General features: G+C 70.4%; 50 protein-coding genes (2 of these 50 cut by a window edge). 31 read left to right on the forward strand and 19 right to left on the reverse strand.

Annotation, left to right across the window (positions count from 1 at the left end; genetic code table 11):
• Positions 1–1030 carry the 5' portion of a carboxypeptidase regulatory-like domain-containing protein gene (locus LXT21_RS22770; RefSeq protein ID WP_254040281.1) on the reverse strand. 1658 nt of this gene lie to the left of the window's left edge, so the window shows 1030 of its 2688 coding nt (coding positions 1–1030); its start codon is at positions 1028–1030; the stop codon falls past the left edge of the window.
• 596 nt (positions 1031–1626) lie between these two features.
• On the opposite strand from LXT21_RS22770, the gene LXT21_RS22775 reads away from it, so the two are divergent.
• From LXT21_RS22775 to LXT21_RS22785, 3 genes are all read left to right on the forward strand, one after another.
• Positions 1627–2571, forward strand: a complete 945-nt coding sequence (locus LXT21_RS22775) for a patatin-like phospholipase family protein (protein WP_254040282.1) — start codon at positions 1627–1629, stop codon at positions 2569–2571.
• Between the two features lie 76 nt (positions 2572–2647).
• Positions 2648–3424 (forward strand): hypothetical protein, encoded by a 777-nt coding sequence (locus tag LXT21_RS22780; RefSeq protein ID WP_254040283.1) that lies wholly within the window; start codon positions 2648–2650, stop codon positions 3422–3424.
• A 72-nt stretch (positions 3425–3496) separates the two neighbouring features.
• A complete protein-coding gene (locus LXT21_RS22785) occupies positions 3497–4708 on the forward strand; it encodes a proprotein convertase P-domain-containing protein (RefSeq protein WP_254040284.1) in 1212 nt (403 codons plus the stop codon).
• A 50-nt stretch (positions 4709–4758) separates the two neighbouring features.
• Here the strand turns inward: LXT21_RS22785 and LXT21_RS22790 are convergent, their stop codons facing one another.
• The gene (locus LXT21_RS22790) at positions 4759–5499 is read right to left on the reverse strand and encodes a TVP38/TMEM64 family protein (RefSeq protein ID WP_256571912.1); all 741 of its coding nucleotides are present in this window, start codon (positions 5497–5499) and stop codon (positions 4759–4761) included.
• 354 nt (positions 5500–5853) lie between these two features.
• Between LXT21_RS22790 and LXT21_RS22795 the strand changes: the two genes are divergently transcribed.
• The 8 genes from LXT21_RS22795 to LXT21_RS22830 all read left to right on the forward strand — a co-directional run bounded on the left by LXT21_RS22795 (position 5854) and on the right by LXT21_RS22830 (position 12669).
• Positions 5854–6309: a general stress protein gene (locus LXT21_RS22795; protein WP_254040286.1), complete on the forward strand. Its 456-nt coding sequence runs from the start codon at positions 5854–5856 to the stop codon at positions 6307–6309.
• Between the two features lie 38 nt (positions 6310–6347).
• On the forward strand, positions 6348–6686 hold the full coding sequence (locus tag LXT21_RS22800; RefSeq protein ID WP_046713755.1) for a hypothetical protein: 339 nt from the start codon (positions 6348–6350) through the stop codon (positions 6684–6686).
• Positions 6687–6718: 32 nt separating this feature from the next.
• A complete protein-coding gene (locus tag LXT21_RS22805) occupies positions 6719–7939 on the forward strand; it encodes a sodium:proton exchanger (protein ID WP_254040287.1) in 1221 nt (406 codons plus the stop codon).
• On the forward strand, positions 7936–9234 hold the full coding sequence (locus LXT21_RS22810) for a cation:proton antiporter (protein WP_254040288.1): 1299 nt from the start codon (positions 7936–7938) through the stop codon (positions 9232–9234). The genes LXT21_RS22805 and LXT21_RS22810 overlap by 4 nt, the downstream gene beginning before the upstream one ends.
• A gap of 35 nt (positions 9235–9269) precedes the next feature.
• Positions 9270–9881, forward strand: a complete 612-nt coding sequence (locus LXT21_RS22815) for an L-threonylcarbamoyladenylate synthase (RefSeq protein WP_046713758.1) — start codon at positions 9270–9272, stop codon at positions 9879–9881.
• A 60-nt stretch (positions 9882–9941) separates the two neighbouring features.
• On the forward strand, positions 9942–10892 hold the full coding sequence (locus LXT21_RS22820; RefSeq protein ID WP_254040289.1) for a hypothetical protein: 951 nt from the start codon (positions 9942–9944) through the stop codon (positions 10890–10892).
• Between the two features lie 65 nt (positions 10893–10957).
• Positions 10958–11884, forward strand: a complete 927-nt coding sequence (gene xerD, locus LXT21_RS22825) for a site-specific tyrosine recombinase XerD (protein WP_254040290.1) — start codon at positions 10958–10960, stop codon at positions 11882–11884.
• Between the two features lie 128 nt (positions 11885–12012).
• On the forward strand, positions 12013–12669 hold the full coding sequence (locus LXT21_RS22830) for a Uma2 family endonuclease (RefSeq protein WP_254040291.1): 657 nt from the start codon (positions 12013–12015) through the stop codon (positions 12667–12669).
• Here LXT21_RS22830 and LXT21_RS22835 read toward each other — a convergent pair.
• Positions 12573–13757, reverse strand: a complete 1185-nt coding sequence (locus tag LXT21_RS22835; protein ID WP_254040292.1) for a DUF4388 domain-containing protein — start codon at positions 13755–13757, stop codon at positions 12573–12575. The two genes, LXT21_RS22830 and LXT21_RS22835, sit on opposite strands and share 97 nt — an antisense overlap.
• 283 nt (positions 13758–14040) lie before the next feature.
• Between LXT21_RS22835 and trpS the strand changes: the two genes are divergently transcribed.
• The 6 genes from trpS (at position 14041) to LXT21_RS22865 (ending at position 23819) form a co-directional block, all read left to right on the forward strand.
• On the forward strand, positions 14041–15087 hold the full coding sequence (gene trpS, locus LXT21_RS22840; RefSeq protein WP_254040293.1) for a tryptophan--tRNA ligase: 1047 nt from the start codon (positions 14041–14043) through the stop codon (positions 15085–15087).
• 165 nt (positions 15088–15252) lie between these two features.
• Entirely contained in the window at positions 15253–16122 is an 870-nt protein-coding gene (locus LXT21_RS22845; protein ID WP_254040294.1) for a segregation and condensation protein A, read from the forward strand.
• A complete protein-coding gene (gene scpB / locus LXT21_RS22850; RefSeq protein WP_254040295.1) occupies positions 16109–17092 on the forward strand; it encodes an SMC-Scp complex subunit ScpB in 984 nt (327 codons plus the stop codon). Before LXT21_RS22845 ends, scpB begins: the two co-directional genes overlap by 14 nt.
• A 24-nt stretch (positions 17093–17116) precedes the next feature.
• Positions 17117–19558 (forward strand): pseudouridine synthase, encoded by a 2442-nt coding sequence (locus LXT21_RS22855; protein ID WP_254040296.1) that lies wholly within the window; start codon positions 17117–17119, stop codon positions 19556–19558.
• Positions 19559–19641: 83 nt separating this feature from the next.
• Positions 19642–21762 (forward strand): HEAT repeat domain-containing protein, encoded by a 2121-nt coding sequence (locus tag LXT21_RS22860; RefSeq protein WP_254040297.1) that lies wholly within the window; start codon positions 19642–19644, stop codon positions 21760–21762.
• Positions 21762–23819 carry a cyclic nucleotide-binding domain-containing protein gene (locus tag LXT21_RS22865; RefSeq protein ID WP_254040298.1) on the forward strand — a complete coding sequence of 686 codons (2058 nt, stop codon included), beginning with the start codon at positions 21762–21764 and terminating at the stop codon, positions 23817–23819. The genes LXT21_RS22860 and LXT21_RS22865 overlap by 1 nt, the downstream gene beginning before the upstream one ends.
• 15 nt (positions 23820–23834) lie before the next feature.
• Here the strand turns inward: LXT21_RS22865 and LXT21_RS22870 are convergent, their stop codons facing one another.
• On the reverse strand, positions 23835–24527 hold the full coding sequence (locus tag LXT21_RS22870; RefSeq protein ID WP_254040299.1) for a GspE/PulE/PilB domain-containing protein: 693 nt from the start codon (positions 24525–24527) through the stop codon (positions 23835–23837).
• 161 nt (positions 24528–24688) lie between these two features.
• Between LXT21_RS22870 and LXT21_RS22875 the strand changes: the two genes are divergently transcribed.
• On the forward strand, positions 24689–25513 hold the full coding sequence (locus LXT21_RS22875; protein WP_254040300.1) for a hypothetical protein: 825 nt from the start codon (positions 24689–24691) through the stop codon (positions 25511–25513).
• 1 nt (position 25514) lies between these two features.
• On the opposite strand, the gene LXT21_RS22880 is transcribed toward LXT21_RS22875, so the two are convergent.
• The gene (locus LXT21_RS22880) at positions 25515–26762 is read right to left on the reverse strand and encodes an ArsB/NhaD family transporter (protein ID WP_254040301.1); all 1248 of its coding nucleotides are present in this window, start codon (positions 26760–26762) and stop codon (positions 25515–25517) included.
• Positions 26763–26851: 89 nt separating this feature from the next.
• On the opposite strand from LXT21_RS22880, the gene LXT21_RS22885 reads away from it, so the two are divergent.
• From LXT21_RS22885 to LXT21_RS22895, 3 genes are all read left to right on the forward strand, one after another.
• Complete coding sequence (locus tag LXT21_RS22885; RefSeq protein WP_254040302.1) at positions 26852–29269, forward strand: DEAD/DEAH box helicase; 2418 nt, start codon at positions 26852–26854, stop codon at positions 29267–29269.
• 19 nt (positions 29270–29288) lie between these two features.
• Entirely contained in the window at positions 29289–30755 is a 1467-nt protein-coding gene (locus LXT21_RS22890) for a ribonuclease H-like domain-containing protein (protein WP_254040303.1), read from the forward strand.
• A 110-nt stretch (positions 30756–30865) separates the two neighbouring features.
• Positions 30866–31348: an FKBP-type peptidyl-prolyl cis-trans isomerase gene (locus tag LXT21_RS22895; RefSeq protein WP_254040304.1), complete on the forward strand. Its 483-nt coding sequence runs from the start codon at positions 30866–30868 to the stop codon at positions 31346–31348.
• Between the two features lie 101 nt (positions 31349–31449).
• On the opposite strand, the gene LXT21_RS22900 is transcribed toward LXT21_RS22895, so the two are convergent.
• From LXT21_RS22900 to LXT21_RS22910, 3 genes are all read right to left on the reverse strand, one after another.
• Complete coding sequence (locus tag LXT21_RS22900; protein ID WP_254040305.1) at positions 31450–32457, reverse strand: hypothetical protein; 1008 nt, start codon at positions 32455–32457, stop codon at positions 31450–31452.
• 56 nt (positions 32458–32513) lie between these two features.
• The gene (locus tag LXT21_RS22905; RefSeq protein WP_254040306.1) at positions 32514–33404 is read right to left on the reverse strand and encodes a bile acid:sodium symporter family protein; all 891 of its coding nucleotides are present in this window, start codon (positions 33402–33404) and stop codon (positions 32514–32516) included.
• Between the two features lie 199 nt (positions 33405–33603).
• The gene (locus LXT21_RS22910) at positions 33604–35253 is read right to left on the reverse strand and encodes a M28 family metallopeptidase (protein ID WP_254040307.1); all 1650 of its coding nucleotides are present in this window, start codon (positions 35251–35253) and stop codon (positions 33604–33606) included.
• Positions 35254–35403: 150 nt separating this feature from the next.
• On the opposite strand from LXT21_RS22910, the gene tesB reads away from it, so the two are divergent.
• From tesB to LXT21_RS22935, 5 genes are all read left to right on the forward strand, one after another.
• Positions 35404–36282, forward strand: coding sequence for an acyl-CoA thioesterase II (gene tesB, locus LXT21_RS22915; protein ID WP_254040308.1), 879 nt, complete (start codon positions 35404–35406; stop codon positions 36280–36282).
• Positions 36283–36337: 55 nt separating this feature from the next.
• On the forward strand, positions 36338–37036 hold the full coding sequence (locus tag LXT21_RS22920; RefSeq protein WP_254040489.1) for a type 1 glutamine amidotransferase: 699 nt from the start codon (positions 36338–36340) through the stop codon (positions 37034–37036).
• Positions 37037–37302: 266 nt separating this feature from the next.
• Positions 37303–37842, forward strand: coding sequence for a PDC sensor domain-containing protein (locus tag LXT21_RS22925; protein WP_254040309.1), 540 nt, complete (start codon positions 37303–37305; stop codon positions 37840–37842).
• 17 nt (positions 37843–37859) lie between these two features.
• Positions 37860–39752 carry a methyl-accepting chemotaxis protein gene (locus LXT21_RS22930; protein WP_254040310.1) on the forward strand — a complete coding sequence of 631 codons (1893 nt, stop codon included), beginning with the start codon at positions 37860–37862 and terminating at the stop codon, positions 39750–39752.
• Positions 39753–39937: 185 nt separating this feature from the next.
• Entirely contained in the window at positions 39938–42301 is a 2364-nt protein-coding gene (locus LXT21_RS22935; RefSeq protein WP_254040311.1) for a gluzincin family metallopeptidase, read from the forward strand.
• A gap of 115 nt (positions 42302–42416) precedes the next feature.
• On the opposite strand, the gene LXT21_RS22940 is transcribed toward LXT21_RS22935, so the two are convergent.
• From LXT21_RS22940 to LXT21_RS22960, 5 genes are all read right to left on the reverse strand, one after another.
• Entirely contained in the window at positions 42417–43343 is a 927-nt protein-coding gene (locus tag LXT21_RS22940; protein WP_254040312.1) for a bifunctional helix-turn-helix transcriptional regulator/GNAT family N-acetyltransferase, read from the reverse strand.
• Between the two features lie 27 nt (positions 43344–43370).
• Positions 43371–44360: a bile acid:sodium symporter family protein gene (locus tag LXT21_RS22945; RefSeq protein ID WP_254040313.1), complete on the reverse strand. Its 990-nt coding sequence runs from the start codon at positions 44358–44360 to the stop codon at positions 43371–43373.
• A gap of 57 nt (positions 44361–44417) precedes the next feature.
• Positions 44418–45521, reverse strand: a complete 1104-nt coding sequence (locus LXT21_RS22950) for an endonuclease/exonuclease/phosphatase family protein (protein WP_254040314.1) — start codon at positions 45519–45521, stop codon at positions 44418–44420.
• A 111-nt stretch (positions 45522–45632) separates the two neighbouring features.
• The gene (locus LXT21_RS22955) at positions 45633–47405 is read right to left on the reverse strand and encodes a hypothetical protein (protein ID WP_254040315.1); all 1773 of its coding nucleotides are present in this window, start codon (positions 47403–47405) and stop codon (positions 45633–45635) included.
• An 82-nt stretch (positions 47406–47487) separates the two neighbouring features.
• Positions 47488–47835, reverse strand: coding sequence for an imm11 family protein (locus LXT21_RS22960; RefSeq protein WP_407667015.1), 348 nt, complete (start codon positions 47833–47835; stop codon positions 47488–47490).
• A 20-nt stretch (positions 47836–47855) separates the two neighbouring features.
• Between LXT21_RS22960 and LXT21_RS22965 the strand changes: the two genes are divergently transcribed.
• Entirely contained in the window at positions 47856–49082 is a 1227-nt protein-coding gene (locus LXT21_RS22965) for a threonine aldolase family protein (protein WP_254040316.1), read from the forward strand.
• A gap of 91 nt (positions 49083–49173) precedes the next feature.
• Positions 49174–49368: a hypothetical protein gene (locus tag LXT21_RS22970; protein ID WP_254040317.1), complete on the forward strand. Its 195-nt coding sequence runs from the start codon at positions 49174–49176 to the stop codon at positions 49366–49368.
• A 2-nt stretch (positions 49369–49370) separates the two neighbouring features.
• On the opposite strand, the gene LXT21_RS22975 is transcribed toward LXT21_RS22970, so the two are convergent.
• The 6 genes from LXT21_RS22975 to LXT21_RS23000 form a co-directional block, all read right to left on the reverse strand.
• Entirely contained in the window at positions 49371–50657 is a 1287-nt protein-coding gene (locus tag LXT21_RS22975) for an MFS transporter (protein WP_254040318.1), read from the reverse strand.
• A gap of 111 nt (positions 50658–50768) precedes the next feature.
• Positions 50769–51905, reverse strand: coding sequence for an ABC transporter permease (locus tag LXT21_RS22980; protein WP_254040319.1), 1137 nt, complete (start codon positions 51903–51905; stop codon positions 50769–50771).
• 16 nt (positions 51906–51921) lie between these two features.
• Positions 51922–53055 carry an ABC transporter permease gene (locus LXT21_RS22985; RefSeq protein ID WP_254040320.1) on the reverse strand — a complete coding sequence of 378 codons (1134 nt, stop codon included), beginning with the start codon at positions 53053–53055 and terminating at the stop codon, positions 51922–51924.
• Positions 53056–53060: 5 nt separating this feature from the next.
• Positions 53061–53999 carry an ABC transporter ATP-binding protein gene (locus tag LXT21_RS22990; protein WP_254040321.1) on the reverse strand — a complete coding sequence of 313 codons (939 nt, stop codon included), beginning with the start codon at positions 53997–53999 and terminating at the stop codon, positions 53061–53063.
• Entirely contained in the window at positions 53996–54757 is a 762-nt protein-coding gene (locus LXT21_RS22995) for an ABC transporter ATP-binding protein (RefSeq protein ID WP_254040322.1), read from the reverse strand. Before LXT21_RS22995 ends, LXT21_RS22990 begins: the two co-directional genes overlap by 4 nt.
• Complete coding sequence (locus LXT21_RS23000; protein WP_254040323.1) at positions 54754–55818, reverse strand: HlyD family secretion protein; 1065 nt, start codon at positions 55816–55818, stop codon at positions 54754–54756. The genes LXT21_RS22995 and LXT21_RS23000 overlap by 4 nt, the downstream gene beginning before the upstream one ends.
• 303 nt (positions 55819–56121) lie before the next feature.
• Here LXT21_RS23000 and LXT21_RS23005 point away from each other — a divergent pair, with 303 nt between their 5' ends.
• The 3 genes from LXT21_RS23005 to LXT21_RS23015 all read left to right on the forward strand — a co-directional run.
• On the forward strand, positions 56122–56310 hold the full coding sequence (locus tag LXT21_RS23005; RefSeq protein WP_254040502.1) for a hypothetical protein: 189 nt from the start codon (positions 56122–56124) through the stop codon (positions 56308–56310).
• 123 nt (positions 56311–56433) lie between these two features.
• Entirely contained in the window at positions 56434–56985 is a 552-nt protein-coding gene (locus LXT21_RS23010) for a TetR/AcrR family transcriptional regulator (protein ID WP_254040324.1), read from the forward strand.
• A protein-coding gene (locus tag LXT21_RS23015; RefSeq protein WP_254040325.1) for an MBL fold metallo-hydrolase crosses the window boundary here: on the forward strand, positions 56982–57115 show its start. 1075 nt of this gene lie beyond the right edge of the window; the window shows 134 of its 1209 coding nt (coding positions 1–134); its start codon is at positions 56982–56984; its stop codon lies beyond the right edge, outside the window. Before LXT21_RS23010 ends, LXT21_RS23015 begins: the two co-directional genes overlap by 4 nt.

Below are 57115 nucleotides of genomic sequence, written 5' to 3' on the forward strand. Positions count from 1 at the left end.
GCGCGAGGCTCCCTGCCTCGAAGCGTCCGTCCACACCACTCGTGGCGCTCGCGACCTCGGCGGGAGCGGAGTCGAAGGTCGCCACCATGGCGCCTGGGGCGATGGACACGGTGGCTCCCGCGATGGGTTCGGCGGTGCCCTTGCCGCGGACGACTCCCGTGAGAGCCGCGGCGGCGCCCAGTCGGATGCGGACATCGCGCAGGGTCATCCCCGCGCCTACGACCGCTCGGTCCTGCGCGGTGCCCGTCAGGGCGTCCAACCGCGCTGACACCTGATAGACGCCCGGGGGCACATCGATCGAGAAACCACCGCCTGCGCTGGTTTCCGTCTCGAACGTCTCGCCCATGCCCGTCGCGGTGACGCGGGCTCCCGGGGCGGGCTTGCCCTCCGGTCGCTCGACGTAACCTTCGATGAAGGCGGAGCCATCCAACTCGACGACGAGTCCGGAGGCTGGCACCTGGACCCGCGCGATGCGTCGGGCCGAATGGGCGGGCGCTGAGATCTCGAGCTGATACTCGCCAGGCGCGAGGCCCTCGCACCGGAAGCGGCCGCGCTCGTCGGCGGCGGCTTCGTGACGTTCTTCTTCGGGGACGGAGGTCGTCGCGACAGAGGCAGAGGCCAGCACCGTGCGCGGCGTGAGCGTGAGCCTCGCGAGCGGGACGGGGGCCTTCGAGGCTCGCTCGACGACCGAGCCCGTCAAGGTCGCACCTTCGCCGAGGGTGAGGCGTACAGGGGTGAGCGCTTCGCCACGAGGACGGGTGAGCGAGAGTCTCGCGGTGGCGAACCCCTGCGCCTTCGCGGTGACGAGATACGCCCCGGGCCTCGCGGGAAATCTCAGTGTGCCCGCGGCATCCGTGGTTCCTCGCCCCGCGACGAACCACATGGGACGGCCCGTGGCGGGCGAGCGCGGCCCCTGGAAATAGAGCGCCACCTGCGCTCCCGCGACGGGACGAGAAGCTCCGTGGACCTCGACCTGGACCGCCCCTTCCTCGTCGCGCATGGCTTCGGCGACCGGCGGCGTGCCTGTCATGAGGGCCTGGGTCCCCACCCATCGCGTGGAAGAGGACGCACGCTTCGCTTCGGTCGACTCGCCGCGCGAGGCGGAATCGGACACGGCGGGGAGTGGAGTGTCTCCACCCTCGGTCGACGACGCACGCCAGACGAAGAGCGCACCCACGAGCGCAAGGCCAAGCGACACCGCGAAGACAGTCTTTCGACTCATTGTCCCTCCCGAAGTCATTCTCTCGCCAGACGGTCGGAGGTTGCCAGTCCCTCGCCTGTTCCCCGTGACGCGACAGGCGCTCGATGCACTTCTTCTTTTCGCTTCTCCCGCGCGCAGCCTGAGTCGCCGTGTCAGCGCAGGCCTGCTCGAAGCAAGGACGGAGCAACCCCATGCAACCGGTGCGACATGGCCGGGTGGCGGTGGAGTGGGGTGCCGATGCGACCGAGGGGCGCCTCGACGTCGACAGGCACCAGCGCTGCATGCACACGGTGCGGGCCGCCGAGGGCTGAACCAGCGCTGAAGGGCCCAGGGGAGGACAGCGGGCCCGCGCCCTCGGGCGATACCGGGCCTCGGGCACCGTGCCTATCTCCGGCTTCCCGCCGTCCCCAGCGAGGTAGCTCCGCATGTCGAACCGTCCCGCGACGCTCGTGCTGTCAGGTGGTGGAGGCAAGGGCGCCTTCCAGGTCGGCGCCGAGCGGGTGCTGCGTGAGGTGCACGGCTTCCGCTGGGAGCGTGTCTTCGGTGTCTCCGTGGGCGCGTTCAACGGCGCCGTCATCGCCCAGCGCGAGTACGAGCGCCTGACGGACCTCTGGATGAACCTCCGTGAATCCGACGTGTACCGGCGAGTCCCGTGGCTCGTCGTCGCCCTGCGCATCGGCCTGCTCAACAAGCTGGGCCTCTACGACAACACCCCCTTGAGAGACCTCGTCGAGCGCAACCTCGCCGGACGTCCCTTCGCCATCCCCGCTCACGTGGGCCGCGTGTCGCTCACCTCCGGGCAGTACGAGCTGGTGTCGAGCGACGCGAGCGACTTCCTCTCCGCCGTCTGGCAGAGCGCGACCATGCCCGTCATCTGGGAGCCCATCGGCCCCCAGGCCATCGTCGACGGAGGACTGCGCAACGTGACGCCGCTGGGCGACGCGCTCGGGTACTCGCCCACGGAGATCGTCGTCATCGCCTGTTCATCCTCGCGCATGGAGCCCATCCGCTATCCCGCCAACATCCTGGATGTGGCCCGCCGCAGCCTCACGGACATCACCTTCAACGAAATCCTGATGAACGACGTGGATGTCTTCGTGCGCATCAATGACATGGTGAGACAGGCCCACGAGCAGGGCACGGAGCTCCGCGCCCCCGACGGTCAGCCGTATGTCTATTGCCGCATCACCGTCATCGAGCCCACCGCGCCCATGGGCGATACGCTCGACTTCTCGCCAGAGATGATTCGCATGCGCCTGCGCCACGGCGAGGACCGGGCCCGCGCGGTGATGCGGCCGACGGGCGTGGGCCCCGGGGAGCGCATGCCTCCGCGCATCGCCGCCCAACTCGAGCCCATCCTCCATTCCTGAGCCTCCATTTTCGCGACGTGGGGGGCTCGCTACGATGCTTCCCGCCCTGGCTCAACCAGCGCGCGGGAGGAGCACCGTGGGTGAGGTTCAGCGAGGGGCGGTATCAGGACCTGGCGAGGAGGACTCCACGACCGAGCGGCTCGAAGCCCTGGTCCGCCGGGCGCAAGAAGCCTCGGAGGAGGAGCGAGGGCTGCTGGGCGAGGACATCAACACCCTGCTCCTCCAGTTGCCCTCCGCGCCCGAGCCCCAGCGCGGCGCGACGCTGGTGCGCTCCTTCCTGGATTCCCATGCCCTGGCGGGACTCGGCACGCCGGCGATGCCGTCGAACATCGCCGCCACCCAGGCGCTCCTGGGTCTGGGCTACCCCGACGCGCTCACCCTGACGCCCGAGGAGCTCGACTCCCTGCGCCAATGGCAGCGCCAGCGCTTCGCCGTCCCCTGGCTGGCCCTCCTCGTGACGTTGTTCGGGGTCATCCTCATCCAGGTCTTCATCCTGACCCTGGGGACGGACAACGCGCTCGTCATCCGCTTCAACGCGACGCTCCGGGCCCTGTCCGGCGAGCCTCCGGCGCCGCCCACCCTCATGGAGCTCCATGAGGAGTTCGTGCGGAACTCCGCCTACCGGTTCCTGTTCGCCCAGTTCGTCGCGGGAGCGGCGGCCTTCTTCTACACGGTGACCGCCGGTCGTCGAGGCGGGGGCCGGGTGCGCGCGCGCCGCGTCTTCCTGACGATGGCTGGGGTCGGGGCGGCCATGGCGCTGTTCCAACTCCCCGCGAATGGGTGGATCGCCGCCACCACCTTCACCGCCGCCGCCGGTGCCTTCATCTGCGCCGCAAACCTGAAGCCCACCTGAAGGCGCGCGTGACCGTCGAGTCGTGACGTCTCTGTTGAAGTCTCCGTCGGACACCTGATGTACACGGTTTCCATGACCATCAACTTGATGCGGTATCTGCCGCTTTCCCTTCTTCCCTTGATGTTGGGCTGTGGTACCCCCGCCGACGAGAAGCCCGCCGCGGTGCTGATGACGCGCGCCCAGGCCCTGATGACGGGGACTCCGGCGTCCACGGGCGTGCTGGCGTTCCTCAACAGCCGCTCGACGACGGTGGCCGTGTTGGACAACGAGGTGCCGCTCAACCTGCTCACCGCGCAGAACCTCGTCGCGTACCGCAACGGCCCCGACGGCATCGAGTACACGGCGGATGATCGCCACTTCGTCTCCATCGCGCAGGTGGACGCGGTTGCCCAGGTGGGCCCGGCCGCGCTGGAGGCGCTCGAGGCCTATGTCCGGGGCACCGGCCGCGTGGAGATGCCGCTGGACGAGCAGGTCGGCATCTTCCACGGCGTCGCCTTCAACCTCGCCGAGGCCCGCCGGGTCATCGCCGCCTCCAACACGGCGCCGCTCAACGTCCTGCAGGGCACCGTGGGCCTGAGCGCGGCCCAGGCGCAGGCCATCATCGACGCGCGCCGCATCGACCACCTGGTGGAGCTGTCCCGTCTGCCGTTCATGGACGGCGCGGGGCTCCAGGCGCTCAAGAACCACGTCGCGCTCGCGCCGGAAGGTGACCCTTGCACCGGGCCGAACACGTGTCAGGCGGGCCTGTCGTGCACGGGCCGGGCCTTCGGCGGTCCCATCGCCTACGGCCGCTGCCGCAACACGGCGTACGTGCCGGGCGACGGCGACAGCTGCTCCGTGCTGCGTCCGTGCTCCGCGGGCCTGACGTGCTCGGGGCCCCAGTCCGGCGCGGACGACGGGCTCTGCCGTCCGTCGTGGATGGCGGGCACGTTCACGAACCACGCGGACCTGTCGCTGCCGGCCTCGACGACGACGCCCTGGGTGTCCTCCGTGGGCGTGGTGGGGCTCGCGTCCGTGCCCGAGGACATCACCGTGGAGCTGGACCTGGTGCACGCCCAGCCGTCCAAGCTGGTCCTGACGCTGGTGGACCCGGGGGGTGAGACGGCCCTGCTGTGGGACGGCCCCAACGAGGGCGTGCCCCCGGCGCGCATCCCGGTGACGCGTGGCATCCCGCGCGACGGCATCATCAACGGCCAGTGGCTGCTGCGCATCTCCAACCCCACGGGGCAGGGCAGCGGCACGCTGCGCTCCTGGTCCGTGAAGCTCACCAGTCGCTGGGACTGAAGTCGGCGGGAACCTTCGGGGCCGCGCGGGTGTCCACGCCCGCGCGCGCCTCAATACGTGGCAGGGACGCCGCCGCTCTTGGCCTGAGTGGCTGGCACCGCCGCGGCCGTCACGTTCCGCACGCCGGGAACCGTCGAATCCCCTCGCGCATCTGAAGGCGGTGAAGGGACTTCCGGAGCCTCATTGAGCTCCTTGTAGAAGCGACGGCCGATGAACACGCCCAGCACCAACGACAGGACGAGGCCCGCGGCGGACACCGCGGTCATCACCGTGCGGCCCTGGGCCAACCCGCTGCCGAACTGCGCGGTGAGGAAGGTGCCGGGGATGGTGCCGAGCATCACGCCGGCCACCGAGGGCCAGAAGCGCGCGCCACTGGCGGCCGCCGCGGCCAGCATCACGTCGGTGGGGCACAGCGGGTTGATGCACATGGTGAAGGAGAAGAGGAAGTCATTGCGCTTCGCCGCGCGCGCGAGCGCCGGGTACTTGCCTCCCGCCAGGCGCTTCATCGGCCGGGTCCCCAGCTTGCGTGCCAGCACGAAGAGCAACATGGCGGCCAGGAAGCTGCCCGTTAGTGAATAGAGGGTCGCTGCGAGCGTCCCGAACATCATTCCGCCCACGGCGGTCATGAGCTGCCCGGGCAGCAACGTCAGGGGACGTACGGCGAGGAAGGCGATGTATGCCAAAGGCGCTGCATCACCCAGTGGGGCCAGCAGATCCGAGAAGTGTCGCTGGTCGATGAAGTCCGGCCCCAAGAGCCGGAGCGTCAACAGTCCGCCCACGGACACGAGCATCGGGGCCAGGACCCGAAGCCATGTCTTCGCACCCTGCGCCACGCAACGCCTCCCCGCGGCACGAGAGCGCGCGCCGCGGGCATGAAAGTGAGAATCGGTTCGGGAATCGGCAATGCGGAGGGAATTGTTTTCAACAAGAGAGCGTCCTGCCGGGCATGCCTCCGCCGGGAAAGTAAGCAGGGCGAGCTTGACGAACCCTCCGGAATCATTGGGGTTTTGGTGTGGTGGGTCAGGCGAGAACGGCTGGCGGTGTACGGAGCTTGCTTGCATCGGGGCGCTTCCGTCCCAAGGTTTCAGGCAAGGGGCAATCGCGGTGAGGGATGGGGGCAGGCAGCCAAGAGAGGAGAGGGCGCAATGTCGGACAAGGACAACAAGGGCAGCATGACGGTGGCCGAGGCGGGCCGTAAGGGTGGCGAGACGGTCCGGAACGAGCGAGGTCGCGAGTTCTACGAGACCATCGGCCGCAAGGGCGGAGCGACCGTGAAGGCGGAGCGAGGTCGCTCGTTCTACGAGGAGATTGGCCGCAAGGGCGGCGAGACGGTGAAGGCCGAGCGCGGCGCCAAGTTCTACGAGGAGATCGGCAAGAAGGGTGGCGACCGGGTCAAGGCCACCCGCGGGCCGAACTTCTACGAGGAGATTGGCCGCAAGGGTGGGCAGAAGGTGAAGAAGCTCATCGAAGAGGGCAAGCGCGCGGCCCGCGCGGCGATGGCGGCACAGGAGGGCGGCGCCGCGGCGCCACAGCAGGAGGGCTCCACCACGCCTCCGGCGGCTCCTTCCGGTGAGACGGCGGGCCCCGGCCAGAACGAGTAGCGTGGCGAACAGCGCGCGGACCCGGTAAGACGGCCCGCGTGTACCTGGTCATCACGTTCCTCGAGCAGGTGGAAGGCACCGAGCGAGCCATCCGTCGGCTCCGGGAGTTTGGAATCCCGGAGCCGCTGGTGGTCCGAGCTCGCAGCGCGGCCGCGGCGCTGTCCGCCGAGGTCCCCGTGTTCGCGGGGCTTCGCAGTCTGGCCCTCGGCGCGGACGAGGACCGGGTGTTGTTGGTGAGCACGCTCCCCGGCGTCTCCGCCGAGGAGATGGAGCGGATGATCCAACGTGTCCAGCTGGAGATGGACGCGGATGATCCCCCGATGGGCCGGCTGGTGGCCCTGCCGGTGATCGCCGCACCCACCCACCGGCGCTCGTGACGAGCGGGGCGCGGCCGGTGTAAGCAAGCCCCGTGCAAGCGCTGCTCGTCTTCCTCGCCATCGCGGCGCTCTCCCTGCTGGCGTCGAGTCCGGCGCTGGACCCGGGGCGCTTCCCCGCGTTGGCGCGGCTGGCGGCGGGCGGCTTCCTCTTCTTGTTGTTCGGCGTGGTGTTGGGCCCCTCCATGGTGGGGGTGCTCTCCCCGGAGGACCTCCAGCTGATGCGCCCGGTGATGGCGCTCGGGCTGGGCACCGCGGGGGTCATCCTGGGGTTGAACCTGGAGCCGCGGCTGCTGCGGCTGTTGCCACGGCCCGTGTACGCGGCGGCGCTGGCGCACTCGGGCACGGCGTTCCTGTTCGTGGCGGTGCCGTTGGTGGTGCCGCTGGTGCTGACGTCGCGGCCCTCGGTGGTGGCGGCGGTGGGCGCGGCGTCGTTGCTGGGCGCGGCGGCGAGCCTGTCCTCCGGACACTTCGCGGTGCTGGCGTACCGGGGCGGGCGGATGGACCGGGCGCGGGGGCTGGGCGTGGCGCTCCTGACGATGCTCGACGATGCGCTGGGGCTGGCGGTGCTGGCGGTGGCGCTGGTGTTGGGCGCGGGCTCCAACCCGGGAGAGGGGCTGGGGTTGGTGTGCCTGGCCATGCTGCTGGGCGTCCTGTGCGGCGCGCTGCTGGCGTTCCTGACCCACGCGATGAACGACCTGGCGGAGCTAACCACGGTGACGTTGGGCATGGTGGCGCTCGTGGGCGGCGCGGCGGCGTACCTGCGGGTGTCCGCGCTGCTGGCGGGCGTGGCGTGTGGGGCGACGCTCGCGCTGGTGGGCGGGCGCACGGTGGAGCGGGTGGCGCGCGCGCTGGGGCGGGTGGAGCGGCCGGTGTTCCTGGTGGTGGTGTTCCTGGTGGGCAGCGGGCTGTACACGCGCGACTGGGCGGCCTGGGCGCTGGTGCCGGGCTTCGTGGGGCTGCGCTTCCTGGGGAAGGTGGTGGGGGGACGGCTGACGCAGCGGCTGGCGAGGGGCGTGTTGGAGCTGCCGCCCCGGGTGGGCTACGCGCTCATCGCGCAGGGCGGGCTCGCGCTGTGTCTGGTGGCCGAGTACGAGTTCCTGGTGCCGGGCACGCTGGCGCGTCGGGTGCTGGACGTGGTGGTGGTGGGCGCGGTGGTGAACGAGCTGCTCGCGGGGCCAGCCTTCCGACAGGTCCTCCCGCCACCGCCTCCGCGTGAGCCTCCGGCGTCCGCGGGCGTGGGGGTGGCGACATGAAGGGCGCGGTGGTGCGGCTGCTGCTGTTGGTGGGTCTGCTGGCCATCATCAGCCGCGCCCAGGTGCTGCGCGAGGACGCGGGCACGCCGGTGACGCTGGCGGCCGGAGCGCTGCTGCTGTGCGGTCTGTTCGCGGGCAAGGTGGCCAAGGGGTTGGGACTGCCCCGGCTCACGGGCTACCTGCTGGTGGGCGTGGCGGTGGGGCCGTATGCGCTGGGCTTCATCCCGGGCGAGGGCGTCAAGGGGTTGGACCTGGTGAAGGGGCTGGCGGTGAGCCTCATCGCGCTGGTGGCGGGCACGGAGCTGCGGCTGGGGCTCATCCGCCGCGTGGGCGCGAGGGTGGCGCTCCTGTGCGCCGCGGTGTGCGGCGTGACCTTCACCGTCTGCCTCGCGGCGACGTTCGCGCTCAAGCCGGTGTTGCCGTTCCTGGCGCCCATGACGTGGCAGCAGGCGTTGGCGGTGAGCGCGCTGGTGTCCACGGTGGTGGTGTCGTTCTCGCCCACGGTGACCATCGCCATCGTCCAGGAGACGAGCGCGAAGGGCTCGTTCACCGAGTTCCTGATGGCGCTGGTCATCATCGGCGACTTGTTCGTCATGGTGGCCTTCGCGCTGGCGGCCGGCCTGACGCGGGCGAGCTTCGGCGGCGGGCTGGACGTGACGGGCCTGCTGAGCGGGGTGGGGTGGGAGCTGTTCGGCTCGGTGGTGGTGGGTGGGGTGCTCGCGCTGGTGATGCTCCTCTACATGCGGGGAGTGAAGCAGGAGCTGCCGCTGTTCCTGGTGGGGCTGTCCTTCGCGGCGGCGGAGGGTGGCACGCGGCTGCACCTGTCCCCGCTGCTGGTGTCGCTGGCGGCGGGCGCGCTCATCGCCAACCTGGATGAGCGCGAGGGCGAGCGCATCCACCACGCCATCCAACGCGCGGGCCTGCCGGTGTTCGCGCTCTTCTTCGCGGCGGCCGGCGCGGGGTTGAAGCTGGACGCGTTGATGACGGTGGGGCCGGCGGCGCTGTTGTTGGTGGTGCTGCGGGGGCTGGCCATCTGGTTCGCCTGTCGACGTTTCGCGCCCGCCGATGACCCGCGACTGAAGCAGTACCTGTGGATGGGGCTCATCTCGCAGGCGGGCGTGACGTTCGGCCTGGCGGCGCTGGTGTCGCGCACGTTCCCGACGTTCGGTCCCCAGGTGGAGGTGCTCATCGTCGCGATGATCACCGCGCACGAACTGGTGGGGCCGGTGTTGACGCGACGTGCACTGACGGCCAGTGGAGAAGTCAGGACGGACGAGGCACAGGCAACCGCGTAGGCTCCAGGGCCGCACGCAGGAGGGATACACGAATCATGGCCGCACCCATCCTCGAGGTGGACATGGAGCACCCGTCACCGCGCCACATCCAGCGCGCGGTGGAGGTGCTCGAGCGCGGCGGGCTCATCGCCTATCCGACGGACACGTACTACGGCATGGGCTGTGATCTGGGCTCGAAGAAGGCCATCGAGCGGCTCTACCAGCTCAAGGGACGCGACAAGAAGAAGCCGCTGTCCTTCCTGTGCCCGGACCTGTCGGACGTGGCCCGTTATGCTCACGTCAGCAATTTCGCGTATCGGACGATGAAGGGGCTCACTCCAGGTGCGTTCACCTTCATCCTCGAGGCGACGCGGCTGGTGCCCGATTTGATGATGTCGAAACAGAAACAGGTGGGTATCCGGGTCCCGGATGCCCCCCTGGCGCGCGAGCTGGCGCGTGCGCTCGGGCGCCCTCTGGTGACGACGTCGGTGAGCAATACGGACGGTGAGCCGCTCACGGACGCTCGGGAGATCAAGGACGCGTTCGGCCACGGGCTGGAGCTCATCCTCGACGGGGGCGTGACATTGAACGAACCGTCGACGGTGGTTTCACTCATCGGCGATACGCTTGAAATCCTCAGGCAGGGCAAGGGTAGGCTGGAGGACTGAAACTCGAACAAGAGGGGGGCCGCCGTGGAATCAGGGGCCGCGGAGCCAACGCGCACGGACATGCCGCAGCACGTTCCGTCGCTGATGAGGTTGCTATTGCTACTGTTGTTCCGCCCGGTGGACCTGCACTACAGGCTCCGGGCGGCAGGAATCCTCGCGCCGGGTGGGCGCATCGGCCAGCTGTGGCGTGAGCAGGCCAACGGCGGCAGGGCCGCGGGGCTCTACGTGCGGCGGATGCTGGTGATGCTGGTGGTCGGCTCACCGCTGGTGACGGGGCTCCTGGGGCTGGGGCTGTACTGCGCCGGCATTCCACTTCGCGGCGGCTGGGCGGTGTCCGCGTTGTGTTGTTCGGCCGTGGGTCTGGCGCTCGCGCAAGTGTCGGGGCTCGCGGCCGGGGTGATGCTGGGCTCACTCGCGAGCCTGTCCATGCTGGTGGGGTTGCACGCGACGGCGGCGGGGGCCTTCGGGCCGGTGCTCGGGGGCGCGGCGGGGGTGGCGGTGGGCATCTGCCTGGGCATGGTGTCCGGACTGTCGGTGGGCAGCATCGCGAGCATCAGCGGTGGGCGGGGCCCGTCCGTGTGGCGGGTGCAGGTGGCGGCCATCGTCACCAGCGTGGTGCCCATGGTGGTGTGGAGCCGGCAGGCCAACATGTCGTTCGCGGGCGCGGTGGCGGCGTCGGCGCTGGTGGCCTTCCTGGTGAGCGCGTTCCGGTTGCCGCTGTACGCGCTGGAGGTGCTCGCGTCGGCGGTGGCGTACGCGGTGGAGAAGTGGACGGGGCGCCCGACGCTGCACTGGGTGCCGGTGCGCCATCACAACCTGAGCTACCTGCCGCACCCGTTCCTGAGCCGACACCTGGCGCTGGCGGTGCGCTCGCGGCCCGCGGAGGTGCTGGCGGTGGCGGATGCCTGCCTGCGCTCGCCGGGGAACATCCTGGTCGGCTGGCCGTGGGTGGTGCAGGCGCTGGAGCGCGCCTCGACGACGGAGGGTGCCACGGGCGGTCCGCATGGCTGACGGACGCGAAGGGAAGTGGGGGGCATTGGATTGCCTCGGCGCGAGGGTCCGCTAGCCTCGCGCCCATGGAAGGTTTGCTCGACGCGTTCATCGCGTTCATCCGCGCCGAGCGCGGGCTGTCCGGCAAGACGGTGGATGCCTACGCCGCGGACCTCACCGTGTACTTCGAGGACCTGCGCGGGCGCGGCGTCGACGACGTCACCCGCGCGCGCCAGGAGGATGTGACCGCGCACCTGTCCGCGTTGACGAAGGGCGGCCTGGGCAAGCGCAGCCAGGCGCGACATCTGGCCGCGCTGCGTGGCTTCCACCGGTTCCTCGTCGCCGAGCGGCTGGCGGACAAGGACCCGACGGAGGACGTGGACACGCCGCGCTCGGCGCGCAAGCTGCCCTCGTTCCTGACGCTCGAGGAGGTGGAGCAGCTGCTCGCCGCGCCCGACGAGGGCTCACCCGCGGGCCTGCGGGACAAGGCGATGCTGGAGGTGCTCTACGCCACGGGGCTGCGCGTCAGCGAGCTGTGCGGCCTGGGCGTCAACGACGTGCAGCTGAGCGCGGGCTACCTGGTCGCGAAGGGCAAGGGCGCCAAGGAGCGCGTCGTCCCGCTGGGGCGCGTGGCGGTGGAGAAGGTCCGCGAGTACCTGGCCAGCTCGCGTCCGGCGATGCTCGGGCGGCGCGAGGCGCGGGCGTTGTTCGTGACGCCTCGGGGCGCGGGCTTCACCCGGCAGGGATTCTGGAAGCTCATCAAGCGCTACGCGCTGAAGGCGGGCATCCTCAAGCCGCTGTCTCCACACAAGCTGCGGCACTCGTTCGCCACGCACCTGGTGGAGCGCGGCGCGGACCTGAGGGCCGTGCAGCAGATGCTCGGTCACGCGGACCTGGCCACGACGCAAATCTATACGCACGTGAACAGCGCCCGGCTGCGCTCGGTCTACGACGAGTTCCATCCGCGCAGTGATGCGTTCACCCCCAAGAAGAAGCGCAAGGCGGGGACGTAGCCGCGAGGGCGGGGCCGGTGGACCCGACATGTCAGACCGGGCGTTAGACTGCCTACGTATCAGGTCGACATCCCGTGAGGTGGGGTGTCGCGCGAGGGACGCTGGGAGTCCCATCGACGGAGGCAGGCGTGGGAGACATCCGAGGAAAGAAGCCCAGGACGTACGAGGACATCGAGGCGCCACCCCTGCCGTGGGTGGCGGAGACCCTCGAGGGATTGTGGCCGGAGCCCTCGCCTCGCGCGGCGGTGGAGCTGCTCCCGCTGGTGCATCGGGTGGGCGCGCTGCTCGTGCGGCCCTTCGACTGGGCCCGGGGGGGTCCTGGGGGCTGGTGGTTCCTGGAGACGCCAAAGCTGCATCTGGAGTCGGGAGTCGTCGTCCCCGCGTTGGCGGCCTGGCGACGGGCCGAGGTGCCGGAGCCTCCCGAGCCACGGACACCCTGGCTCACGCCCGCGCCAGACTGGGTCTGCGAAGTGCTCTCGACCCGGAGTCGGGACCTCGCGTCGCGGATGCAGGCGTACCACCAGGCCCGCGTGGGCCATGTCTGGCTCATCGACCCGGACGGGTGTCGGGTCGAGGTGTACCGGCGTGGGACCCGCGGCTGGGCGCGGGTGGGGCTGCATGAAGGCTCCGCCCGGATGCGCGCGGAGCCCTTCGACGCGGTGGTCCTGGACCTGGGGGCCCTCTGGCTTCAGGAGCCCACGTTGACCGCGGGGGCGACGAAGGCGTCCGCGCTGGTGCGCCGTGCCTCGGAGGTGGCGTCGGAGCCGGGCAGGGGCGCGACATGAATGAGCCCGGAGGCCATCAGCCGGTGCACCGAACGCGACGCGGCCAGCTCTCCCATGGCCGCCGTGCGCAGGGCCTGGCGGATGCTCCGGCTGCCTCGCAGCTTCGAGTACAGGTAGAGGTCATCCGCCGTGAGCTGCGATGGGGTGGGGCGAGGGATGGGCTCGAAGACGAGCCGCCCGTCCAGGGCGAACAGCTCGTCGCTCAGGGCCAGCGTCAGGCGGACCTCGGCCTCGCGGTAGAGGGCGTGGGCCTCGGGAACGGGGCCTCGCTCGAGGATCTGCGCCGCCAGCGCCACGGCGTGGTCGAACTTGCCCGACTCCAGGAAGCGCTTCACCAGGTTCAAGAGCTCGGCCAGCTCCGCGGCCTCTCCCAGCCTGGGGCCCTTGGGCAGGCGCGGCGCCAGGGCGCCCCGGCGATAGAGGTGGAGGATCCACCGGGCGGCGAACAGCGGGGCCTCCTTCGCCGTGGCCAGCATCTCCCCCAGCGTGGCGCCGCCCGCGGCCAGCTCCAGCAGCTTGTCCTCCTCCTCGGAGAATGTCTCCACGGCGAACTCACGGAACACCCTGAAGGTGGCGTCCAGGTGCGGGAAGACCTCCCGGAACACGGACCACTCGCGCAGCCGCGTCACCGCGTCGCGGTGCAGGCCGTTCAACGAGAGCTTCAACCCCACGGCGCGGGCGGACGACGGGAGCTTCGGGGTGAACTCCACCTCGCCCGACTCCCAGCCGTAGCAGTCGAAGAGGGCCTCGCGGGCCTTGTGCTCCATCGCCTCGATGAGGCGGGGCAGCTCCACGAAGCAGCGCTGCACCAGGAAGGTGCCGTAGGGCGAGCCCGCACCCTCCGCCGCCTCGAAGGCCGCCGCGGCCCGGGGCGCATCCAGGATGCGCAGGTTCACCAACACCTGGGACAGGTGCTCGCGCGGGTCATTCGAGCTCTCGCCGACCAGGAAGCCGTCCTTCACCTGGAAACAGCGCCGGATGGCGCCGCGCTCCACGCGCAGGGTGCCTTCCACCCCCGCGGTCGAGAACAACGGCGGCATCACCATCTGCAGGCGATAGCTGGCGAGACTTCCCTTGAATGACTCCATGCCGGTCCGTCCTCCCGAGGTGAGGTTGCTCGCAGGTGCGACGGCCAGGGTACCGCTCCACCCACCGCTGCTTCAACCGCAAGGGCCTGGAATCACTCAGGATTTCCGTGCGCGCCGCAATTTTCCATGAAGGCTCGCGGCGGGCGGGCGTCAGGGACGGGGAGTGCCCGCGACTGAACGGAAGATTGCAGGGGCGCGGCGGGTGTGCGAACCACCGCGACACCACAGAACACACGACGCGCGAAAACGACTCTGCGCGCTGACTCCCGACTCGGAAACCGACATGCGGACCCTCTCAGGCGTGCAGTCCTCCGGCAAGCTGCACATCGGCAACTACTTCGGCGCCATTCGCCAGTTCGTGCAGCTCCAGGAGGAGGGCGAGGCGTACTACTTCATCGCCAACCTGCACGCGCTCACCACGGTGCGCGACGCGAAGCTCGCGCTGGAGCTCACCCGCGAGGCGGCGCTGGCGTACCTGGCGCTCGGGGTGGACCCGAAGAAGGCGGTGCTCTTCCGCCAGAGCGACGTGCGCGAGGTGCTCGAGCTCAACTGGATTCTTGGCACCGTGGTTCCGCACGCGCACCTGGAGCGGGCCCACAGCTACAAGGACAAGGTGGCCAAGGGCATCAGCCCCGACTTCGGCCTCTTCGCCTACCCGGTGCTGATGGCGGCGGACATCCTGCTGTACAGCACGGACTTCGTCCCCGTGGGCAAGGACCAGATCCAGCACGTGGAGTTCGCGCGCGACTGGGCGGTGAAGTTCAACACCGAGTACGTGAAGGGCTACGACCCGGCGGACCCGGACGGCAAGGAGCGGGGCCACGCGCCCGGCATCCTCAAGCTGCCCCAGGCTCGCATCCAGGAGGCCACCCAGACGGTGCCCGGCGTGGACGGCAAGAAGATGTCCAAGTCCTACGGGAACACCATCGAGATGTTCGGGGACGAGAAGGAGATCAAGAAGCGCATCATGTCCATCAAGACGGACTCCACGCCGGTGGAGGCGCCCAAGCCGGTGCCCGAGGGGAAGCCGGCGGACCCGTCCCTGGTCAGCGAGGTGCCGCTCTACGACTTGCTCAAGCTGATGCTGCCGGAGTCGGAGTTCGCGGAGGTGGACGCGTCGTGGAGGGCGGGAGGGAAGGGCTACGGGGACTACAAGAAGAAGCTCCTGGAGGCCTTCCACACGACCTTCGGACCGGCCCGTCAGCGGTACGCCGAGCTGGCGGGCGACCCCGCGGAGCTGGAGCGCATCCTCCAGGACGGAGCCCAGCGGGCCCGCCAGGAGGCCTCCGTCCTGATGGACAAGGTCCGGCGCGCGGTGGGCATCCCCTGAGGTTCAGGGCCTGAACGGGTGTTTACCGCCGTTTGTTTGACCCACCTGGGACCCACTGTTAAGGAGGTGTGTCCCCCGGTTCGCGCTCGAAGAATCACGCGAATCCGGGCCCTTGCGTGATGACCAGCAGCCACCGACAGCCAGAAGGGCCGCCAGGACACGCCGGTGAGTGACGGCCGCCCGCCATCGGCCGATGAAGGCCTCGGCGAAGGCGCTCCGCCCCGGACCCCGGCGGACGCCTTCCGCGTCGCGCTGCCCAACTTCGAGGGTCCGCTCGACCTGCTGCTCCATCTCATCAAGGAGCACCGGGTCGACATCTTCGACATCCCCCTGGCGCTCATCACCGAGAAGTACCTGGAGCACCTGGAGCGGATGCGGGAGATCAACCTGGACATCGCCGGGGAGTTCCTGGTGATGGCGTCCACGTTGGCCCACTTGAAGAGCCGCATGCTGCTGCCCCGCCAGGACGCGGTGGCGGTGCCCGAGGGCGGCGAGGCCCTGGCGGCGGTGGAGGAGCCCGAGGACCCCCGCGCGGAGCTGGTCCGCCGGCTGCTCGAGTACCAGAAGTACAAGGACGCCGCCGAACACATGGCCCGCCAGGACATCCTGGGCCGGGACGTGTTCTCGCGCAGCGTCCCGGTGGAGGCGGTGCCCATCCCGGAGGAGGAAGTGGGCCTGCAGGAGTTCAGCGTCCTCAAGCTCATCGAGGCGCTGGACCGGGTGCTGGAGCGGCTGACGCCCAAGGTCCAGCACGAGGTGGTCCGGGAGAAGATCACCCTCTCCGAGGCCATCCTGCGCATCGTCGGGCGGCTGCGTCCCCAGGGACAGGTCCTCTTCGAGAGCCTGTTCACCGAGGAGGACACGCCCACCCGCCAGGAGATTGTCGTCACCTTCCTGGCGATTCTGGAAATGGTGAAACGCCGGCTCATCCGTGTGGTACAGGACGAGCCGCTCGGGCCCATCCTGTTGTTGCCCAACGGGGATGCCCTGGAGCGGCTGGCCCCCACGGAGGTCGACGAGAGTGACTACCGGTAGGAAAGGCTCCCGAGGCGGAGACGGCGAGGAGTCCGCCGCGTCCGGGGGGCCGAGCCCCTTTTCCGAGGAGGAGCTGGCGGCCGTCACGGGCCCCGGCCCGGCGGACGAGCTGGACGAGCTGGAGGCGGCGGCCATCGAGGAGGACTCGGAGGCCACCCCCGACCTGGAGACCTCCTTCGAGAAGCTGGTCTCCAAGAGCCGCAAGCTGTCTGGGGATCGCGTCCGGACGGTCATCGAGAGCGTGCTCTTCGTGTCGGAGCGGCCCCTGTCCGTGGACGAGCTGTACCAGGCGACCGGCATCGAGCAGACGCTCATCGCCGAGGCGCTCAACCAGCTGTCCGGCATCCACCGGGACGGCATCAGCGGCATCGTCCTGTACGAGGTGGCCGGCGGCTGGCAGTTCCGCACGGACCCCCACTCGGGCGAGTACGTCCGGCGCTACCTGCGCGTGAAGCCCCAGCGGCTCACCCGGGCGGCGGTGGAGACCCTGGCCATCATCGCCTACCGGCAGCCGGTGACGCGGCCGGAGCTGGAAGACATCCGCGGCGTGGATTGCGGCGCCGTGCTCAAGGCGTTGATCGACCGCAAGCTGGTGAAGATCCTCGGCAAGCGCGAGGAGGTGGGGCGACCCATCCTCTATGGCACTACGCGTGAATTCCTGGAGTTCTTCGCCCTGAAGGACCTGTCGGCGTTGCCCACGCTGCGGGAATTCCACGAGCTCACGCAGGAGCATCGCGAAATCGTGGAGAAAGAAGTACGACCCGCACCGGCAGCGGCGGGGACGGTGGAAGCACTCTCCGACCCGGGATTCACGAAGCGGATGGAGAAGAGCGCGGCGGCGAGCGAGGCCGCGCTGGAGGACCTGGAGGAAGCCATGGCGGCGGCTGACCAGATACAGAAGGCCAGCTCCAGTGTCCTGGACACAGCCCCCAAGCCCGAGACGGGCACCGAGGGGCAGAAGCCCGAGTGACGGGCAGCAAGTGAAGGGGAAGTAATGGCGGCCGAACGACTACAGAAGTACCTGGCCCGCGCGGGAGTTGCTTCGCGCCGGCACGCAGAAGAACTGATTACCGCGGGCCGCGTGGCGGTGAACAACACGACGGTGACGGAGCTGGGGAGCCGGGTGGAGCCGGGGACGGACCTGGTCTCCGTGGACGGCAAGCTCGTCACGCCGCCGGACGAATCGTCCTACTTCCTGCTCTACAAGCCCGTGGGCGTGGTGACCACGCTGTCGGACCCCCAGGGGCGGCCGACGGTGGCGAACTACGTGGAGGAGACGGGCAAGCGCCTGTTCCCCGTGGGCCGGCTGGACTACGACGCCGAGGGAGCGCTGCTCTTCACGGATGATGGCGCGCTGGCGCACAAGCTGACGCACCCGAGCTTCCAGGTGCCTCGCACGTATCTGGCGAAGGTGAAGGGTCAGCCCGACGTGCCGACGCTGGAGAAGCTGCGCGGCGGCGTGCGGTTGGAGGACGGCATGGCCACGCCGGTGTCGGTGGGCGTGTTCGAGGCCGCCGAGAAGAACACGTGGCTCAAGATTGTCGTGGCGGAGGGCCGTCCGCACCTCATCAAGCGCCTGTGCGCCGCCGTGGGTCACCCGGTGGTGCGCCTGTTCCGTCCGGCCTACGCGGGTGTCGGCGTGGAGGGCTTGCGTCCGGGTGAGCTGCGGCCGCTGAAGAAGACCGAGGTCGAGCTGCTGAACGAGGTGGCTGACGGGAAGACGTCGCCTCCGTCGGCGGACCTGCGGCTGCCGCCTCGGCGTCATGGTCGCGCGGCGCCGGGCTTCGATGAGTCGGATGAGGACGAGTTGGCCGTGGATGATGAGGCGCCTGTGCGCCGCAAGCCGGCGGCTCGTGCGGAGCGGAAGCCGGCGGGTGAGGGTGGCTCGGGGCTCGCGCGCTTCGGTCGGGACCGCGCGGGTGCGGGTCGTCCTGCGCGCAAGGAGTTCGGGAGCGGGGATGCTCCGCGCTCGCGTGGACCGCGTGCCGAGGGTGGCGCGTCGCGCTTCGGTCGTCCTGCTCGGAAGGAGTGGGGCGAGGGTGCTCGCGGTGAGGGGCGTCCGGCTCGCAAGTCCTTCGGTGGTGACGAGGGGCCTCGTGGCGCTCGGAGCGCCGGAGGCGAGGGGCGTCCTGCGCGCAAGACGTGGGGCGCGGGTGGCGAGGATCGTCCGGCTCGCAAGTCCTTCGGGGCCGGTGGCGAGGATCGTCCGGCGCGTAGGTCCTTCGGGGCGGGCAGCGAGGATCGCCCGGCTCGCAAGTCCTTCGGTGCCGGTGGCGAGGATCGTCCGGCGCGTAGGTCCTTCGGCGCTGGTGGCGCTGACCGTCCGGCTCGTAAGTCCTTCGGCGGTGACGAGGGTCGCCCCGCTCGTAAGTCCTTCGGTGGTGACGAGGGTCGCCCGGCTCGTAAGTCCTTCGGCGGTGACGAGGGTCGTCCGGCCCGTAAGTCCTTCGGCGCGGGCGGTGCGGATCGCCCGGCTCGCAAGTCCTTCGGTGCCGGTAGCGAGGATCGTCCGGCCCGTAGGTCCTTCGGAGCGGGCAGCGAGGATCGTCCGGCTCGCAAGTCCTTCGGTGCCGGCGGCGAGGATCGTCCGGCCCGTAGGTCCTTCGGAGCGGGCAGCGAGGATCGTCCGGCTCGCAAGTCCTTCGGTGCCGGCGGCGAGGATCGTCCGGCCCGTAGGTCCTTCGGAGCGGGCAGCGAGGATCGTCCGGCTCGCAAGTCCTTCGGTGCCGGTAGCGAGGATCGTCCGGCCCGGAAGTCCTTCGGCGCCGGCGGCACGGATCGCCCGGCTCGCAAGTCCTTTGGCAGTGACGAGGGTCGTCCGGCCCGTAGGTCCTTCGGTGCCGGTAGCGAGGACCGTCCGGCCCGGAAGTCCTTCGGTGCCGGTGGCGAGGATCGCCCGGCTCGCAAGTCCTTCGGCGCGGGCAGCGAGGATCGTCCTCGGGGTCCCCGTGGTGCGGGTGGCACGGGCCAGGCCCGGTTCGGTCGTGGCGGGAGCTCCGATCGCGCGGCCAGCGGCGAAGGCCGTCCTCGCTTCGGCGGGCCTCGGAGCGCGGGTGGCCCGGCGCGTCGTTCGTTCGGCGACAAGGGCGCTCCGCGCGGCCGCGCCGAGGGACGTCCGTCTCGGGGTCCTCGTGACGCGGAGGGCTCCGGCCCTCGGGGTCGCGGAGGCTTCGGCGCGAAGCCCGGCGGCAGGGGCCCCAAGGGAGCGGGCGGCGAGGGCAAGGCCTGGACCCCCTACGACGACCGTGGCGCTCCCCGTGAGCGAGTCGTCCGAGGGGGCTCCCGAGGGAGCGCTCCCGAGGGCGGCCGCAAGTCCGAGGGGTTCCAGGACTGGGGCAAGAAGAAGGAATCCGGCTCCAAGCCCCGCTGGAGCGCTCAGGCTCCCCGCGGCGGCCGGTCCGGCGCCCCCTCCAAGGGACCTCGCCGACCTCGCTGAGGACCACACGGCGGATTGGGCGACAAGGGGGGTGTTGATATAACCCCCCGCGACTTTTCCACTGTTTCCCTCAGCGGAGACCGATGCGAACCGGCGCACGCCCCTACATCCTCATGCTGGCCCTGGTCCTCGGTTGCAACGGGAGCCGGGACCAGCTCCTCGCAGACCTCCAGAGTCCTCGACCGGAGGTCCGCGCCCTGGCGGTGAAGAAGCTCGCCGGACAGGGCAATCCCGATGACCTGATTCTCTTCACCCGCGCGGCCAAGGACCTGGCGTCCATCGTCCGCGCGGAGGCGGCCGTCGCGCTCGGAGAGAGTCAGGATCCTCGCGTCGTCGACCTGCTGGGCGAGCTGCTCGAGGACTCCGACGAGGAGGTCCAGGGCCGCGCGGCCATGGCGCTCTCCAAGGTGCGCAACGACAAGGCCAAGGCCTACCTCACGCTCCAGTACGGGCGCCGGGGCCGCACCACCCGCCAGGTCATCGTCCAGGCCCTCAAGAACGCCAACGTGCCGGGCGCCATGGCGGAAGTCGTGGCCGCCGAGGCCAAGGGCCAGTGGGACCGCAACCTCCTCACGCTCACCGAGGGCGAGCTCCCCGAGCGCGTCGGCGCCGCCGAGGAGCTGGGCAAGAGCGGTCGCCCCGAGGCCGTGAACCGGCTCCTGCCCCTGGTCCGCGACAGCCAGGTCATCCTCGCCGCCGCCGCCGTGCGTGGCCTGGGCGACGCGGGCGACAAGCGGGCCGTGGGCGACATCGCGCTGCTGCTCGACGAGAGTTTCCCGGAGCTGCGCGAGTCCGCCATCATCGCGCTGAGCAAGCTGCAGGATCCCGCCGCCGCGCTCCGCCTCCAGGCCGTGGCCGTGGAGAAGAGCGCGGTGAGCCCGCTGGCCATCGACGCCATCCTGTCCTTCCCGCGCACGCCGGAGACCGACACCGCGCTGTGCGCCGTCGCGCTCGATGGGGCCCCGTCGGACGCGCTCGCGGCGGCCCTGGCGATGCGCACCCGGGGCGGCTGTCCGTTGGATCCCATCGGCGAGCGACTGGCGCGTCCCGCCACCGCCGCGAGCGGGCTCCAGGCCGTGGCTGGGCTCGGCCCCGCGGCCCAGCCGCTGCTCGCGAAGGTGACGCCGTGGCTCAACCAGAACGACGCCACGCTGCGCATGCTCGCGGTGGACGCCGTGGCCGGAGTGGGGGACGCGTCTGTCATTCCCCAGCTCCAGAAGCTCTACGAGCAGGAGGCGAAGGGGCTCGAGGCGCTGCGCGCGGACTGGGTCCCCCAGAAGCTCCCCGAGACGTACGGCGCGGGGTTCGACCCTTCGGCCACGACGTCGCCCCATGTCACGGGCGCGCCGCATGACGAGCGCGCCTCCCGCCATGCCTCGCTCTTCGAGCGCGTGAAGGCGCTCAACGCGCAGCGGGCCAAGGACGCGGGGCGCACCGTGGTCAAGCCGCGCGTGCCCAGCGAGCTGTTCGACGACGTGGAGGCCGAGCGGCTCGTTCCGCTGGCGACGCTGATTCGCGCGCTGGGGACCCTGCGCGCGCCGGGGGCGCTGGAGCTGCTCAAGGGCTACAGCCAGGACCCCAGCATCCCCCTGCGCACCGCGGCGCTCGTGGGCTTGACGCGCCTGGGCGCAGAGGGCGTGGCCGTGGCTCGCGAGGGAATCTTCGAGCCCGAGCGGGACCTCCAGAAGACGCTCGCGCAGGCGCTGGCCGAGTCGGGCGAGGCGGGGCAGGTGGCCTTGTTGGAGGCGCTGCCGAAGATGGGCGGCGAGAAGCTGCTGGTGCTGGACGCGCTGTCGAAGGGACCCGGGGTGCCGGCGTCGGCGTCGCCGGTGCTCCAGGGCGTGGTGAAGGAGGGTGGGCCGGAGGCGGCGCTCGCGGCGGTGGTGCTCGCGCGCATCCAGGCGAAGGACGCGGTGCCCACGCTCGTCAAGGCGCTCGACGAGACGAACAGCGTGGCGCGGCGCGACGTGCTGCTGGCGCTCGGGACGCTCGGGGATGTGCAGGCGGCCGACGTGGTGGCGCGGGACTTGTTCCACGACCTGCCGGAGATTCGCGCGGCGGCGGCCACGTCGCTCAAGCGCATGGGCGCGACGACACACTCCGAGTTCCTCGATGCGCTCAAGAGCGACTACTTCCGGACCGTGCGTGACGCGGCGGGCGCGGCGCTGGCGAAGGGGGGCACGGCTTCGGAGGGGGCTCGGTAATGGAAGCACGCAAGCTCAAGGACAGCGCCGCCGCGGCCTTCACCAAGGGGCGCTTCTCCAAGGCCGCCGAGCTGTACGAGGACTTCTGCAAGCTCGACCCGAAGGACCACCAGTCGCGCCTGCGAATGGGGGATGCCTGGGCCAAGGCGGGTGAGCGCGAGCGCGCCGTCGCCGCGTACCAGTCCGCCGCGGAGGGCTTCGCGAAGGAGGGCTTCCTCCCGCGCGCCATCGCCGCGAGCAAGCTCATCCTCGAGCTGGACCCGAGCCACCAGGGCGTCCAGCAGATGCTGGCGAACCTCTACGCGCGACGCGGCACGCCCGTGGGCGCCCGGGCTCGCGGGCCCATGGGCAGCGCGCTCTCCGCGCCGCCTCCGCCCGAGCGTCCCGTGCCTGCGCCCCAACCCGTGTCGGGCGACGCATCGGACGAGCTCGAGCTCTCCGTCGAGACGGCCTCCAGCTCCGAGGAGGTCGTCGTCCATTCCGTGAGCGTGGGGCAGGAAGCCGAGCCCACCCCTCACGAGGATGAGGCACCGTCCTCCCAGGCGGTGGTCGAGCCGTCGAGCACCGGCCTGTCCGAAGCGGGTCTCGCCCCCACGAGCACCGTCGCCGTGGCACAGCCTTCGAGCGGGCCACACTTCGAGGTCACCGCCGCGAGCGAAGCACCGTCGTCCTCCGCGAGCGCCGCCTCCGACGATGAGGGCTTCGACGTCGTGGTGGGCGAGTTCGAGCCGGGCGCGCCTCCCTCCGCGGGAGCGACGAGCCGATTGCCTCCAGGTCTCGCGCCGCGCGCCACGCAGCGAATCACTCCACCCACGTCCCCCGTGCCCGCGCCGAAGTCCCCCGTGAGCGGGAAGTGGAAGGCGCTGTCCTCGCCCATCGGGGATGCACAGGCGCTGGAGCCGGGCCTCCCGCCGACGCCCACGGTCATCGACCCGCCCTCGGCGCCTCCGGGTCTGCGCCCTCGGCGCACGGACGTCACGCCCCCCGCGGGTGCCACGGCCGTTCCGTTCCGAGAGGTGTCTCGCGAGCTGGGCGCATCGCTGCGCGCGGTGATGCCGCGCCCCTCGTCCTTCACCGAGCTGGAGCTCGAAGCGGACTCCCTCCTGCACGCGGTGGAGCTCGCCGCCCAGGCGGGCCTGAATCAGCGCTCCGAGAGCACCTCCATCAGCGAAGAGGAGGAGGTCTTCAGCCTCACCGAGGAGGTCATCACCGACGCGCCCTCACTGGACGCGCTGCCGACCATCCCGCTGTTCTCGGACCTTCCTCGGGACGCCTTCATCGAGCTGTTCGAGCGCTGCCCGCTGCGACGCTTCAGCGCGGGTGAGCGCATCATCGAGCAGGGCAGCCACGGCGACGCCTTCTACGTCATCTGCGAGGGTCAGGCCCGCGTCTTCCGGATGGACGCGGAGCGCCGCGTGGAGCTCGCCGTGCTCGAGGGCGGCGCGTTCTTCGGCGAGATGGCCATCCTCTCCGGTGCTCCGCGCACGGCCTCCGTCGAGGCCGCCTCCGAGGACACTCAGCTGCTGGAGATCTCCGCGCCCGTCCTGGCCTCGCTCTCCCGGAGCCATCCACAGGTGGCCGCGGCCCTGAAGAAGTTCGTGCGTCAGCGCCTGCTCACCAACGTGATGAACACCTCCGCGCTCTTCCGTCCCTTCAACCGGAAGGACCGGCGCACGCTGGTGGAGCGCTTCCGCGCCCGCGACGTCGAGCGCGGTGACGTCATCATCCGCGACGGAGACCAGACGGACGGGCTCTACGTCCTGCTCTCGGGCGAGGTGGAGGTGCACAAGGACGGGCACCTGCTCACGCGACTGAAGGAGGGAGACCTGTTCGGCGAAATCTCCCTGCTCCAGAAGACGCCCGCCACGGCCACCGTGACGGCGGGGCGTCACACCACGCTCCTGCGACTGCCCCGCGCCGACTTCGACGCGCTCATCTCCAGCCACCCTCAAATCCTGGTGCTCATCTCGGAGCTGAGCGACGAGCGCCTTCGCCGCACGGAGCAGGTGCTCGGCATGGAGGCCCTGGACGGCGACGAGGACCTCATCCTCGTCTGAACCGGGCCTCGGGCCTCAGCGCACCTTCGCGAGGTAGTCGTCGCGGGTGACGAGGCCCCGCGTCTCCAGCAGCTCCAGCATGGCGCGCAGCGAGCGCGCCTGCTGCGCCACCATGCGCTCCAGGTCCGTCACCTTCTGGGTGAGGGCCTCCACCTGCTGCGTCAGCTCGCCCTCGCGGACGGACGACGGGCCTGACGGGCGCGGGGCGGACATCATCTCCACGGCCAGCTCGGACGGAGGCGCCAGCTCGAAGGTCTGCTCGTCCATTCCGAACGCCAGCGGCGACGCCGTCGTGGAGGTGATCTCCCCATGGTAGTGGCGGCGGATGGCCCGCTCGATGGACGAGGCCGCGGCCACCACCACCTGGAGCCGCTGGCCCGTGTGGAACGCCAGCTCCTGGAGTGACTCCACGTTCGTCGGGTCCGAGGTGGCCACCGTGAGCAGCTTGCTCGAGGGCTCGAAGGCGGTGGGGAACACCGTGTAGCGCTCGGCGATGTCCACGCGCAGCGCCTGCATCGCGGGGGCGGACGGCGTCACGGCATCCAGGTCCACCGTGGGGATGGAGAGCTGGCGCGACAGGGCATGCACCATGGAGCTCTCGTCCACGAAGCGCATCTGCACCAGCGTGAGGCCCAGGCGGCCTCCCCACTTGCGTTGCTCGGCGAGCGCGGAGCGAAGCTGGGTCTCGGTCAGGAGGCCCGCATCCATGAGGATTTCCCCGAGCCGGCGCTTTCGGCCGGGGGGAGGGGGTGCCACGGAGGAAGGATTCACGCGCGGGAGCATACCAGCGGACGGCTCGGAGGGAGGGCAGGGAGGCGCCAGGGGCCCGGAAGCGGCGGGCCGCCCCGCAATGGGGTAAGTCTCAGGCCATGACGCGAAGCCTTCTTTCGTTTCTCGCGCTGGCGCTCTGCGCCGGCTGTGCGTCGCAGCGGCTCGCCGGCGCCGACCTGGACCGCGTGCGCCGCCCCGCCTTCATCTCCCGCATCGAGGACGGCGCGGGACCTCGCAGCTTCGTATTCCGCGAAGACTCCGCGTACGGCGACAAGCTCAAGAAGTTGGAGCCCGTGGAGGCGGACCGGCGGCTCACCGTGAAGCTCCAGCAGGCGGTGACGCGCTTCGAGATTTCGGAGCGGCTGCGCGTCAACACGCTCACGCAGCTGCCACGCGAGGCCCCGTGGACGTACACGGTGGACCCGGCGCGCGTGGCCTCCGTGCTGGAGAGCTTCCTGGTGGAGGAGGTCCCCGCGAACGCGCCCGACTACGACCTGGTGACGCCGCTGGGCGCGGACACCATCGTCGAGTTCGTCGTGCAGGAGTACGGCATGCGCAGCAAGAAGGGCCACGCGGGCGCCTTCCTGCGCGGCTACGGCCGGATGTTCACCCTGGATGGGCGCTCGGAGGTGTGGCGCCACCCGTTCGAGGTGGACCAGGTGGAGTCCGGCGCGGAGCACCTGGACCCGTTCAAGGTGGGGAAGAACCCGGACCTGTTCCGCCAGGCGCTCACCACGCTGCTGGACCAGGTGGCGCTCGAGTTCGTGAAGGACCTCACGCCCAAGGACCGTCGTGGCGGCCCCACGGTGGCGGCGCCTCCCGGCCCCTCCGCTCCCGACGCCGTCACGCCCACCTTCGCCGAGCCGCCCAGGCAGCCCGAGCAGGAGCTGCCGCCGGGCGAGCTGCCGGACCCGGACCCCTGATTCAGAACAGGGCGTGCTCCGCGAGGAGCACCGCGATTCCCACGACGAAGCTGACGAGCGTCACGGGCAGGCCCACGCGCAGGTAGCGCATGAAGGACATGTCCACCTTGCCGCGCGCCGCCTCGAAGACGATGAGGTTGGCGACGCTGCCGACGAGGGTGAGGTTGCCGGCGAGCGTGGAGCCCAGGGCGAGCACGTGCCAGCCCAGCTCCACGTTCTGCAGCGAGGGCACCCACGAGCGCGCGAGCATGACGAAGGGCACGTTGCTGAAGAGGTTGGACGCCACCAGCGTCAGCCCCGCGAAGCCCAGCGTCTCCCGCCACGGCGGCCCCGCCATCAGCGGCGCGAAGATGAGGCGGATCTCCTCTGCCCAGCCGTGCTTGTTCACGCCGTAGACGACGACGAACAGGCTGGCGAAGAACAACAGCAGCACCCAGTCCACGCGCTCGAGCGCCTCGCGTGGCTCACGACGGGACAGCGCCATCACGAGCGCGGCGCCGGCCAGCGCGCTCCAGCTCATGGGCAGCCCCGCGAAGAAGGCCACGATGACCCCCGCCGTCACCGTGAGCGTCAGCACCAGCAGCCAGCGGTCCACCGGAGGCGGTGGCGGCTGGGGCTCGAAGCGCTTCGTGCTCAGCTCGTTGCGGAAGAGATACACCAGCGCCACGGCGACGATGACGGTGGACAAGAGCGCGGGCACGGCCATGTACGCCGCGAAGCTGGCGTACGAGATTCCCGACGCGCCCTGGATGAGCATGTTCTGCGGGTTGCCGGTGAAGGTCGCCACCGAGCCGCTGTTGCTGCCCATGCACACCGCGAGCAGGTACGGCACGGGCGGCAGCTTCGCGTCCTCCACCGTCGCGAGCACCAGCGGCGTGAGCATCAAACACACCGTGTCGTTGACGAGGAACGCGGACAGCACCGCGGAGATGAACGTCACCGCGATCAACAACAAGCGCGGCGTGCGGGCTCGACGCACCGCCCAGGCGCCGGCCGTGCGGAACACGGCGGCCTGGGACATGTACGCGGCCAGCAGCATCATCCCGAGCAGCAGGACGATGGTGTCCGCGTCGATGGCGTGCTTCGCGGTGTCCTCGCTGTGGTTGAAGACCTCCGCGGGCGAGACCACGCCGAACACCACCATGAGGACCGCGCCGAGCAGCGCGCCTCCGGGGCGGTCCAGCTTGAGGAAGGGGAGCCGGGCGCCGGCGATGAAGACGTAGGTGAACAGGAAGATGGCGAGGGCCACGGGCGCGGGAACCTAGCCGAGCCCCGTCCGGCGTGCTCGACCGCGTTCGCGTTGTCCGCCCCGGTACACACCTGTACAGTGCCCCACCCATGAAGTTCGAGAAGGAAGAAGGGGCCTTCGGTGGCCCGCGTCGCACCCCGTGGAACGCCCCCCGGGGGTTGGACTCCGTGCTCCAGCAATGGAAGGCGGACCGGGGCCTTTCGCCCTGCTTCTCGCTCGACGAGGCCACGCCCGCCCGGGTCGGCTCGTTCGCGCCCATCCCCGAGGACGTGGCCCCCCAGGTGCGCGAGGCGCTCCGCCAGCGAGGCGTCGAGCAGCTCTTCTCCCACCAGGCCGAGGCCTTCCGGCTGGCCCGCGCGGGCAGGAGCCTGGTCATCGCCACGCCCACCGCCTCGGGCAAGAGCCTCTGCTACAACCTGCCGCTGTTGGACCGCTTCGCCCGCGAGCCCCAGGCGCGCGCCCTCTACCTGTTCCCCACCAAGGCGCTGTCGAGAGACCAGGAGGAGTCCCTCCGGGCCTTCATGCGCGAGGCCGGGCTGACCCACGGCGCCATTACCTTCGACGGTGACACCCCGGCGGACGCACGCCGCGCCGCCCGGGAGCGGGGGGGCGTGCTGCTCACCAACCCCGACATGCTCCACACCGGCATCCTCCCGCACCACGCGAGCTGGGCTCGTTTGTTCTCAAACCTGCGCTACGTGGTCATCGACGAGCTGCACACGTACCGGGGCGTCTTCGGCTCGCACCTGGCCAACGTGCTGCGCCGGCTGCGTCGGGTGGCGCGCTTCCATGGTTCGGACCCGGTGTTCATCGCAGCGTCGGCGACCATCGGCAATCCGCAGGCGCACGCGCGGCGGATGCTCGGTTGTGACGTGGAGCTGGTCGCGGAGAGCGGGGCGCCAGCGGGGGAGCGGCGGGTCATGGTGTTCAACCCGCCCGTGGTCAACGCGGAGCTGGGCATCCGCGCCAGCTACCTCAAGACGGCGGTGCGGCTGACGTCGGACCTGGTGCGCGCGGGCGTGTCCACGCTGCTCTTCGGACAGTCGCGCAACAACATCGAGGTGATGCTCAAGTACCTGCGCGACCGGTTCGTCGAGGAGAAGCTGGACCCGTCGCTCATCCAGGGCTACCGGGGCGGCTATCTGCCGGGGACGCGGCGGGCGACGGAGGCGGCGCTGCGCGCTGGAGACGTGCGGTGTGTCGTCGCGACGAACGCGCTCGAGCTGGGCATCGACATCGGCTCGTTGGACGCGGTGGTGTGCGCGGGCTACCCGGGCTCGGTGGCGGCGCTGATGCAGCGCTTCGGCCGCGCGGGTCGTCGTGGCGCGGGGAGTCTGGCGTTGTTGGTGACGTCGAGCGCGCCGTTGGACCAGTACCTGGCCGGGGACCCGCGCTTCCTCATCGGGGCGCCGGTGGAGCACGCGCGCATCGACCCGGACAACGTGGAGATCCTCGTCCAGCACCTCAAGTGCGCGTCGTTCGAGCTGCCGTTCGAGGAGGGCGAGTCCTTCGGCGACGTGCCGGCGGAGTCGACGGCGGAGGCGCTGGGGTTCCTCGCGCAGCACCAGGTGGTGCATCCCACGGCGGGGGAGGGGGGCCGCCGCGTGTTCCACTGGTCCTCGGATGCGTATCCGGCGAACCACGTGTCCCTGCGCAGCGTGGGCTGGGACAACGTGGTCATCATCGAGCGCGGCACGGACCGCACGCTGGCGGAGATGGACTTCCGCTCGGCGCACACGATGTTGCACGAGCAGGCCATCTACCAGCACGAGGCCGAGCAGTATCAGGTCGAGCAGTTCGACTACGAGAACCACAAGGCCTACGTGCGCAAGGTGGCGCCGGACTACTTCACGGACGCGATGACGTACGTGCGCGTGAATGTCATCCAGGAGGACCAGGGCGCGCCCGTGGGCCCGTCGCTCCAGGCCGGCATGGGCGAGGTGAGCGTCATCGAGAAGGTCGTGGGGTACAAGAAGATCAAGTACCACACGCACGAGAACGTGGGTTACGGCGAGGTGGCGCTGCCGGAGATGCAGATGCACACCACGGCGCTCTGGTTGACGGTGCCGGAGTCGGTGGTGCGCTCGATGAAGGCGCCGAGGCCCGCGGTCATCGACGCGCTGCGCGGCATCGCCACGGCGCTGCGCACGGTGGCGTGTGTGGGGTTGATGATCGACCCCCGGGACATCGGCAAGACGCTGGGCAGTCGCGATGACGCGGACGGGCCGCCGCGCAAGGATGGCGGGGTGGGGTTCGATCCAACCATCTTCCTCTACGACAACATCCCCGGCGGCGTGGGGCTGGCGGCGCGGCTGTTTGACCAGCGCGACGAGATGCTCGTGCGCGCGCGGAGGCTGCTGGAGTCCTGTGCGTGTGAGGAGGGCTGCCCGGCGTGCATCGGTCCGGCGTCGGGTGTCATGCCGGGACAGGCGCCCGTGGACCCTCATCCGCGCAAGCGCTTGGGGCTCGAGGTGCTGAGCCTGCTCGGCATCGCGGGCGTGCAGTAGACGGCGGAGGGCTCGGCGCGTGGACCTCAAGCGAAAGCTGGCGCGACTGACGGGCGTGGGCCCCGGCGGCAAGCCCGCGAGCCACGTGGCCACGCATCCGGAGCCCTCGGGCGAGGGGAGGGCACCACCACCGGGGACCGTGGCGGAGGGGTCGACCGAAGCGAGCACCTCCACACCTGCGGCCGCATCGGCCCAGGTCTCCGCTCCTCCCGCGCGCCCGGGCGACCCACGCATCGAGTCCCTCCGGCGGATGCTCGCGGACTGGTCCGAGCGTCAGGGGCAGACGGCCGCGCGCCGAGGCCCCGTCCAGCCCCGTCCTCCTCCCAGCCCGCTGCCCGTCGTGGCCCAGGAGACGCCCCACGGCACGGTCCATGTCTCCGAGCGCCTCCTCGCCCCGGACCACCATCACGGCAGCGCCCCCGTGGCCGGCGCCCTCGACGTGGAGGGCACACTCGTCGCCCGGCTCGCGCTCCACGAGGACCTGGCTGGCGTGGACTACCAGCGCATGCTCTTCCTCGACACGGAGACCACGGGCCTCGCGGGCGGCACCGGCACCGTGCCGTTCCTCGTGGGCCTCGCCTGGTTCGAGGGGCGCTCGCTGCGCGTCCACCAGCTCTTCCTGCGCAAGCTCGGCGAAGAGGCCCCCATGCTGCGCGTGCTCGCCGAGCGCATGGCCCAGTCCTCCTGCATCGTCACCTTCAACGGCAAGAGCTTCGACTGGCCGCTGCTGCGCACGCGCTTCATCCTCAACCGCGTGAAGGCCCCCGCCGAGCTGCCCCACCTGGACCTGCTCCACTGCGCCCGCCGCGTCTTCAAGCACCGGGGCGCCGGCACGCGCCTGGTCCACATGGAGGAGCAGGTGCTCGGCCTGCGCCGCGTCGACGACGTGGACGGCTCGCTCATCCCGGACCTGTACTTCCGCTACCTGCGCGGCGGCGACGGCGCCTCGCTGACGCCCGTGCTCGAGCACAACGCGAACGACCTGCTCCTGCTCGCCGCGCTCCTGGGCGAGATGGTCCGCCGCTTCCGCGCCGGCGACGGCACCGCCGTGCCCCGGGACGAGGACCCCCGCGACCTGCTCGGCTTCGCGAGCGTGGCGCTCCGGGCGGGAGACCACGCCCGCGCCCGGGCCTTCGCGCGGGCGGCGACCCGGGGCTCCGGCGCCGTGGGCATGGAGGCCCATGCCCTGGCCTCGCGCCTGGCCCGCATGGCGGGCGAACCCCAGGCCGCCGCGGACCACCTGCACCAGGCCCTCCAGTCCGCCCGGGGCTTCCAGGCGGCGAGCCTGCACCTGGAGCTGACCAAGCTCTACGAGCACGCCCTCAAGGACCTCGCGGCCGCGCTGCGCCACGCCCGGCTCGCGGCGACGGCGGAGTTGCCGGAGGACCACCGGCGCCGCATCGTTCGCCTGGAGGGCCGAATCGACCGGAGCACGCGTGTCCGGGGGCTGGACCTGGGCGCCCGCCCGCCACGCTCCGGCCCCTGAAAGCCCTTGCGTCCGGTTTCGGGCGGGGGGCCCCGCTCCCATGCCCTCCCGCAGACCGGCCGAGCACATGATGGGAGCGTTGGACAACGGCCTGCGCTAAGAGAGGCGCCATGAAAATCGCGAAGGACAGTGTCGTCTCCATCGACTTCAAGCTTCACCTCGGCGATGGAAAGCTCATTGACGAGAGCGAGCCGGGAGATCCGCTCGTCTACCTGCAGGGCCACGAGGAGGTCGTCCCCGGCCTGGAGAAGGCCCTGGAGGGCAAGGCGAAGGGAGACAGCCTGTCGGTCGTCATCCCCCCCGAGGACGGCTACGGGCCGCATGACCCGGAGGGCCTCGAGGAGGTCCCCCGTGACGAGTTCCCCGAAGGTCTGGCGCTGGAGGAGGGTGGCATCCTCACCGCCACGGACCCCGAGGGCGACGAGGTCGACCTGCTCGTGAAGGAGATCAAGGGCGACACCGTGGTGGTGGACTACAACCACCCGCTCGCCGGCAAGACGCTGCACTTCCAGCTGACGGTGGCCGACGTCCGCGCCGCCACGGCCGAGGAGCTGGAGCACGGCCACGCGCACGGCCCGGACAGCCACCACTGATTCAACCCCAGGGCCTTCGGAGGGCCCGGGTCCCAACACCGCTCCCGCGAGAGGACTTCGCGGGAGCGGCCCTTCCTGCCTGACGCGACGTGGGACGCTGACTAGCGCCCGCCCATCAGGTCCGAGTTGAAGGAGAAGCCCAGCAGCAGGTACGGCATCGCCTCCTGGCGGCTGGGGTGCTTCAGGTACCAGGCCACCATGCCCAGCACCGTGGGGCGGTTGAACAGGGTGCCCTCGTCCGTGTTGAAGGCATACGAGGCCACGGGGCCCGCGCGCATGTGGCTGTTGTCCGCCTTCAGGTTGCCGGAGACGCCCTGGTCCTCGTTGTACTGGGGCCACACGCCGCTGAAGCGCGCGCCCAGCATCCACCGGCCGGACAGGTAGACGAGGTCCGAGTCGTTGGTGAAGACCCAGCCCTTGCCCGCGAGCAGCGAGTCGAGCATCGGGTCATAGAACGTCGTCTCGCCGTCGCGCAGCGACAGGTTCCAGTACTCGATGCTGAACTTGGTGCGCACCGCGATGGGGCCCACCTTCGCCTGCAGCGTCGGCTCCACCAGGAAGTGGTGGCCGCTGGTGCTGTAGGCCGCGTCCTGGCGCGCATCGAGCGCGTCATCCGAGAAGTCGTTCAGCGGGTTCGCGTACCCCTGCAGGAAGCCCATGGTCCCCAGGAAGTTCGTGTACTCGTAGCTCACGCGCAGGTTGAACAGGGCAATCGGCTGGATCTCGAACATCGGACCCACCTTCAACGAGGCGGGGTTCGCCTTGATGAGGGCCGCGGCGTTGACGAACGTGTCGCGCATCAGCACGGACTCGCTGTTGAACAGCCGCTTCTGGATGACCAGCCGGTTCTGCGTCTCCAACCCGATGGGGTTGACGCGGAACAGGTTGAAGCTGGTCATGTACAGCCGGACGTTGGGGATGGGGCGGGGTGGGGGGACCGGGGAGGGCTCGCTGGAGGGGGCGACCTCCGGGGTGTTCGTGGGCCCGGCCGTGGGAGCATCCGGCGGAGGCGTTGGCGTGGCCGCGGACTGCTGCGCGGCCGCGGGGGACACCAGACCCAGGCTCAAACAGAGCGTGCAGATGGACAGCGATAGACGCTTGAGCATCATCTCGACACTTCCTCGGGTGGGGGAGACCGCGGCGGGGAGGAACCGCGGCGGGTGCTTCAGGAACGACTGGGGGTTGCGGCGGGAGAGTCCTGCTCGTCCGCGTGGCGCCGCGTCACCGCGTAGCCGAACGCCGCGGCCGTGAAGTACATGATGATGCTGTAGATGGCCGGGGGGATGGCCATGGTGGCATTGCCCAACAAGAGCGGGCTCATCGCAATCGTCATCGCGAGGATGCCGTTGTGGATGCCGATCTCCATGCCGATGGCCACCGCCTGACGCCGGGGGAGGCGGAACACCAGCGGCGTCACGAAGCCCACGCCCATGCTCAACAGGTTGAAGCTCAGCGCCGCCAGGCCCACCTGCTGGAAGTACGCGCCGATGTTCTGACGCTCCTGGTACACCGCCGCGGCGATGACCACCGCCAGGAACGCGGCGGACAGGATGCGGATGGGCTTGTCCAGCTTGAGCGCCACCTGCGGCTTTTTCGAGCGCACCAGCATGCCGATGCTCACCGGCCCCAACACGATGATGAAGACCTGCAGCACCTTGGCGAACTGCATGGGCACCGCGCGGTCCTCGCCCATGAAGTGGTTGAGCGAGAAGTTCACGATGAGCGGCAGCGTGACGAGCGTCAGCGCGCTGTTCACCGCCGTGAGCGTGATGTTGAGGGCCACGTCACCGCGGGCCAGGTGGCTGAAGAGGTTCGCCGTGGCGCCGCCGGGGGAAGCCGCCAACAACATCAGCCCCACCGCCAGCTCCGGCCCCAGTCCGAAGGCATGGGCGATGAGCAGACCACCGGCGGGAAGCACCAGCATCTGGCACACGAGCCCCACAATCACCGCTCGCGGGTAGACGATGACGCGCTTGAAGTCCGCGAGCGTCAGCGACAGGCCCAGGCCGAGCATGATGACGGCCAACGACAGTGGAATCAGAACCGCGGTGAACACGTTTGACTGCATTCGCCCCCCGTCGATGTGCGGGCGCTCGTCGCCCGTCTCGCGGCAGATGTCTCAATGCAAACAAGCGTGGCGCAACTGGGTGTCTCGCTTCAAGCCACCCCTGGCGATTTGCCTCCCGCACGTGAGCAGCGATGACGCCGGGCGTCATTGTTTGTCACGTTGATGGAAAGCTACACCTGTACGCGTGTTACCGGGCCCGCATGGGCGGTGTCGCGGTTTGCTCAGGGAGGGGGTCGCGTTTGCCTTCACCCTGCGCGAAGCGGCGGAAGAAGCTGTCGTCGTTCCAGCGCGGGCGCGCCGGGGCGTTGGCCACCGCGAGCGTCAGGTCCGCGAGCATCCCGACGAACTTCACCGCGCCCTCCTTGTGGATGGGCTGCGACAGGTCATCCGACGGCGCGTGGTAGTGGCGCGTGTACCAGGCCTTGAACGTGCGCTCCTCGGCGGAGCCCGGCGCGTAGCCGAACTTGAAGGACAACGCCGGCACGCCCTGGCGGATGAAGGAGTACTGGTCGCTGCGGATGAACAGCAGACGGTTGGGCTCCGGGTCCGGCATCAACGTCACGCCGTGCCGCGACGCCACCTGCGCCAGCGGCGTCGCGAGGTCGGACTCCTCCTGGCCGTACGCCACCACGCGCTCGAAGGCGAACAGCGGCAGGAACATGTCCAGGTTGAAGTTGGCGACCAGCGCGTTGGCGGGCACCGTGGGGCGCAGCGCGAAGTAGCGCGAGCCGAGCAGGCCCTTCTCCTCGCCCGTCACCAGCACGAAGAGCACGGAGCGCGCGGGCTTCCGGGCCTGGAGCGAGCGCGCCACCTCCAGCACCGCGGCCACGCCCGTCGCGTTGTCCATGGCGCCGTTGTAGATGCCGTCTGCGTCCACGGGCTGGCCCACGCCGACGTGGTCCAGGTGCGCGGTGAGCACCACGTACTCACCGGCCAGGGCCGGGTCGCTCCCCGGCAGCAGGCCCACGACGTTGGGCGACGTCGTCCGCGAGGACACGCGCTCGGAGCTCGCCTTCAGGCGCGCGGGCAGCTCGAAGCGCGGCATCGGCTGGTTCGCGTTCGCCCGCTTCAGGACGTCCTGGAACGAGTGCGGCGCGCCGGCGAACAGCTTCTGCGCGTGGGCCGCGTTGACGGCGACGCTGATTTGGAGCCCCGCGCTCTCGTCCAGCGCCGGGTCCGCGAAGGTCATCGCCTGCTGGTGGCGCGACGCGGCGGTGCGCGACCACGGCGTCTCCTCCAGCTTCGGGTTGAGCAGCACCACCGTGCCGATGGCGCCCGCCTTCTTCAGCGCCTTCGTGCGCTCGGCCTGGGAGCTGTGATGCGCGCGCAGCGGGCCGGAGACGTGGGCCGGGCCGCCCTGGAGATAGACGGCGATCTTCCCCTTCAAATCCACGCCGGCCAGGTCATCGTACCCGGCCTCCGGGATGGACAGCCCGTGGCCCACGAAGACCATGGCGGCCTCCACCGCGCCCGCCTCGCCCGCGCGCGGAGAGATGATGGCGTCCTGGCCGATGACCAGCGGCGTGGCGCGTCCATCGCGCACCAGCGCCAGGCTCGACTTCGCGTCCACGAGCTGCCGGGAGACGAGCGGCACCTCCTGGAGATAGCTGTCACCGGCCCCGGGCTTCACGCCGAGCGCCGCCAGCTGCTCGGCCACGTAGGCCGCGGCCTTGCGGTGTCCCTCGGTGCCCGTGTCCCGCCCCTGCATCGCGTCGTCCGCGAGGTGGCGGACATGGCCCCACCAGCGCTCCGCGTCGGACGGAGGCGCGGCGGGCGCGGCGCCGAGGGCCAGCGAGGGCAACAAGCACAACGTCGTCAGCAGGTGGGGTGTGCGCAAGGGCGGGCTCGTGGAAGGAGGGCGACCCTGGCATCAACGCCCGGCCCCGCCCGTCATTTCCTTTCCTTCCACGAGCGGCCGTCCTCTCCGGGACGCGCCACGCACGCCAGGCGCGACAGCCGTGGCCAGGGTCGGCTAGGACGACGCCTCATGAGCCGCGTCCTGGACGAGCTGCTGGAGCTCCTCAAGCTGGAAGTCATCGAGGAAAACCTTTTTCGCGGAAAGAGCCAGGATTTGGGCTTCCGTCAGCTCTTCGGCGGACAGGTGCTGGGGCAGGCCCTGTCGGCGGCGAGCCAGACGGTGGAGACCGCGCGGCACGTGCACTCGCTGCACGGTTACTTCCTGCGGCCGGGCGACGCGGGCCAGCCCGTCGTCTACACGGTGGACCGGGTGCGCGACGGCGGCAGCATCAGCACGCGGCGCATCGTCGCCATCCAGAAGGGGCAGCCCATCTTCACGATGATGGCCTCCTTCCACGGCGACGAGCCCGGCTACGCGCACCAGTCGCCCATGCCGGTGGTGCCGCCTCCCGAGGGGTTGCCCACGGACCTGGAGTTGCTCAAGCGCCAGGTGGCGCGCATCCCCGCGCGGCTGCGCGAGAAGATCCTCTGCGACAAGCCCATCGAGATGCGGCCGGTGGACTACATGGACCCGTTCCACCCGGTGCCGGGGGAGCCTCGCAAGGCGGTGTGGATCCGCGCGGATGGCGACCTCCCGGAGGACCCGCAGGTGCACAAGTACGTGCTCGCGTACGCGTCCGACTTCAACCTCATCAGCACGGCGTTGCTGCCGCACGCGGCCAGCTTCTTCCAGCCCAACGTCGTCGGCGCGAGCCTGGACCACGCCCTCTGGTTCCACGGAGACCTGAAGGTGAACGACTGGCTCCTGTACGTGATGGACAGCCCGTGGTCCGGCAACGCGCGGGGCCTGTCGCGGGGCTCCGTCTACACGCGCGACGGCAGGCTCGTCGCGTCCGTGGCGCAGGAGGGGCTCTTGCGCATCCTGAAGGGCGACAAGCCCGCGTCGTGAGCGATGGACGTCGATGGCCGAGCGGCCCCCATGCGGGGCGGAAGGGGACGTGACGATGCGCGCGGTGGTGTATCAGCACGAGGAGCACGAGGGCGTCGGCCTCTTGGGACCCGCGTTGACGGAGGTGGGCTTCACGCTGGTCCACCGCTTCCGCGCCGTGCGGCACGAGGACGTGGACGCGGAGCTGGTGGTGGTGCTCGGCGGCCCCATGGGCGTCTACGAAGCCGACCAGCATCCGTTCCTGCGCGACGAGGGCGCCGTCCTGATGGAGCGGCTCGCCGGTGAGCGCCCGTGCCTGGGCATCTGCCTGGGCGCGCAGCTGCTCGCGGACGCGGCGGGCGCGGAGGTCTTCGCGGGGAAGAACGGCTTCGAGGTCGGCGTGGGCCCGGTGCGCTGGACGCCAGAGGCCCAACAGGACCCGGTCATCGCCGCTGGCGCGCGCCCGCGCGGCACCGTGGCGCACTGGCACGGTGACACCTACAAGCCCGTGCCCGGCGCGACGCTGCTCGCGTCCACGGACCGCTACACGCAGCAGGCCTTCCGGCTGGGCAACTCCTACGGCTTCCAGTTCCACCTGGAGCTGACCGCGCGCGAGCTGGGTCGCTGGTTCGACCTGGGCGCCGAGGACCTGGCGCGGCGTCACAAGAACGTGACAGAGCTCAAGAGCCAGCTCCCCAAGCTCGAGGCCGCGGAGCCGGAGAACCGCGAGCTGCTGCGGCGTCTCGCGCGTCACTTCGCCCAGGCTGTTCGCTGAAGACACCGCTGACACGAATTGCACCCGGTCACGAATCACCCAGCGCTGCTTCGTCGTCAGCTCTGGGTTTCAGTGTTTCACGAGTGAGCGGAGCTGAGCCTGGGTCAGCATGACTCCGGGCGGGCAGGGGAGCGGAGGGAAGGTGAGGACCCGTTCATGTGGGGGACTCACTCGCGACGTCTCATTCATGTATCGTCGACACCTCCGCCGGCGGAGAGGGGGAAGTCTGTCTCGCCGATGCAGCGTGCGGACGCGTTGAGGTCGGGATGTGGCAATTCGGCATGGCGCTCCTGCTGCTCGGAGGACTTCCTCCGGACGGCGCCGCGCAGCTCGCGAAGGTGAGCCGGCTCAAGGCGGCGATGCAGCGCGTGGCTTCGGACCCGGAGCTGATTCAGGAGGTGCGGGCCCAGAACGCGCGCGGCATGACGCTCACCACCATCCGCGCGGAGGACGACGTGTGGTTGTCCACGCCGGCGCTCACGCCCTTCAAGCAGCGTGTGCTCGATGCGCGCTGCTCGCGCGTGCTGGCCAGACACCGGGAGGCGATGGGCAACCTGGTGGTCGCCGAGGCCTTCGCGATGGACCGCTTGGGCGCGCTGGTGGGCGCCACGCGCCGCACGTCCGATTACTGGCAGGGTGACGAGGAGAAGTTCCAGGTGCCGTTTCGCGAGGGACGCCTGCTCGAGGAGAAGCCCTTCTTCGACGAGTCCTCCCAGTCCTACGTGGTCCAGGTGTCCCTGCCGGTCCGCGACGCGGGCCGCATCATCGGCGCCGTCACCCTCTCGATTTCCCTGCTCGACCTCTGACGTCTCGCCGCCGCCCCATGCGCCTCCTCGACGGACTCTCCCTTCGTACCCGACTGACGGTGGCCGTCGCCCTGCTCACGCTCGGGGCCCTGTTGCCCTTCAACCTGCTGGGCCGCCTCTTCGTCTTCAACAACCTCCAGGAGCAGATCCACGCCACCCTGCGCGTGGAGGCCCAGGGCCTGAGGGATTTGGTGGAGAGCGCCCTGGTGGAGCGCGAGGCGAACGCGCGCTCCTGGTCCGAGGACGCCATCATCCGCGGCGCGCTGCTCTTCGACACCTTCGAGAAGAGCGACGCGGTGCTCGTCGCGCTGGAGAAGCGCCACCCCTCGTTCGCGGGCCTGGTGCTCTTCACCGAGGACGGCCGCGCGGTGTCCGCCAGCGAGGAGAAGCTGCGCCGCGCCTACGAGGGCCGCGAGCGCGAGGTGGTCGCCACGCCCTGGTTCAAGGCCGCGCTCAACGGCACCCAGGACATCACCGGCTTCACCCAGGTGGACCCGTTCTTCGAGCGGACCGTGCTCCCGCTGGCGGTGCCCGTGCTCAGCCCCATCAGCGGCGCGCGCATCGGCGTGCTGCTGGCCGCCTACGAGTGGAGCCAGGTGGCCGAGGTGGTGGCGCCCGCGCTGGAGCGCTCGCGGGCGCGGGGACAGAAGAGCTTCGCGCTGGAGGTGCTGGATGCGCAGGGCACCACGCTCTTCGACACGCACGAGAAGGACATCGCCCGGCCCGACGACGTCGTCAGCGTGGAGGCCACCAACGCCAACGCCGTGCGCGACGTGGGCGACGGCTGGCGCTTCGTGGCCACCGTGGACCCGGAGGACGCGTACGCGCCGCTGGCGGAGGCGGGGAGGGTGGCCGTGGGGCTGACGGCGCTGGCGCTCGTCGTGGCGGGCGTGGGCGGCTTCCTGCTCGCGCGCGGCGCCACCGGGCCCATCTCCCGGTTGAGCCAGGTGGTCACCCGCGTGGTGCGCGAGGGCGACCTCACCCAGCGCGTGGAGGTCTCCACCCGGCGCGACGAGGTGGGCGAGCTCGCCTCCGCCTTCTCCCTGATGATGGAGCACCTGCGCGAGTCCACCCGCGGCCTGCAGGCGGGCACCAAGGTGCTCGGGCAGACGGTCGCCGAGCTCACCGCCGCCGCCGCCCAGCAGGAGCGCACGCTGACGAAGCAGGCCGCCGCCCTCCAGGAGACGCAAGTGACGGCGCAGGAGATCAAGCAGACGTCGCTGATGGCCGCCGAGCGCTCCCAGGCCGTGCTCGGCGTCACCGCCCGCGCCCGCGAGGTGGGCCAGTCCGGCGAGGCCACGGTGTCCGCCAGCCTCCAGGGCTTCGAGGAGCTGCGCGAGCAGGTGGGCGTCGTGGCCCGCAGCATCGCCGCGCTCAACGAGCGCACCCGTCAGATTGGCGGCATCACCCAGACGGTGAAGGACCTGGCCGACCAGTCCAACATGCTCGCCCTCAACGCGGCGATCGAAGCCGTGCGCTCGGGCGAGCACGGCAAGGGCTTCGGCGTGGTGGCCCGCGAGATCCGCAGCCTCGCCGACCAGTCCATCTCGTCCACCGGCCGCGTGCGGGAGATCCTCGAGGACATCCGCCAGTCCATCGAGTCCACCGTCACCCAGGCCGAGCAGAGCCAGGGCAGCGCGGAGACCGGCCTCACCCAGGTGCGCGCCAGCGGCAACAGCCTCCGCGAGCTCACCGGCATCATCCAGGACAACGCCTCCGCCGCTCAGCAGATCGCCGCCGCCGTCACCCAGCAGAACGCCGGCGTGGCGCAGATCTTCATCGCCGTCACCGACCTGTCCCGCATGATGGAGGAGTCCATGCAGGGCCTTCAGGCCGCCCAGCGGATCACCGCGTCCCTGCGGGAAGTCGCCGCTCAAATGGACACCGTGGCGGCCACATACCGCGTCTAGTCAATGTCTTGCGGGTAACACTTTGAGTGCCAACATCGAGCACTCTCCGTGTAAATCAGGATTATGCGCAACCCGGGGATTCCTCGGGCCAATCCCGGCCCTTGGGAGCCCCGTTTCGTTGGTCCTTCACTTGAAGGAGCACCGCAATGCGCAGCGTCGTGAAAGCCGCCGTATGCATGGCAGTGATGGCGACGTCCCAAGCGTGGGGCTTCAATCCCACGGAGAACTCCCCCAAGGGCACCCTGGCTTCCCAGGCGTTCTTCAAGCCCGAGCTGTCGTTGGCCAGCGGGCAGGTGCCGCTGGCCGAGGCTCTGCGGAAGATGGGGCCTGACAGCGGGAAGGTCTGGGACGACTTCTTCGCCCGCAACGGGAACAACTTCGAGATCTACATCGACGTCGTGACGGGGACGGCCGCCAACATCCAGGGCGCCGTTCCGCTCATCCCCGGCAACGGGGTGGGCAACAAGCTGACCCTGGGCAGCCTGGGCCGGCAGCTGGGTCGTTCGGTCGACAAGGTGGACGGGGCCGTCGTGGCCGACCTCGTCTTCAAGTTCGTGGAGGCCAACCGCGCCGCGGTGGGCGTGGACATGCTCCAGCTGGGCGAGGCCCGGGCGGATCAGATCACCCCCGACCTGTGGCAGGTCTCCATCCCGCAGCAGTACCAGGGCATCCCCGTGCGGTACGGACGGCTGGCGGCCACCATCAGCCACGGCAACCTCATCCTCCTGGGCACCGAGTCCTGGGCGAACATCGGCGTGTCGCCGATGCCGCTGGTGGACGCGGATCGGGCCACGGTGCTCTCGCACGAGCGCTTCGGCCTGTACGAGAGCCCGGAGAGCATCTGGAAGGAGCCCACGCTGGAGGTGACGCCGGTGTCCGTGCCCAACGCGGGCTTCGGCCGGGGCATGACGCACCAGCTGGTGTGGACGTACGGCTTCACCACCACGGAGGGCCACGAGCACTGGAAGGTCACGGTCGACGCGGCCTCCGGTGACGTGCTCGCGCTCGAGGACGACAACCACTACATCGACCAGTCCGTGCGGGGCGGCGCGTACGTGTTCACCAACACGGACGTCCCGGTGACGTGCACGCCCGGCTCGTTCTGCGGCTCCATGCAGGCCAACTACCCCATGCCGTGGGCCAACGTGGGCAGCGGCGTCTTCACGGACGGCTACGGCGTCTACAACTACACCTCCGGCACCACCACCACCACGCTGGCCGGCAAGTACATCCGCATCACGGACACCTGCGGCGCCATCAGCGCGAGCGGCGCGGGCAACATCAACATGGGCGGCACCAACGGCCAGCACAACTGCATCAGCGGCCAGGCCGGCAACAGCCCCGCGTCCCGCAGCGCGTTCTACGAGCTCAACCGCATCGCGGAGCTGGCGCGCGGCTGGCTGCCCACCAACGCGTGGCTGCAAGGCACCATGACGGCCAACGTCAACATCAACAGCACCTGCAACGCCTTCTGGAACGGGTCCACGGTGAACTTCTACCGCAGCGGCGGTGGGTGCCGGAACACGGGTGAGATTGGCGCCGTGTTCGACCACGAGTGGGGCCACGGCATGGACGACAACGACACGGCCGGCACGCTGAGCAACTCCAGCGAGGCCTACGCCGACGTCGCGTCGATGTACCGCCTGCCGTTCAACCCCGCCGCCACGCCGACGTCCGGCCAGTCCCCCGCGTCCTGCGTGGGCTACGGCTTCTTCCAGACCACGAACAACGGCTGCGGCATGACGGCGGACGGCACCGGCTACAACGTCAACGAGGCCCAGACGGGCGCGGCCTGGTGCGCCACCAACTGCTCGGGCGTGCGTGACGCCGACTACGCGGCCCACAACCCCGCGACGCCCGCCACGCCGCAGAACTTCGTCTGCACCCGGTGCTCCAGCGGCACCGGCCCGTGCAGCCGTCAGGTCCACTGCGCCGCGTCCCCCGTGCGTCAGGCCGCGTGGGACTTCATCGCGCGGGACCTCCGCTCGGCGCCGTTCAACTACGACTGGAACACGGCGCAGACCATCGGCAACAAGGTGTTCTACCAGGGCAGCGGCAACATCGGCTCGTGGCACGCCTGCAACTGCACGGCGGGCACGTCCGATGGCTGCGCGGCCACCAACGGCTACAAGCAGTGGCTGGCGGCGGACGACGACAACGGCAACATCAACGATGGCACGCCGCACATGACGGCCATCTACAACGCGTTCAACCGCCACAACATCGCCTGTGCCACCCCGGCGCCGGTGAACAGCGGTTGTTCGGGCGGCCCCACGGCGGCGCCCACCGTCACGGTGACGCCGGCCACGGGCCAGGTCTCCCTGAGCTGGAGCGCCGTCAGCGGCGCGACCCAGTACTGGGTGATGAAGTCGGACGGTGTCAACGGCTGCAACTACGGCAAGGCGCGCGTCGCCACCACGACGGCGACCAACTACGTGGACGGCGAGGTCCTCTCCGGCCACAACACCTGCTACTCCGTCGTCGCCGCGGGCAGCAGCGCCGCGTGCTACGGCGCGTCCAGCACCTGCACCTGCGTGAGCCCGCTGTAGTCCGGCGCTCACCCTGACTTCCGACACGGTGGGGCGCGCTCGCTCGGGGGCGCTCCACCGGCGTCGAGGTCTCCCGGGGCGGCCTCGCGCTCGCGCGTGGGGCCGCCCTTCCTCGTCAGAGCTTCAGCTCCCACGTCTCGCTCATCAGGCCCTCGCCGAACAGGGCGTGCGGCTCCTTGCTCACGAGCGCGAAGCCCGCGCGCTCGTACATGCGGCGCGCGGCGTGGAGCTGCTGCTCCGTCCACAGCCGCACCTTCCGATAGCCGGCCTCGCGCGCGAACTGGAGACAGGCGTCCATCAGCTTCGTGCCGACGCCGTGTCCTCGGGCCGAGGGCTCCACGAGCATCAGCCGCAGCTTGGCCACCGTCTTCGTGTCGCGCACCAGGAACACCGAGCCGACGGGGCGGCCGTTCAGCTCGGCGATCCAGCAGCGCTCCCGCGCGGGGTCTCGCTCCTGGATGAAGCGCGAGGTGATGCCGGCCACCAGCGCCTCGAAGCGCATGTCCCAGCCGTACTCCTGGCTGTACAGGATGCCGTGGCGCTGGACGACCCAGCCCATGTCCCCGGGGCGGTGCTCGCGCAGGACGACGTGGGGCTGGGCGTCCTGGGTGGAGCGCTCGCCCATCAGCTCCTCGATGGTCAGCATCGCCTCCAGCAGGCGCGGGCGCTCGTCGGCGCGCAGCGGGGAGAGCAGGGCGCGGATGGAGTCGTTGGAGCGGCTGTTCAGCCGGTTGTAGGTCTGCTCTCCCTTGGCGGTGAGCCGCACCAGGTGCTGGCGGGCATCGAGCGCGGAGGGGACCTTCTCGATGAGGCCCTGGTTGCCGAAGTTGCGCAAGAGCCGGCTCAGGTAGCCCGCGTCGAGCGCCAGCTCGCGGCTGATCTCCGTCGCGGTGGGGGACTCGCGGTGGTACAGCTCGTAGATGACGCGGGCCTCGGTGAGCGAGAACTCGCTGTGGAGCAGGCCCTCGTCGAGCACGCCGATCTTCTGGGTGTAGAAGCGGTTGAAGTGCCGAACCGCCGCCACGGTGGGGTCACGTCGCATCTGTGCCATTCTCGTAGCATCGCCGATTCAGGGCGACGGTGGGCGGGCCGCGTAGCGCTCCGCGAGCACCGAGCACACCAGCAACTGGAGCTGGTGGTAGAACATGAGGGGCAGGACGATGAGCCCCAGGGCCGGGTGCGCGCCGAACAGGAGCCGCGCCATGGGCACGCCCGAGGCGAGCGTCTTCTTCGAGCCGCAGAACACCGCGGCGATCTCATCCTCCTTCGTGAACCCCAGCCACCGCGCGGCCTGGGTGGTCGCCGTCAGGACGATGGCCAGGATGAGCGCCGCGCCGCCGAGCACGAGCGCGAGGGTGGTGCCCCCGTGCAGGCCGAAGATGCCCGACGCCACCGAGTCGCAGAAGGACGCGTACACGAGCACGAGGATGAACAGCCGGTCGATGCCGTTGGTGTGCTTGCGATGGCGGGCGAACATGGCGCCCAGGAGCGGCCGGGCCACCTGTCCCAGGGCCAGGGGCAACAGCAGCAGCACGGACAGCTTGAGGATGGCCTCGCCCATGGAGAGGCGCGCCCCGGTGGTCTGCGCGAGCAGGCCGACGATGAGCGGGGTGAGGACGATGCCCAGGAGGCTGGAGAGGCTCGCGTCGAAGATGGCGCCCGCCACGTTGCCCCGGGCGACGCCCGTCATCGCCACGGACGAGGAGATGGTGGACGGCACCGCGCAGAGGAACAGGAAGCCCAGCGAGACCTCGGCCGAGACCCACCGGCCCACCGTGAGGTTGAGCACCGCCCACAGCGCGGGGAAGACGAGGAAGGTGAACGACTGCACCAGCACGTGCAGCCGCCACTGGAGGGCGCCGGCCTTGAGCTGGGCGGTGGGCATGCCCAGGCCGTGCAGGAAGAAGACGAGGAAGATGCCGACGTTGGTGACGACATCCGCGTGCATCGCGCCGCCGGACTTCCCGAAGTCGGGGAAGAGGAGCGCGAGCCCCACGGCACCGAGCATCCCCAGGAGGAACCAGTCCCGCGACAGGCGCTTGATGAGGTGAAGAGACATGTGGGGGCTGAATACTCCCGGACCCGGGAGACCTCCAGCCCCCCTGCGTGTCATCCCTCAGCGCGAGACGAAGAACTCCACCACGAGGCCCGCGTGGTCGGACGGCCAGAGGCCCGAGGCGCTGCGGTTCTCCAGGTCGCCGCCGACGACGACGGCGGAGCGCACGTCGATGGCCTTGGCCTCGCCGGCGAACAACACCAGGTCGATGCGCTCATCGAGGGCGGCGGTGGAGGTGTCGTTCACCGTCTCGCTGAAGCAGCAGGTGAAGCCGTTGCCGGTGCCCACGCGGGTCCAGGCGTCGACCAGCCCGGTGTTCGCGCTGACGAGGGTGTCGTAGCCGGTGGTCACCGCGCCCGGGCCGCTGTTCATGTCGCCGACGACGATGAGCGGCCGCTTGAAGCCATTGACGAGGGTGGCCAGCTCCGCGGCCTGGTTCTCGTTGCCGGGGCGCAGCGTCTCCAGGTGCGTGTTGACGAAGGTGAAGGAGACGCGGTCGAGCGTGGCGTCGAGCTTGGCGTAGCCGCGCGTGAAGCGGATGGACGCGCCGCCCACGGGGACGTCCTGCGCGTAGTCGTAGTTCGCGGTCTCCACGTTGGCGATCTGCACGTCGCCGCGAGCGAGGATGACGTCGCGGTCCGTCAGGCGGACATCCGTGAGGTCGGTGGCGTTGCCGGCGAGCGCGGCGGGCACCTCCGCGTCCGCGTTCTGGATGGTGGCGGCGACGCGGTAGTTCAACCCTCGGGACTGGAGCTCGGCCTGGAGGATGGCCAGGAAGTCGTACGTCACCGTCGTCGCGTTGGGCAGCGGGTTGCTGCTGAAGTCGCTCGGGCTCTGGGTGCGGAAGAGGGAGACCTCCTGCAGACCGATGAGCGCGGGGTCGGTGGACTGGATTTCATCGGCGATCAGCTTGGCGCGCTCGGCGAATTGGGTGGCCTGGACCGTGGTGTAGATGCGCGCGGCGAGGGCGGGGATGTCCTGCGGTGCCTGGGCGGTGGCGAGCAGCTCGATGTTGCCGCCCAGGTAGATGTTGCGGGTCATCACCTTGAACTGGGCGGTGTCGGGCTGCAGCGAGTCATCGTCGTTGTCGTCACCGCAGGCGGAGAGGAACAACGGGGCGCACGCGAGCAGCGGCGCGAGGTGGAGCATTCGGAGTGGAGACATGAGAGCCTGGGGCAGGGGTGGAGTGGCGCGATTTGCGCGCCGGGGCCCTGGGCCGGCAATCGACCTGCCGGGCCCGCGTCGGCTCATGCACAGCCCCTCGCGGGGGAGTGTTCACATCCCTGCGGGACCTCGGCTGTAAGGCAGAGCGAGATGTTCGCCAGGAGCGGGCAGGTCGATGCGACGCAGGCCCGTGTCGCTCCAGGTGACGAAGCAGAGCGCGTCGGATTCGAGGGGTTGGCCGAAGTCGAAGCTCGCGCGGGTGAAGCCCGTGTCGGTGGACTCCTTCACGGTGACGAGGAGGTCGCCGAGCGTCAGGCGTGAGCCTGGAGGCGGTGGCACATCGCGGTTGACCTGCTCCCAGAACCCCAGGTTCCGGGGCGAGCCGCGCACGACGAGGTCGAAGGCGTGGGCGGAGGTCCGCTCGAGCACGTGGTCATGGGGTGCGGCGCTGAGCAGGCGGTAGTGCAGGGGGGCGCGGCCCTGGAGCGCCATGGCGGCGGGGACGTAGAGCGAGATGCTCGGGTCCGCGGCGGCGACCAGCACGAGGGTTCCCTTGCAGGGAGGCGCCTCGCGGGCGATGCGCCACTGCGCGTCCGCGAGCCGGCCCAGGGAGACGCCGAGCCCCACGCGGAAGGCGGGGCCCAGGAAGCCGTGGCCGAGGACGAGGGCGCAGACGGCGGTCCAGAGCAGCAGGCGGTGGCGACGGGGACGTTGGGCTTCACGCGCGGCGGTCCAGCCTCGGAGGATGAGCGTCGCCACCAGGGCGGTGGCGGCGACGAGCGGGACCATGAGGACGCGGCCACCGATGATGCCGGCGGCGCCGGGGAGGGTGGCCGCGATGCCGCCGGGGATGAGCCAGCGCAGGGAGTGCTGCTCCTGTTCGGAGAGGAGCGGAAGGATGGCGCGGGCCATCAGCAGGACCAGGGCCGAGGTGAGGGCGCCCCAGGCCGCGAAGCCCGCGTGGAAGGCGGGGGTGCCGGCGGCGGCGTCGGAGGGGGTGGCGACGACGAGCTCCCCCATGAGGATGAAGACGCGCTGGAAGAGGGTGGCGAGGAAGTCGCCGGGCGCGGCGATGGGATTGAGATAGCCGCCGCTGCCGCGCGCGCCGTAGCCCTGGCTTGCGTAGAAGAGGAGATAGGTGACGACGAGGGCGGCGTAGGGCGCGAGCCAGTGGATCCGCGTGCGGAGGGAGTCGCGGCGGCCGAACAGTTCGTAGGCGCCGAGGAGCGCGACGGAGCCCAGCGCGGCTTCGCCCGAGAGCAGCGCGCCCGCGAGTGCGAGGGGCGCGAGGAGACGACCGGGAGTCCAGCCATCCTCACGGGCGCGCAGGTGTGCGGCGAGCGAGAGGAGTCCCAGGAGCGCGGAGACCAGGGGATGGCGCGCCGCCAGCCACGCGACAGGGAACAGATGCGCGGCGGCGATGGCGTGGAGGACGGTGGCGAGCGTGGCGACGGGGGCGGGGAGGAGTCGTTGGTGCAGCCATCCCACGACGGCCACGAGCCCGAGGAACCAGACGAGGCTGTGCAGGTGGGCGGGGAAGGGCGCGTCGCCGAAGAGCCACTCATCGGCGGTGAGCAGGGCGCTGGGGATGGGACGGAAGAAGCGAATCGACAACGAGTCCGAGGTCCACCAGGGGAGGAGCCCGGCTTCACGGAGCCGCTGAGGGTCGGTGCGAGGGCCGCCCACGAACTCGTAGAGCGTCAAGGGGCCCCAGTCGCCCAGGGCGGAGGCTTGTCCGGAGAGGGCGAGACGGTGGACCAGGTCATCGAGCAACAGCCCGACGCGAAGGGAGGGCAAGGAGACGAGGGTGCCCAGCGCGAGCGCCAGCAGGAGCGAACGAGGCCAGGTCCACCAGGAGTTCGCGCGAGGAGGGCTCTCCGCCATGGTGGCCATCACCTTCGCGCGAAAGCCTCGGGCGCATCAAGGCGGGGCAGGGGTGACTCGGGCCACAGCGCCAACGTGAGCCCTAGACCTCCTCGAATCGAGCGCCCGTGATCTTCGCGGCCCCGAGGGCCGCCTTGATGTCCTCGGAGACGATGAGCGCGACCGACCATCCCCAGGTCCGGAACACCTTGGCGTTGCCCACCTGCGCGCGGTCGATCCTCAGGTCGATGACGCCCCTGTAGTGACCGATCTTCTCGGGTCGCTCATCTTCCGGCATCCAGTACTGGACCTCTTTGGATGCCTTGTCGTCGATGCAGCGAACGAACCTTGTGGCCAGCCACCGTCCGCATCCGGGATTGCGTGTACCGGAGGCGGGAATCGCCCAAGTCGCGTGGGCCACGGGATTACGCTCAAGCGCGAGGGTCGTCATCCGTGCCCGAGGAGTGCCCGATGTCCCATCACCGCTTCAGCCGAAGTGAGTTCCTCGCGTTGACCCGCTTGCTCGCGGGGAGCGCGCTGCTCGCCCCCGTCGTCTCACACGCCGCTGCCCCCGCGAAACCCCAGCCCTCGAAGCCCCCGCCCTCCCCACCGTCCCGTGCCGAGGTCGACGCCATCCGCCGCGCCTGTCGCGGCTCCGTCACCGGCACCCTCAACCGCGACCCCGCCGCGGAGCTCATCGCCACCGGCGAATGGATGCGCAAACAGGGCGCCGGCAGCGACTTCTACGGACAGGGCGAGCTGGTCGAGTCCTTCGAGAAGAAGCTCGCGACACTGCTCGGGTTCCCAGCCGGCTGTTACATGCCCACCGGCACCATGGCCCAGCTCATCGCGCTCCGCATCTACGCGGATGCGCGCGGCAACCGGAACGTCGGCCTCCACCCGACCTCGCACCACGTGCTCCACGAGGACAGCAGCCACGTCGTCCTCCACCACCTGCGCGACGTCATCCTCTCTCCCTGGACGCGTCCGCTCCTCGCCCGCGACATCCAGCGCTCACCGGACACCCTCGGGACCGTCAGCGTCGAGCTCCCCGTGCGCTGGCTGGGGGGCCAGCTCCAGACCTGGGAACAACTCGAGGAGCTCAAGAGCACCTGTCGCGAGAAGAACGTGAAGCTGCACATGGACGGCGCCCGCCTGTGGGAGTGCCAGCCCTTCTACGACCGCCCCCTCGCCGACATCTGCCGAGGCTTCGACTCCGTCTACGTCTCGCTCTACAAGCGCCTCGGCGCGCTGGGCGGAGCCATGCTCGTGGGCGGCGAGGACTTCATCCGCGAAGCCCGCGTGTGGCGGCACCGACACGGCGGCAACCTCTACCACCACTACCCCTACGTCGCCTCGGCGGCCATGCGCCTCGATGACGCCATCAAGGGCCTGCCCGCGCTGTTCCGCCGCACGAAGACCTTGAGCGAAGCCCTGGCCGCGGACCCTCGGCTCACCGTCCAGCCCCGTCCCATCCAGACGAACATGTTCCGCGTCTACGTCCGAGGCGACTCCCAGGCCCTCTCACTCCGCGCCCTCGCCCTCGCGAAGGAGTCGCGCATCTGGATGGGAGGCTTCGCCCCCACGCGAGTGCCCGGCATCGCCGAAACCGACTTCGAGGTCACCGAGGGACTCAACGACCTCACCGACGCGGAGATCGTCCACGTCTATCGCCGTCTCCTCGACGAGGCCTCGTGAAGCGGCACGGCACACGGCCCCTCGTGCGCCCGCCTGCTCCCGACACGAGCCGCGCGCTTGCGGAGGTCGACGACTGCGTTACCTCAAATGCATGACCGAAGCACACCCCGCACCGCGCGACTTCAAGATTCCCGAGGGTTGCCCTGTCTGTGCGTCGGACCTGCCCGTGCGTGTCACGGCGTCAGGCCCGAGCGGCGTCTGCAAGCACTGCGGATGGATGGGCCGCCCCGTCATCACCGTGACCCACCGTGGCCTGCGCGTCAGCTACGAGGGCGCCGCCGCCTGACGTCACCCCGCCTGTGAGGCAGGCGCCTCGGCTTCCCGAGGCTCGGGCTGCGCACCCCGCGCCGCAGTCTCCAGGCGGTCCACGCGCCGCAGCTCGGGGAAGCCCCAGGCCCAGAGCACCACGATGGCCAGCGTCCCCACCGCGCCCGTCACCACGGCGGGCACCGCGCCCACGTGCTCCGCGAGCCACCCCGCGCGGAACTCACCCAGCTCGTTCGAGGCGCCGATGCACATCATGTTCACCGCGCCCACCCGACCGCGCATCTCATCCGGCGTGGCCATCAACTCCAGCGTGTGACGCACCACCACGCTCACCATGTCCGCCGCGCCGGCCACCGCCAGCGCGAGCAGCGACAACGGCAGCGAGCGGCTCATCCCGAACACCAGCGTCGCCCCGCCGAAGATGGCCACCGCCACGAACATCTTCACGCCCGCCCGGCCTCCCAGCGGACGCATCGCCAGCACCACCGCCACCAACGCCGCGCCCGCCGCCGGAGCACACCGCAAGAGCCCCAGCCCCCACGGGCCCGTGTGGAGCACGTCTCGCGCATAGATGGGCAACAGCGCCACCGCGCCGCCCAGCAGCACCGCGAACAGGTCCAGCGTGATGCTCCCCAGCAACATCCGCTGCCGACGCACGAACCCCAGCCCCGCCACCAGCGTGGAGAAAGACAGGGGCGCCGACGAGGCCCGCCCCGTCCGCACCTTCAACGAGAGGATCCACACCACCGTCAGCGCGCACAGCGTGGCCGAGCCCAGATAAGCGCCCGTCGGTCCCGCCCACCCATAGAGCACACCGCCGACGGCCGGGCCCGCGATGGTGGCCACCTGCCACGTGGTGGAGTTCACCGCCACCGCGCGCGTCAGCTCCTCCTTCGGAACCAGGTGCGGCGTCAGCGCCGAGCCCGCCGGCGCATAGAACGCGCGCGCCGTGCCGAACAGCACCAGCACGCCGTACACGAAGCGGACATCCCGGATGTGCCCCAGCGAGAACGACAGCAGCGCCAGGCTGCACAGCAGCATCACGCCCTGACAGATGGCCAGGATCTTCCGTCGGTCGAACCGGTCCGCGACCTGTCCACCAATCAGGCAGAAGCACAGGAAGGGCACGAACTGGGAGAGCCCCGTGTACCCGAGCGCCAGCGCGCTCCCCGTCACCTCGTACACCTGCCAGCCGATGGCCACCGACTCGACCTGCATGGCGAGCACCGCGCAGAGCCGGGCGATCTGGTAGAGGCGGAAATCCCGATGACGGAAGACGGAGAGGGCAGGGGCGGCGGTTTCGGACATGCTGGTGCCCGCCTGTAACGCACGCCCCGCGCGCTTTCCAGTCACAGTGCGAGCGCACGGGAGCGGGCCTCCGAAGCGCTCGCTCCCCTGACGACTCCTCCCCACACCCGCTCAGGCGGACGTCTTGCGGAACCGCCGCGCCGCCACGGCCATCATCACGACGCCGAAGACGGCGAGCAGGACCAACTGCAGCCACAAGTCCGTCAGCCTCGCCTCCCGCAGCAGCACACCACGCAGCACCTCCACGTAGTAGCGCACCGGGTTCAGGTACGTCACCCACGCGAGCCAGTCCGGCATCGCCCGGATGGGGCTCATCACCCCCGACAGGAGCACCGCCGGCAGCACGAAGAGGAAGCCTCCGACGAACGCCTGCTGCTGCGTGCGACTCACCGTCGCGATGAGCAACCCCACGCCCAGCGTGGACAGCAGGTAGAAGAGGGTGGCCACCGCGACGAGCGTCAAGCTGCCACGCAGTGGCACCCCGAAGACCCACACGCCCACGCACAGCGCGAGCCCCACATCCACCAGGCCGATGAGCAGGAACGGCGTCACCTTGCCGGCCATCAGGATGCCAGGCCGCAGCGGCGTCACCTGCAACTGCTCCAGCGTCCCCGTCTCGCGCTCGCGCGACAGCCCCATGGCCATGATGACGGTGGTGACGATGAGCAGCAGCATCGCCGCGATGCCCGGCACCACGTACACGGACGTGGTCAGCTCCGGGTTGTAGAGCACGCGCGGCACCAGCTCCACGGGAGCCAGGGGAAGGACTCCGCCCTGTCGCCGGGCCTGCGCCGAGGCGAGCTGGGTCGCGCGCAGCACCGCGAACTGCGCCACGGCGTTCCCCGCGACGGACGAGCGCGTCGGGTCCGAGCCATCCACCAGCGCCTGCACCCGCGCGTCCTGGCCCTTCAACACATCCTTCTGGAAGTCGCGGGGGATGATGAGCGCGACCGAGGCCTCGCCTCGCTCCAGCGCCTCCTCGGCGGCGTGCTCGTCGGAGAGCTCCGCCTTCAGGTCCAGCGTGTCCCCGGCGAGCAGCGAGCGCGTGTAGTCGCGGCTCTCCGCCGTCCTGTCCCGGTCCACCACCACCGTGGGGACATGGCGCACGTCGAAGTTCACCGCGAAGCCCAGCAGGAACAACTGCATCAGGGGCGCCAGCGTCAGCAGGGCCATGACGCGCTTGTCCCGCGCCGTCTGGCGCACCTCCTTCACCACCACGGCGCGGTACTGCACCATCAGCGGATGCATGTCCGTGTCCCTCCGTTCAATCCAGGCGCCGCTGGAAGCGGCGGGTCGCCAGCACCAGCATGAAGAGCGCGAACAGGGCCAGGGCCACCAGCTGGGGCCACAGCACATTCATTCCATTGCCGCGCAGGAGCACCCCGCGCAGCGTCGCCACGAAGTACCGCGCCGGAATCAACGTGCTGATGAGCTTCAGCGGCGTCGGCAGGTTCTCGATGGGGAAGATGAACCCCGACAGCAGCATCGACGGCAGCACCGACGTCATCGTCGCCACCTGCGTCGCCACCACCTGGTTGCGCGTCACCACGGAGATGAGCAGCCCCTGGCCCAGCATCCCCACCAGGAACAGGACCGAGCCCAACCCCAGGACCACGAGGCTCCCGCGCACCGGCACGTCGAACACCCAGGCCCCCACCGTCAGCACCAGCAACACCTGGAGCAGGCCGATGCCCAGGTAGGGCAACAGCTTGCCGACGATGATCTCCAGCCGTCCCACCGGCGTGGCGAAGAGCTGCTCCATGGAGCCTCGCTCCCACTCGCGAGCCACCGTCAGCGCGGTGATGAGCACCGCGACGATGGCCAGCAGGTACGCGGCAAGCCCCGGCACCAGGAACATCGCCGAGCGCGCATCCGGGTTGAACAGCGTCCGCACCCGCGCCTCCAGCGGCGGCGCCGTGAGCAGCACCGTGCCCCCCATCGATTGTCCCGCCATCTGCACCAGCGCCTGCGCCTTCGCGAGCGCCTGGGTCGCCGTGTTGCCGTCCGAGCCATCCATCAACCACTGCACCTGCGCGCCGCCGCGCTTCACGTCCTCCGCGAACCCCTTGTTCAAGAGGAGCACGCCTGTCACGGCGCCACGGCGCAGCTCGCTCAGGGCCTCCTCGGGGGAGGTGCCTTCATGCGAGACGACGAACTCGTTCGAGGCGGTGACGTGGCGCACCAGCTCGCGCGACAGGTCCGTGCGGTCCTGGTCCACCACCGCCAGCTCCAGGTGGTCCACGTCGAAGCTGATGCCGAAGCCGAACAGCACCAACATCAGCACCGGCATCGCCAGGGCCAGGTACAGGGTGCGGAGGTCCCTCCGGATGTGCAGCACCTCCTTCTCCGCCATCGCGAGGATGCGTCCCACCCGATGATTCGCGCGTGTCGAGGCCATGGCGTTCAGTCATCCCCTCGCTGCGCGCGGGCCGTGAGCGCCAGGAACACGTCATCCAGCGTCGGCGCCGAGTCCTCGAGCTCCAACGGGTCCACGCCCCGCGCCCGCAGCCACCCGGCCAGCGTCTCCGGCGGAAGCCGCGCCGGGTCCACCCGCACCGTGGCCCCCGAGCCGAAGCGGCTCACATCCAGCACCCCGTCCATGCCGCGCAGCGAATCGAGCGCCGAGGACAGGTTCGGACCGCGCACCTCCAGCACCCGCCCCGGCGCGTGCGTCGCCTTCAACCCAGAAGGCGTGTCGAGCGCCACCAGCTTCCCGTCCACCATGATGCCGATGCGGGCGCAGTTCTCCGCCTCGTCCATGTAGTGCGTGGTGACGAAGACGGTGGTGCCTCGGGACGCGAGGTCGCGAATCAGCTCCCAGAAGGAGCGGCGCTGCACCGGGTCCACGCCCGCGGTGGGCTCGTCGAGGAAGACGATGCGCGGCTTGTGCAACACCGCGCTCGCCAGCGCCACGCGCTGCTGCATGCCGCCGGGCAGGGCGCCCGTCACCTCGTCCTGGACGGCGTCCAACTGCATCCGCTCCACCATCTCCCCGATGCGCGCGCGCAGCTGCTTCCCATGCGCGCCATACGCGGACGCGAAGAACTCCAGGTTCGCGCGCACGCTCAGGTCCAGGTAGAGGGAGAACCTCTGGGACATGTAGCCGATGCCGGCCTTCACGCGCTCGGGCTCGCGCTCCACGTCGAAGCCCGCGACCCGCGCGTCTCCCGCCGTGGGCTTCAGCAGTCCACACAGCATGCGGATGGTGGTGGACTTGCCCGCGCCGTTCGCGCCCAGGTAGCCGAAGATCTCGCCGGTCCCCACGTCGAAGCTCACGTCATCCACGGCGGTGAAGGCACCGAACCTGCGCGTCAGGTGACGCACCTCGATGGCCGGAGTCATGCGGCCCTCCCGCCCGGGTGCTTCTCGACCAGGGCCAGGAACACGGCCTCGAAGTTGGACGCCGCGGCGCCATGCTCACGCGCCAGCGCCCGGGGATCTCCCTCGGCGATGAGCGTGCCCGAATAGAGCAGCCCCACCCGATGGCAGCGGGCCGCCTCGTCCATGTACGGCGTGGACACCAGCAGCGTCATGCCCTCATGGACCAGCGAGTAGAGCAACTCCCACAGCTCGCGGCGGCTCACCGGGTCCACGCCATTGGTGGGCTCGTCCAGCAGCAGCACGCGGGGGCGGTGGAGCAGGGCGCACGCCAGCGCCAGCTTCTTGTACATGCCTCCGGACAGCGCATCCGCGCGCCGCTCCGTGAACCGGCGCAGGCGGGTGATGTCCAGCAGTCGCTCGCGCCGCTCGGCGAAGTCCTCGCGCGACAGACCGAACAGCCGCGCGAAGAAGCGCAGGTTCTCGTCGACGCTCAGGTCGCCGTAAAGGGTGTTGCGCTGGGGCACCAGGCCCAGGGACTCGCGCACCGACGAGCGGGTGTTCGCCGGGTCCTCGCCGAGCATCCTCACGCGCCCCGCGTCCGGCAGCAGCAGCCCCGCCATCAATCGGATGGCCGTCGTCTTCCCCGCGCCATCCGGGCCCACCAGTCCGTAGACCTCGCCGGGATGCACGGCCAGCGACACGCCCCGCAACGCGGGGGTCTTCCCGAAGCTCCGGCGGACCTCCTCCAGGGACACGTCGACGTCGGGGCACGTGCTCATGGCCGCTGCTCCGCCACCGCCGCGTCGTTCACCGGCCCCAGGGTGATCTCCACCGGCATGCCCGGCAGCAGCACGTCCGCGGGCGCCTCGATGTGCACCTCGATGGGATAGACCAGCCGGTCCCTGTCGCCGCGCGTCTGCACGTTGCGGGGCGTGAAGGCGGCCTCGCGCGCCACCGTCACCACGCGGGCGTTGAAGGTGCGGTCCGGATACGCGTCCGCGCGCACCGTCGCGGACTGGCCCGGACGCGCCGCCGCGAGCTCCGCGTTCGGCAGATAGAAGGTCGCCTTGGGACGGTGCGTGTCGACCAGCCGCGCGACCACCGCGCCGGGCAGGGCGAGCTCACCCACCTCCAGCGCCAGCGTCTCCACCGTCCCGCTCAACGGCGCGCGCAGCTCGCACTCCGACACGGAGACCTGGGCCCGTCGCACCGTGGCCTCCGCGGCCTGGATGGCGCGCAGCGCGGACTCCGCCTGCTGCACGCTCGCGCGCTCCTGCTCGGTGGCCGCGCGCGCCTGACGGGACGCGGCCGTGCTCGCGTGGCGCGCCGCCGCGAGCTGCTGCTCCAACGACTGCGCCTGCGCGCGGGCCTGGTCCAGCGCGGCCTCCGTGGTCGCGTCGCCCATCTTCTGGAGCCGCTCCGCCTGACGCTGGGCCAGCCCCTGCTGGTCCGCCAGCGAGGCGATCTGCGCCTGGCTCCCCTCGGCCTGCGCCGCCACCGCCTCGCTGCTGCGACCCGCGGCCACCGCCGCCGCTCGCGCCCCGTCCGCCTGCGCCTGGGCCATGGACAACCTCGCGCGGGCCTCCTCCAGTCCGGCCTCGGGCTCGGTGCAGTCGAGCGTGACGAGCACCGCGCCTTTCTCCACGCGGGCGCCTTCCTCCACCTGCCGCGACAACACGCGGGCATTGATGCGGGCGCGGATGTCCACCGCGGTGCCCTCCACCACGCCCGAGCCTCCCGCGGGTCCCTCCGCCGCCCGTCGGTCCTTCAGGATGCGCACGCCCAGGAGCGTGGCGAGCGCCACCACCAGGACCACGAACAACACGACGGCACGTCGCATGGAGTCTCCCCTCGATGCCGCGGCCTCTCGCCGCGTGACGACCGCCCTCGATGGCAAACCGCATGCCAGGGTTTCCGTCCCACGGCCGCCCGCCAGGTGTCGGAAGCCCGCGCGGCCACCCCGCCGGATATCCGGCACCCCCGCCGGAAGCCCGACACCCCATGACAGTCCCACATGCCTTCTTCATGCTTCTTCACGTCCGTGGACGCACCGGCGTGGCACCTTGCGCTCGCCGTGGCACCGCCATTGCTCTACGGCCGCGCGCCACGCTCCACGCGCAAGTCCCGAAGGCGAAGAGGCCCCATGCTGCTCGACATGTACCTGTTCTTCAGCCTGCCGCTCCCGCATCCACGCAAGCGCCCGCCGGCCCAGCAACCCAAGGCCCCCGCGCCCTCCAGGAAGAAGGCGGCCAGCAAGCCCAAGGCCTCGGCCCGTCGCCCCTCCAAGGCCGCGCTGCGCGTCATCGACGGTGGCCGCCCCAGCGTCCGCTGAGCACCCCACGGGCCCGGTGGGTTGAGTTGACAATCTGGGTCCATCTTGTCAATTCTGACAAGAATGGGCACGGACACGAAGACTCCCGCCAGGCCCCCGGCGGAGGACGCACGGAGGCACCGCTTGCTGGACGCGGCGCTCGGCGTCTTCCTGCGCTACGGCTTTCGCAAGACGTCCATGGACGAGGTGGCCCGGGCCGCCGACATCTCGCGCCAGGGGCTGTACCTCCACTTCGCGACGAAGGAGGAGCTGTTCCAGGCCACCTTGTGGCACGCGATGGAGAGTTCACTCCAGCGGGCCCGGGAGGGCCTCACGGATGAGTCCCTCTCGTTCGAGGCCCGCCTGGTGCGCGGGTTCGACGCCTGGATGGGACACTTCGTGGGCAGCGTGGGCGCGGGGGCGTCGGACCTGAGCGAGGTGGTGAACGGCACCGCCGCGAAGGAGGTCATCGTCCAGCACGAGGCCCTGTTCGTGGAGGCGGTGACGAAGGCGGTGCGGGCCTCGGGGCTCGTGGCCGCCTACAAGCCGGCGGGACTGTCCGCCCGGCAGCTCGTGGACACGCTGAACGCCACGGCACGAGGACTCAAACACAGCGGCGACACACGCGAGGCCTTCGTCGATGGGTTGACCATCGCGGTGCGCGCGCTGTGCATGCCCTTGGGAGCAGCGCGATGAAGACACGAGGAACGGCTCGACGCGTGCTGCGTCGAGGGGCGATGGGACTGGGCGCGGCGCTGGTGCTGGGCACGCTCTTCCTGGTCGTGGATGGCTACACGGCCTTCGGCAAGCGGGCGACGGGGGAGCG

Source organism: Myxococcus guangdongensis (assembly GCF_024198255.1).
Classification (GTDB): domain Bacteria; phylum Myxococcota; class Myxococcia; order Myxococcales; family Myxococcaceae; genus Myxococcus; species Myxococcus guangdongensis.

What these genes read in the sequence shown, in the direction of transcription:
- LXT21_RS22870 (WP_254040299.1), bottom strand. Translation starts at nt 24,527, where the DNA reads ATGGATGCGGGCCTCCTGACCGAGACCCAGCTTCGCTCCGCGCTCGCC.
- LXT21_RS22930 (WP_254040310.1), top strand. Translation starts at nt 37,860, where the DNA reads ATGCGCCTCCTCGACGGACTCTCCCTTCGTACCCGACTGACGGTGGCC.
- LXT21_RS22835 (WP_254040292.1), bottom strand. Translation starts at nt 13,757, where the DNA reads ATGGAGTCATTCAAGGGAAGTCTCGCCAGCTATCGCCTGCAGATGGTG.
- tesB (WP_254040308.1), top strand. Translation starts at nt 35,404, where the DNA reads ATGAGCCGCGTCCTGGACGAGCTGCTGGAGCTCCTCAAGCTGGAAGTC.
- LXT21_RS22990 (WP_254040321.1), bottom strand. Translation starts at nt 53,999, where the DNA reads ATGACTCCGGCCATCGAGGTGCGTCACCTGACGCGCAGGTTCGGTGCC.
- LXT21_RS22900 (WP_254040305.1), bottom strand. Translation starts at nt 32,457, where the DNA reads ATGATGCTCAAGCGTCTATCGCTGTCCATCTGCACGCTCTGTTTGAGC.
- LXT21_RS22995 (WP_254040322.1), bottom strand. Translation starts at nt 54,757, where the DNA reads ATGAGCACGTGCCCCGACGTCGACGTGTCCCTGGAGGAGGTCCGCCGG.
- LXT21_RS22885 (WP_254040302.1), top strand. Translation starts at nt 26,852, where the DNA reads ATGAAGTTCGAGAAGGAAGAAGGGGCCTTCGGTGGCCCGCGTCGCACC.
- xerD (WP_254040290.1), top strand. Translation starts at nt 10,958, where the DNA reads ATGGAAGGTTTGCTCGACGCGTTCATCGCGTTCATCCGCGCCGAGCGC.
- LXT21_RS22935 (WP_254040311.1), top strand. Translation starts at nt 39,938, where the DNA reads ATGGCGACGTCCCAAGCGTGGGGCTTCAATCCCACGGAGAACTCCCCC.
- LXT21_RS22785 (WP_254040284.1), top strand. Translation starts at nt 3,497, where the DNA reads ATGACCATCAACTTGATGCGGTATCTGCCGCTTTCCCTTCTTCCCTTG.
- LXT21_RS22945 (WP_254040313.1), bottom strand. Translation starts at nt 44,360, where the DNA reads ATGTCTCTTCACCTCATCAAGCGCCTGTCGCGGGACTGGTTCCTCCTG.
- LXT21_RS23000 (WP_254040323.1), bottom strand. Translation starts at nt 55,818, where the DNA reads ATGCGACGTGCCGTCGTGTTGTTCGTGGTCCTGGTGGTGGCGCTCGCC.
- LXT21_RS22950 (WP_254040314.1), bottom strand. Translation starts at nt 45,521, where the DNA reads ATGTCTCCACTCCGAATGCTCCACCTCGCGCCGCTGCTCGCGTGCGCC.
- LXT21_RS23005 (WP_254040502.1), top strand. Translation starts at nt 56,122, where the DNA reads ATGCTGCTCGACATGTACCTGTTCTTCAGCCTGCCGCTCCCGCATCCA.
- LXT21_RS22985 (WP_254040320.1), bottom strand. Translation starts at nt 53,055, where the DNA reads ATGGCCTCGACACGCGCGAATCATCGGGTGGGACGCATCCTCGCGATG.
- LXT21_RS22875 (WP_254040300.1), top strand. Translation starts at nt 24,689, where the DNA reads ATGACGCGAAGCCTTCTTTCGTTTCTCGCGCTGGCGCTCTGCGCCGGC.
- LXT21_RS22940 (WP_254040312.1), bottom strand. Translation starts at nt 43,343, where the DNA reads ATGCGACGTGACCCCACCGTGGCGGCGGTTCGGCACTTCAACCGCTTC.
- LXT21_RS22920 (WP_254040489.1), top strand. Translation starts at nt 36,338, where the DNA reads ATGCGCGCGGTGGTGTATCAGCACGAGGAGCACGAGGGCGTCGGCCTC.
- LXT21_RS22980 (WP_254040319.1), bottom strand. Translation starts at nt 51,905, where the DNA reads ATGCATCCGCTGATGGTGCAGTACCGCGCCGTGGTGGTGAAGGAGGTG.
- LXT21_RS22810 (WP_254040288.1), top strand. Translation starts at nt 7,936, where the DNA reads ATGAAGGGCGCGGTGGTGCGGCTGCTGCTGTTGGTGGGTCTGCTGGCC.
- LXT21_RS22795 (WP_254040286.1), top strand. Translation starts at nt 5,854, where the DNA reads ATGTCGGACAAGGACAACAAGGGCAGCATGACGGTGGCCGAGGCGGGC.
- LXT21_RS22925 (WP_254040309.1), top strand. Translation starts at nt 37,303, where the DNA reads ATGTGGCAATTCGGCATGGCGCTCCTGCTGCTCGGAGGACTTCCTCCG.
- LXT21_RS22960 (WP_407667015.1), bottom strand. Translation starts at nt 47,835, where the DNA reads ATGACGACCCTCGCGCTTGAGCGTAATCCCGTGGCCCACGCGACTTGG.
- LXT21_RS22815 (WP_046713758.1), top strand. Translation starts at nt 9,270, where the DNA reads ATGGCCGCACCCATCCTCGAGGTGGACATGGAGCACCCGTCACCGCGC.
- LXT21_RS22865 (WP_254040298.1), top strand. Translation starts at nt 21,762, where the DNA reads ATGGAAGCACGCAAGCTCAAGGACAGCGCCGCCGCGGCCTTCACCAAG.
- LXT21_RS22955 (WP_254040315.1), bottom strand. Translation starts at nt 47,405, where the DNA reads ATGGCGGAGAGCCCTCCTCGCGCGAACTCCTGGTGGACCTGGCCTCGT.
- LXT21_RS22895 (WP_254040304.1), top strand. Translation starts at nt 30,866, where the DNA reads ATGAAAATCGCGAAGGACAGTGTCGTCTCCATCGACTTCAAGCTTCAC.
- LXT21_RS22820 (WP_254040289.1), top strand. Translation starts at nt 9,942, where the DNA reads ATGCCGCAGCACGTTCCGTCGCTGATGAGGTTGCTATTGCTACTGTTG.
- LXT21_RS22975 (WP_254040318.1), bottom strand. Translation starts at nt 50,657, where the DNA reads ATGTCCGAAACCGCCGCCCCTGCCCTCTCCGTCTTCCGTCATCGGGAT.
- LXT21_RS22965 (WP_254040316.1), top strand. Translation starts at nt 47,856, where the DNA reads ATGTCCCATCACCGCTTCAGCCGAAGTGAGTTCCTCGCGTTGACCCGC.
- LXT21_RS22855 (WP_254040296.1), top strand. Translation starts at nt 17,117, where the DNA reads ATGGCGGCCGAACGACTACAGAAGTACCTGGCCCGCGCGGGAGTTGCT.
- trpS (WP_254040293.1), top strand. Translation starts at nt 14,041, where the DNA reads ATGCGGACCCTCTCAGGCGTGCAGTCCTCCGGCAAGCTGCACATCGGC.
- LXT21_RS22860 (WP_254040297.1), top strand. Translation starts at nt 19,642, where the DNA reads ATGCGAACCGGCGCACGCCCCTACATCCTCATGCTGGCCCTGGTCCTC.
- LXT21_RS22790 (WP_256571912.1), bottom strand. Translation starts at nt 5,499, where the DNA reads ATGCTCGTGTCCGTGGGCGGACTGTTGACGCTCCGGCTCTTGGGGCCG.
- LXT21_RS22970 (WP_254040317.1), top strand. Translation starts at nt 49,174, where the DNA reads ATGACCGAAGCACACCCCGCACCGCGCGACTTCAAGATTCCCGAGGGT.
- LXT21_RS22775 (WP_254040282.1), top strand. Translation starts at nt 1,627, where the DNA reads ATGTCGAACCGTCCCGCGACGCTCGTGCTGTCAGGTGGTGGAGGCAAG.